Origin of the sequence: Curtobacterium sp. MCBD17_019, assembly GCF_003234555.1 — a bacterium.
In the GTDB taxonomy this organism is placed as follows: domain Bacteria; phylum Actinomycetota; class Actinomycetes; order Actinomycetales; family Microbacteriaceae; genus Curtobacterium.
Window position 1 is genome coordinate 1 of sequence record NZ_QKTT01000006.1, and the last position, 56,986, is coordinate 56,986.

At 72.1% G+C, this 56,986-nt stretch carries 50 protein-coding genes (1 of these 50 cut by a window edge); 22 read left to right on the forward strand and 28 right to left on the reverse strand.

All coding sequences use genetic code 11. The features are described from left to right. The first annotated feature begins 145 nt into the window (after positions 1-145). Positions 146-967, forward strand: coding sequence for an aldo/keto reductase (locus DEI82_RS07210; protein WP_111036346.1), 822 nt, complete (start codon positions 146-148; stop codon positions 965-967). Between the two features lie 59 nt (positions 968-1,026). Continuing rightward, complete coding sequence (locus DEI82_RS07215) at positions 1,027-2,481, forward strand: M20/M25/M40 family metallo-hydrolase (protein ID WP_111036347.1); 1,455 nt, start codon at positions 1,027-1,029, stop codon at positions 2,479-2,481. 9 nt (positions 2,482-2,490) lie between these two features. Here DEI82_RS07215 and DEI82_RS07220 read toward each other — a convergent pair whose 3' ends face one another. The 4 genes from DEI82_RS07220 to DEI82_RS07235 all read right to left on the reverse strand — a co-directional run bounded on the left by DEI82_RS07220 (position 2,491) and on the right by DEI82_RS07235 (position 7,142). Beyond that, a complete protein-coding gene (locus tag DEI82_RS07220) occupies positions 2,491-4,278 on the reverse strand; it encodes a DEAD/DEAH box helicase (RefSeq protein WP_111008727.1) in 1,788 nt (595 codons plus the stop codon). Positions 4,279-4,345: 67 nt separating this feature from the next. After that, positions 4,346-4,990, reverse strand: coding sequence for a DUF1345 domain-containing protein (locus DEI82_RS07225; RefSeq protein ID WP_111036447.1), 645 nt, complete (start codon positions 4,988-4,990; stop codon positions 4,346-4,348). A gap of 72 nt (positions 4,991-5,062) precedes the next feature. Next, entirely contained in the window at positions 5,063-5,338 is a 276-nt protein-coding gene (locus DEI82_RS07230; protein WP_111008728.1) for a hypothetical protein, read from the reverse strand. 112 nt (positions 5,339-5,450) lie between these two features. Continuing rightward, positions 5,451-7,142 (reverse strand): sodium:proton antiporter, encoded by a 1,692-nt coding sequence (locus DEI82_RS07235; RefSeq protein ID WP_111036348.1) that lies wholly within the window; start codon positions 7,140-7,142, stop codon positions 5,451-5,453. 126 nt (positions 7,143-7,268) lie between these two features. Here DEI82_RS07235 and DEI82_RS07240 point away from each other — a divergent pair, with 126 nt between their 5' ends. Next, the gene (locus DEI82_RS07240) at positions 7,269-8,237 is read left to right on the forward strand and encodes a LysM domain-containing protein (RefSeq protein WP_258371996.1); all 969 of its coding nucleotides are present in this window, start codon (positions 7,269-7,271) and stop codon (positions 8,235-8,237) included. Between the two features lie 18 nt (positions 8,238-8,255). Here the strand turns inward: DEI82_RS07240 and DEI82_RS07245 are convergent, their stop codons facing one another. Next, entirely contained in the window at positions 8,256-9,695 is a 1,440-nt protein-coding gene (locus tag DEI82_RS07245) for a PLP-dependent aminotransferase family protein (RefSeq protein ID WP_258371997.1), read from the reverse strand. 61 nt (positions 9,696-9,756) lie between these two features. Here DEI82_RS07245 and DEI82_RS07250 point away from each other — a divergent pair, with 61 nt between their 5' ends. Next, positions 9,757-10,404 (forward strand): YitT family protein, encoded by a 648-nt coding sequence (locus DEI82_RS07250; protein WP_111036349.1) that lies wholly within the window; start codon positions 9,757-9,759, stop codon positions 10,402-10,404. Between the two features lie 51 nt (positions 10,405-10,455). On the opposite strand, the gene DEI82_RS07255 is transcribed toward DEI82_RS07250, so the two are convergent. Then, the gene (locus DEI82_RS07255) at positions 10,456-14,025 is read right to left on the reverse strand and encodes a GH92 family glycosyl hydrolase (RefSeq protein ID WP_309146642.1); all 3,570 of its coding nucleotides are present in this window, start codon (positions 14,023-14,025) and stop codon (positions 10,456-10,458) included. Between DEI82_RS07255 and DEI82_RS07260 the strand changes: the two genes are divergently transcribed. From DEI82_RS07260 to DEI82_RS07270, 3 genes are read left to right on the forward strand one after another with little or no spacing between them, the layout of a single operon-like run. After that, on the forward strand, positions 14,019-15,326 hold the full coding sequence (locus tag DEI82_RS07260) for an MFS transporter (RefSeq protein WP_111036351.1): 1,308 nt from the start codon (positions 14,019-14,021) through the stop codon (positions 15,324-15,326). The genes DEI82_RS07255 and DEI82_RS07260 overlap by 7 nt on opposite strands. Positions 15,327-15,377: 51 nt before the next feature. Beyond that, entirely contained in the window at positions 15,378-15,938 is a 561-nt protein-coding gene (locus DEI82_RS07265) for a dihydrofolate reductase family protein (protein WP_111008732.1), read from the forward strand. Continuing rightward, positions 15,935-16,783 carry a PHP domain-containing protein gene (locus DEI82_RS07270; RefSeq protein ID WP_111036352.1) on the forward strand — a complete coding sequence of 283 codons (849 nt, stop codon included), beginning with the start codon at positions 15,935-15,937 and terminating at the stop codon, positions 16,781-16,783. The genes DEI82_RS07265 and DEI82_RS07270 overlap by 4 nt, the downstream gene beginning before the upstream one ends. 52 nt (positions 16,784-16,835) lie before the next feature. Here the strand turns inward: DEI82_RS07270 and DEI82_RS07275 are convergent, their stop codons facing one another. The 7 genes from DEI82_RS07275 to DEI82_RS07305 form a co-directional block, all read right to left on the reverse strand. Continuing rightward, the gene (locus tag DEI82_RS07275) at positions 16,836-17,858 is read right to left on the reverse strand and encodes a sugar phosphate isomerase/epimerase (RefSeq protein WP_111008951.1); all 1,023 of its coding nucleotides are present in this window, start codon (positions 17,856-17,858) and stop codon (positions 16,836-16,838) included. Next, positions 17,855-18,997: a Gfo/Idh/MocA family protein gene (locus DEI82_RS07280; protein WP_111008734.1), complete on the reverse strand. Its 1,143-nt coding sequence runs from the start codon at positions 18,995-18,997 to the stop codon at positions 17,855-17,857. The genes DEI82_RS07275 and DEI82_RS07280 overlap by 4 nt, the downstream gene beginning before the upstream one ends. Next, positions 18,994-19,770, reverse strand: coding sequence for a ThuA domain-containing protein (locus DEI82_RS07285; RefSeq protein ID WP_111036353.1), 777 nt, complete (start codon positions 19,768-19,770; stop codon positions 18,994-18,996). The genes DEI82_RS07280 and DEI82_RS07285 overlap by 4 nt, the downstream gene beginning before the upstream one ends. Positions 19,771-19,816: 46 nt before the next feature. After that, positions 19,817-20,734, reverse strand: coding sequence for a carbohydrate ABC transporter permease (locus DEI82_RS07290; RefSeq protein WP_111036354.1), 918 nt, complete (start codon positions 20,732-20,734; stop codon positions 19,817-19,819). Beyond that, entirely contained in the window at positions 20,727-21,713 is a 987-nt protein-coding gene (locus DEI82_RS07295) for a carbohydrate ABC transporter permease (protein ID WP_111008737.1), read from the reverse strand. The genes DEI82_RS07290 and DEI82_RS07295 overlap by 8 nt, the downstream gene beginning before the upstream one ends. Continuing rightward, positions 21,713-22,966, reverse strand: coding sequence for a sugar ABC transporter substrate-binding protein (locus DEI82_RS07300; protein ID WP_111036355.1), 1,254 nt, complete (start codon positions 22,964-22,966; stop codon positions 21,713-21,715). The genes DEI82_RS07295 and DEI82_RS07300 overlap by 1 nt, the downstream gene beginning before the upstream one ends. A 152-nt stretch (positions 22,967-23,118) precedes the next feature. Beyond that, positions 23,119-24,327 (reverse strand): Gfo/Idh/MocA family protein, encoded by a 1,209-nt coding sequence (locus DEI82_RS07305; protein WP_258371998.1) that lies wholly within the window; start codon positions 24,325-24,327, stop codon positions 23,119-23,121. 190 nt (positions 24,328-24,517) lie between these two features. Between DEI82_RS07305 and DEI82_RS07310 the strand changes: the two genes are divergently transcribed. The 5 genes from DEI82_RS07310 to DEI82_RS07330 all read left to right on the forward strand — a co-directional run bounded on the left by DEI82_RS07310 (position 24,518) and on the right by DEI82_RS07330 (position 28,733). Further along, positions 24,518-25,528: a LacI family DNA-binding transcriptional regulator gene (locus DEI82_RS07310; protein WP_111036356.1), complete on the forward strand. Its 1,011-nt coding sequence runs from the start codon at positions 24,518-24,520 to the stop codon at positions 25,526-25,528. Between the two features lie 40 nt (positions 25,529-25,568). Further along, the gene (locus tag DEI82_RS07315; RefSeq protein ID WP_111036357.1) at positions 25,569-26,093 is read left to right on the forward strand and encodes an AAA family ATPase; all 525 of its coding nucleotides are present in this window, start codon (positions 25,569-25,571) and stop codon (positions 26,091-26,093) included. Positions 26,094-26,149: 56 nt separating this feature from the next. Further along, positions 26,150-27,460 (forward strand): cytochrome P450, encoded by a 1,311-nt coding sequence (locus tag DEI82_RS07320; protein ID WP_111036358.1) that lies wholly within the window; start codon positions 26,150-26,152, stop codon positions 27,458-27,460. Positions 27,461-27,627: 167 nt separating this feature from the next. Further along, positions 27,628-27,966: a hypothetical protein gene (locus DEI82_RS07325; RefSeq protein ID WP_111008742.1), complete on the forward strand. Its 339-nt coding sequence runs from the start codon at positions 27,628-27,630 to the stop codon at positions 27,964-27,966. A 59-nt stretch (positions 27,967-28,025) separates the two neighbouring features. After that, positions 28,026-28,733: an alpha/beta hydrolase gene (locus DEI82_RS07330; RefSeq protein ID WP_111036359.1), complete on the forward strand. Its 708-nt coding sequence runs from the start codon at positions 28,026-28,028 to the stop codon at positions 28,731-28,733. A gap of 46 nt (positions 28,734-28,779) precedes the next feature. Here the strand turns inward: DEI82_RS07330 and DEI82_RS07335 are convergent, their stop codons facing one another. The 9 genes from DEI82_RS07335 to DEI82_RS07375 all read right to left on the reverse strand — a co-directional run bounded on the left by DEI82_RS07335 (position 28,780) and on the right by DEI82_RS07375 (position 40,834). After that, entirely contained in the window at positions 28,780-29,985 is a 1,206-nt protein-coding gene (locus tag DEI82_RS07335; protein WP_181435138.1) for an MFS transporter, read from the reverse strand. Between the two features lie 109 nt (positions 29,986-30,094). Further along, positions 30,095-31,282 carry a GDSL-type esterase/lipase family protein gene (locus DEI82_RS07340; protein WP_111036361.1) on the reverse strand — a complete coding sequence of 396 codons (1,188 nt, stop codon included), beginning with the start codon at positions 31,280-31,282 and terminating at the stop codon, positions 30,095-30,097. 128 nt (positions 31,283-31,410) lie between these two features. Then, entirely contained in the window at positions 31,411-33,387 is a 1,977-nt protein-coding gene (locus DEI82_RS07345) for a beta-galactosidase (RefSeq protein WP_111036362.1), read from the reverse strand. A 2-nt stretch (positions 33,388-33,389) separates the two neighbouring features. Beyond that, positions 33,390-34,325: a carbohydrate ABC transporter permease gene (locus DEI82_RS07350; RefSeq protein WP_111008747.1), complete on the reverse strand. Its 936-nt coding sequence runs from the start codon at positions 34,323-34,325 to the stop codon at positions 33,390-33,392. After that, positions 34,322-35,305, reverse strand: coding sequence for a carbohydrate ABC transporter permease (locus tag DEI82_RS07355; RefSeq protein WP_111036363.1), 984 nt, complete (start codon positions 35,303-35,305; stop codon positions 34,322-34,324). Before DEI82_RS07355 ends, DEI82_RS07350 begins: the two co-directional genes overlap by 4 nt. A gap of 52 nt (positions 35,306-35,357) precedes the next feature. Next, positions 35,358-36,704, reverse strand: coding sequence for an ABC transporter substrate-binding protein (locus DEI82_RS07360; RefSeq protein ID WP_258371999.1), 1,347 nt, complete (start codon positions 36,702-36,704; stop codon positions 35,358-35,360). Positions 36,705-36,729: 25 nt separating this feature from the next. Continuing rightward, positions 36,730-38,835 (reverse strand): beta-galactosidase, encoded by a 2,106-nt coding sequence (locus DEI82_RS07365; RefSeq protein WP_111025972.1) that lies wholly within the window; start codon positions 38,833-38,835, stop codon positions 36,730-36,732. A gap of 135 nt (positions 38,836-38,970) precedes the next feature. Further along, positions 38,971-39,966: a LacI family DNA-binding transcriptional regulator gene (locus DEI82_RS07370; protein WP_111008750.1), complete on the reverse strand. Its 996-nt coding sequence runs from the start codon at positions 39,964-39,966 to the stop codon at positions 38,971-38,973. Positions 39,967-40,177: 211 nt separating this feature from the next. Beyond that, complete coding sequence (locus tag DEI82_RS07375; protein ID WP_111036364.1) at positions 40,178-40,834, reverse strand: FMN-dependent NADH-azoreductase; 657 nt, start codon at positions 40,832-40,834, stop codon at positions 40,178-40,180. A gap of 200 nt (positions 40,835-41,034) precedes the next feature. Between DEI82_RS07375 and DEI82_RS07380 the strand changes: the two genes are divergently transcribed. Together DEI82_RS07380 and DEI82_RS07385 are read left to right on the forward strand one after the other, a co-directional pair. Further along, positions 41,035-41,466, forward strand: a complete 432-nt coding sequence (locus DEI82_RS07380) for a helix-turn-helix domain-containing protein (protein ID WP_309146643.1) — start codon at positions 41,035-41,037, stop codon at positions 41,464-41,466. Between the two features lie 114 nt (positions 41,467-41,580). Continuing rightward, positions 41,581-42,036 (forward strand): SRPBCC family protein, encoded by a 456-nt coding sequence (locus tag DEI82_RS07385; RefSeq protein ID WP_111012534.1) that lies wholly within the window; start codon positions 41,581-41,583, stop codon positions 42,034-42,036. A gap of 87 nt (positions 42,037-42,123) precedes the next feature. Here DEI82_RS07385 and DEI82_RS07390 read toward each other — a convergent pair whose 3' ends face one another. After that, a complete protein-coding gene (locus DEI82_RS07390; protein WP_111036365.1) occupies positions 42,124-42,984 on the reverse strand; it encodes a LuxR C-terminal-related transcriptional regulator in 861 nt (286 codons plus the stop codon). Positions 42,985-43,086: 102 nt separating this feature from the next. On the opposite strand from DEI82_RS07390, the gene hxlB reads away from it, so the two are divergent. Continuing rightward, a complete protein-coding gene (hxlB, locus tag DEI82_RS07395; protein WP_111036366.1) occupies positions 43,087-43,680 on the forward strand; it encodes a 6-phospho-3-hexuloisomerase in 594 nt (197 codons plus the stop codon). 56 nt (positions 43,681-43,736) lie between these two features. Beyond that, complete coding sequence (gene hxlA / locus DEI82_RS07400; protein ID WP_111008755.1) at positions 43,737-44,360, forward strand: 3-hexulose-6-phosphate synthase; 624 nt, start codon at positions 43,737-43,739, stop codon at positions 44,358-44,360. 134 nt (positions 44,361-44,494) lie between these two features. On the opposite strand, the gene DEI82_RS07405 is transcribed toward hxlA, so the two are convergent. Further along, positions 44,495-46,447, reverse strand: coding sequence for a potassium transporter Kup (locus tag DEI82_RS07405; protein WP_111036367.1), 1,953 nt, complete (start codon positions 46,445-46,447; stop codon positions 44,495-44,497). 250 nt (positions 46,448-46,697) lie between these two features. On the opposite strand from DEI82_RS07405, the gene DEI82_RS07410 reads away from it, so the two are divergent. From DEI82_RS07410 to DEI82_RS07420, 3 genes are all read left to right on the forward strand, one after another. Further along, positions 46,698-47,531: an undecaprenyl-diphosphate phosphatase gene (locus DEI82_RS07410; protein WP_111012533.1), complete on the forward strand. Its 834-nt coding sequence runs from the start codon at positions 46,698-46,700 to the stop codon at positions 47,529-47,531. Between the two features lie 87 nt (positions 47,532-47,618). Beyond that, positions 47,619-48,578, forward strand: a complete 960-nt coding sequence (locus tag DEI82_RS07415; protein WP_111036368.1) for an AraC family transcriptional regulator — start codon at positions 47,619-47,621, stop codon at positions 48,576-48,578. Between the two features lie 21 nt (positions 48,579-48,599). Then, positions 48,600-49,562 carry a helix-turn-helix domain-containing protein gene (locus DEI82_RS07420; RefSeq protein ID WP_111012531.1) on the forward strand — a complete coding sequence of 321 codons (963 nt, stop codon included), beginning with the start codon at positions 48,600-48,602 and terminating at the stop codon, positions 49,560-49,562. 48 nt (positions 49,563-49,610) lie between these two features. Here the strand turns inward: DEI82_RS07420 and DEI82_RS07425 are convergent, their stop codons facing one another. Next, the gene (locus DEI82_RS07425; protein ID WP_220037249.1) at positions 49,611-50,477 is read right to left on the reverse strand and encodes an oxidoreductase; all 867 of its coding nucleotides are present in this window, start codon (positions 50,475-50,477) and stop codon (positions 49,611-49,613) included. A 165-nt stretch (positions 50,478-50,642) separates the two neighbouring features. On the opposite strand from DEI82_RS07425, the gene DEI82_RS07430 reads away from it, so the two are divergent. Further along, complete coding sequence (locus tag DEI82_RS07430; protein WP_111036370.1) at positions 50,643-51,533, forward strand: helix-turn-helix domain-containing protein; 891 nt, start codon at positions 50,643-50,645, stop codon at positions 51,531-51,533. Here the strand turns inward: DEI82_RS07430 and DEI82_RS07435 are convergent. Next, positions 51,520-52,992: an aminotransferase class I/II-fold pyridoxal phosphate-dependent enzyme gene (locus DEI82_RS07435; RefSeq protein ID WP_111036371.1), complete on the reverse strand. Its 1,473-nt coding sequence runs from the start codon at positions 52,990-52,992 to the stop codon at positions 51,520-51,522. The two genes, DEI82_RS07430 and DEI82_RS07435, sit on opposite strands and share 14 nt — an antisense overlap. A gap of 190 nt (positions 52,993-53,182) precedes the next feature. Between DEI82_RS07435 and DEI82_RS07440 the strand changes: the two genes are divergently transcribed. Next, positions 53,183-54,265 carry a glycerate kinase gene (locus DEI82_RS07440; RefSeq protein WP_258372000.1) on the forward strand — a complete coding sequence of 361 codons (1,083 nt, stop codon included), beginning with the start codon at positions 53,183-53,185 and terminating at the stop codon, positions 54,263-54,265. A gap of 25 nt (positions 54,266-54,290) precedes the next feature. Here the strand turns inward: DEI82_RS07440 and DEI82_RS07445 are convergent, their stop codons facing one another. Next, positions 54,291-54,590, reverse strand: a complete 300-nt coding sequence (locus tag DEI82_RS07445) for a glutaredoxin family protein (RefSeq protein ID WP_181435139.1) — start codon at positions 54,588-54,590, stop codon at positions 54,291-54,293. Positions 54,591-54,600: 10 nt separating this feature from the next. Then, the gene (locus DEI82_RS07450; protein WP_111036372.1) at positions 54,601-56,583 is read right to left on the reverse strand and encodes a sugar phosphate isomerase/epimerase and 4-hydroxyphenylpyruvate domain-containing protein; all 1,983 of its coding nucleotides are present in this window, start codon (positions 56,581-56,583) and stop codon (positions 54,601-54,603) included. 320 nt (positions 56,584-56,903) lie between these two features. Here DEI82_RS07450 and DEI82_RS07455 point away from each other — a divergent pair, with 320 nt between their 5' ends. Continuing rightward, positions 56,904-56,986, forward strand: partial view of an FAD-dependent oxidoreductase gene (locus DEI82_RS07455; RefSeq protein ID WP_111036373.1) — the 5' end (the start) only. 1,174 nt of this gene lie beyond the right edge of the window; 83 of the gene's 1,257 nt are visible here — the first part of the coding sequence; it begins with the start codon at positions 56,904-56,906; its stop codon lies off the right edge, out of view.

Here is a 56,986-nt window from a genome sequence, read left to right on the forward strand (position 1 = left end):
AGATGTGTATAAGAGACAGGGCGGGAGGGACGTGCGGCGGCTGCCGCTGAGCGACTCGACCGCACGCACCGCCCCCGGCGGGGAGTAGCGTCCGCCTCGGCACCCGACGCCGCGGTCCGCGGCGCCCGACGAAGGAGGTCCCCCCATGCCCGCACTCATCGACACCTTCACCATGTCGAACGGCCTGCACATCCCGGGGATCGGCTTCGGCACCTGGCAGATCCCCGACGGGGCGGCCGCGTACGACGCCACCCGCGCCGCGCTCGACGCCGGGTACCGGCACATCGACACGGCACGCGCCTACGGCAACGAGGCGAGCGTCGGCCGTGCCATCAAGGACAGCGGCGTCCCGCGCGACGAGGTGTTCGTGACCACGAAGTGCCCGGCCGAGGTGAAGACCGCCGACGGCGCCCGTCACGCCTTCGCCGAGTCCGAGCGCCTGCTCGACGTCGGCCCGATCGACCTGTACCTCATCCACGCGCCCTGGCCCTGGAACGCGATCGGCTCGGACCACCGCGCCGGGAACATCGAGGTGTGGAAGGTGTTCGAGGAGCTCTACGACGCCGGGCGCACCCGTTCGATCGGCGTCTCCAACTTCGACGTGGACGACCTCGAGTCCCTCGCCGCGGACACCGACGTCGTCCCGCACGCCAACCAGATCCGCTGGTTCATCGGCAACACCCAGGACGAGACCACCGCCTACTGCCGCGAGCGGGACATCCTCGTCGAGGGGTACTCGCCGCTCGCCACGGGCGGTCTGCTCGAGAACGAGGCGATCCGGGCGATCGGCGAGCGGTACGGCAAGTCCGTCGCCCAGGTCGCGATCCGCTACCTGCTCGAGAAGGACGTCCTGCCCCTGCCGAAGTCCACCACGCCGTCGCGCATCGCCGAGAACGCGGACGTCGACTTCACGCTGTCGGCCGAGGACATCGCGACGCTCGACGCGCTCGAGGACACCGACGCCTGACGCTCCGTGCAGGCGGTGGTCCGTACCGTCACGGCAATCGCCTCGAGGAACGGATCAGGATGAGCGCCACGAACGACACGACCGACACCGCGTCGAACGACATCGCGATCACGGACACCGACGCGACCGAGGTCGTCCGGTTCCTCGCCGAGCACCGGCAGCGTGTCGTCGACGAGTTGAGCGCGTGGGTGGCGATCCCGTCCGTCGGCGCGCTCCCGGAGCGGGCCATCGACGTCGAGCGGTCCGCGCACTGGCTCGCCGGCGAACTCCGGGCGATCGGGTTCACGACCGAGCTCCTGCGGGCCGGGCCGTCCGTGGCGGTGTACGCCGAGTGGCAGGTCGACCCCGCGCTGCCGACCGTGCTCGTGTACAGCCACCACGACGTGCGGGACGCGAAGCCCGAGGAGTGGAAGGAGACCGCGCCGTTCGCGCCCGTGTTCCGCGACGGCCGGCTCTACGGCCGCGGTGCGTCGGACGCGAAGGGCCAGATGATCGCGCACCTGTGGGGACTGCGGGCGCACCTGGCGACCCGACCGGGCGGGTTGCCGGCGGTCAACTTCCGGGTGATCGTCGAGGGCGAGGAGGAGCTCGGCTCGACGCACTTCGCGGACCTCATCGAGACCCACCGGGACCGGTTCGCCTGCGACGTCGTCGTGTTCTCCGACACGCTGCAGTGGAAGCAGGGCAACCCCGCCGTCGTCACCTCGATGCGCGGCATGACCGGGGCCACGCTGACCATCACCGGGCCGGAGCGCGACGTCCACAGCGGAGCGGCGTCCGGACCGACGCCGAACCCCGTCCACGTGCTCGTCGACGTCCTCGGGCGGCTGCACGACGACGACGGCCGCATCGCGCTGCCCGGCTTCTACGACGACGTCGAGGAGCTGACCGACGAGCGGCGGCGCGAACTCGAGGACCTGTCCTTCGACACCGACGTCTGGCTCGAGCGCACCGAGACGCGGAGCGTCACGGGCGAGCGCGGGTTCACGGTCGAGGAGCGCCTGTGGGCACGGCCGTCACTCGAGATCCTCTCGGTCCTCGCGGGCGACCCGACCGGCGTCTCGCGTGCGGTCATCCCGTCCCAGGCGACCGCCGAACTCAGCATCCGCACCGTCCCGGGGCAGCACGTGCACACCGTCGCGGAGCAGGTGCGCGCGTTCTTCGACGAGCACATCCCGGACAGCGTGGTCTACGAACTGTCCATCCCGGAGGAGTCGGGGCAGGACCCGTACGTCACACCGTCCGGGCCCGCGCTCGACGCCCTCGACCGAGCCATGGCGCGCGGACACGGGACCCCCACCGCCGGCCGCATGGGCAACGCGGGCGGCGGGCCCGCCGAGCTGCTCGGACGCGAGCTCGACGTCCCGGTGCTGTTCGTGGGCACGGGGCTCCCCGAGGACCACTGGCACTCGAGCGACGAGAGCATCGACCTCGAGATGCTCGTCGCCGGCGCGGCCTCGATCGCGCACCTGTGGACCGAACTCGGCGCGTCGATCGAGCCCGAGCGCTCCTGACGCTCCCGCTCAGCGGTACCGGGGCTTGCGCGGCGGCCGGTCGTCGCGGTCGTCGCGCCCGCCTCGGTCGTCGCGGTCGCGGCGCGGACCGCCACGACGGTCCGGGCGGATCTCGATGAGCTTGCCGCTGATCCGGGTGTCCCGCAGGCGGTCGAGGACGTCCTCGGACAGGTCCGCCGGGAGCTCGACGATCGAGAAGTCCGGACGGATCTGGATCTGACCGAAGTCGTCGCGGCCGAGGCCACCCTCGTTCGCGAGCGCGCCCACGATCTGGCGCGGCTCGACGCGCTGCCGACGACCGACCTCGATCCGGTAGGGCGCCATCGGCTGCGTCGACCGGGCCCGCCGCTCGGGCCGTTCGCCGCGTCCGCCGGTCTGGTCGTCGCGGTCGTACACGCGCGGTCCGCGGTCCTCGGTGGCGCGGCGCTGCCGCTCCTCCTGCGGGTCGAGCAGCAGCGGCTCCTCACCCTGGGCGACGACGGCGAGGGCCGCCGCGACGTCTGCCTCGGGCACGTCGTGGTGCTCGACGTAGTGCCCGATGATGTCGCGGAACGCCGAGATCCGGTCCTGCTGCTCGAGCGCCGCGGTGATCGCGTCGTCGAACCGCGCCAGACGCGTGACGTTGACGTCCTCGACCGTGGGCAGCTGCATCTGCGTGAGCGGCTGACGCGTCGCCTTCTCGATGGCGCCGAGCAGGCGGCGCTCACGGGGCGTGACGAAGCTGATGGCCGCACCACTCCGGCCGGCGCGGCCGGTGCGTCCGATGCGGTGCACGTAGGACTCGGTGTCGATCGGGATGTCGTAGTTCACGACGTGCGTGATGCGGTCGACGTCCAGGCCCCGTGCCGCGACGTCGGTGGCGACGAGGATGTCGAGCTTGCCGGACTTGAGCTGGTTGACCGTGCGCTCGCGCTGCGCCTGTGCGACGTCCCCGCTGATGGCGGCGGCGGCGTACCCCCGGGCCCGGAGCTTCTCGGCGAGCGTCTCGGTCTCGCTCTTCGTGCGGACGAACACGATCATCCCCTCGAAGTTCTCGACCTCGAGGATGCGGGTCAGGGCGTCGACCTTCTGCGGGTAGGACACGAGCAGGTAGCGCTGGGTCGTGTTCGCCGAGGTCGTCGTCTTCTGCTTGACGGTGATCTCGGCCGGGTCGTCCAGGTACTGCTTCGAGATCCGACGGATCTGCGCCGGCATGGTCGCCGAGAACAACGCGACCTGCTTGTCGTCCGGCGTCTCGGCGAGGATCGTCTCGACGTCCTCCGCGAACCCCATCTTGAGCATCTCGTCGGCCTCGTCGAGCACGAGGTACTTGAGCTCGGACAGGTCGAGGGTGCCCTTGGCGATGTGGTCCATGATGCGCCCCGGCGTGCCGACGACGACGTCGACACCGCGGCGGAGCGCCGACAGCTGGACGCCGTACGCCTGCCCGCCGTACACCGGCAGGACGTGCACACCGCGCATGTGCGCGGCGTACTGCTCGAACGCCTCGCACACCTGGAGTGCGAGTTCACGGGTGGGGGAGAGCACGAGGGCCTGCGGCAGTTTCTGCGAGGACGCGAGCCGCGACAGGATCGGCAGCGCGAACGCAGCGGTCTTGCCCGTGCCCGTCTGTGCGAGGCCGACGACGTCGCGCCCCTCGAGGAGGGTGGGGATCGTGGCGGCCTGGATCGCGGACGGCACCTCGTACCCGATGTCGCGCACGGCCTTGAGGACCGGCTCGCTCAACCCGAGGTCGGCGAACGTCGGCGAAGCCCCGTCGGTGTCGGCGGCGGTCGGCGTGTCCGTGTCGGTGCTCATACAGGAACGGTATCCGGTCGAGGGTGTCCCGCGTGGCGGATCGCGGGCCCGCGCCTCCCGTCCGGCGTCAGCCGAGTCCGGCGACGAGGTTGACGAGCGTCGCGAGGATGACCGATCCGAACACGTACGCCAGCAGGCAGTGGCGGAGCACGACGCGACGGATCGCCGTGGAGGTGACGGCCGTGTCGCTGACCTGGAACGTCATCCCGAGGTTGAAGGCGAAGTACGCGAAGTCACCGTACGCGGGCGGCGTCCGCTGGTTGAAGTCGATGCCGCCCTCGGCGTCGCCGCCGTAGTACTGCACGGCGTACCGCAGCATGAACAGCGTGTGGATGAGGATCCACGACAGGGCGACACTGAGCACGGCGAGGGCCGCCAGGAGGTCCGCTCGGAGTCCGCCGCTCTCCTTCGACCCGATGAGCGTCATGCCGACGATGAACAGGCTCCCGACCGCTGCGAGCACGAGGAGGACGTGGCTCACGCGGCGCGTCGGGTCCTCGCGGAGCGCGTGGATGCGGGTGGCGACGCCGTCGAGGCCGTGGACGGCGGTCCAGACCCGCACGAGGTAGGTCAGGCAGGCGGCCGTCCAGCCGATCGCCCAGGCCGCGAGCCCGGCGTGCACGACGAAGGCGACGACGCCGGCGGCCACGCCGACGACGACCATCGCGACGAGGCGAGCACGGGAGCGGCCGCGGTGCGCGCCGACCTGCATGGAGTCCACCGCATGATCGTCGCCGCCGGTGACTCCGCGCGGGCTGCGACACGCGCTCGCGGCGTCGCCGACCTACTCGTCGTCCGGGTGCTCGCGGTGGTCCCGCGCCGTGCGCAGGCCGACGACGAGCGCCGCGATGCCGGCGATGAAGCCGCCGAACGTGCTGATGACATTCGAATCATCCGGGCCGGGCACGCCGCGCACCAGGTTGACCAGCGCGCTGATCCCGTCGACGACGAACACGACGCCGAGCGCGTACCAGACGAGGTCCGCGTGCCGCTGGAGCCACCCGGAGATCCGCGGCTCGTCCTCGTCGGCGTCCGTTCGCGGGGTGGTCTCGTCGTCCATGGTCGGGATGCTAGCCGCTGGGCACTCGGTGGCCGCTGGCCGTGCGACCGTCCCCTGCGATCGGGTGCACGTCGTTCGGCACGGTCGTGTCCCGGTGGTCGTGCCCGGCGTGTCAGGTGGCGGCCGTGCCGCGCAGCTCGATGGCGATCTGGGTGGCGTCGAGGTTGGCGAGCGCGTCCTCCAGGACGTCGGCGTCGAACGTGCCGTTGTCGCGGGCGTCCAGCAGCGCGGACCGTTGCGCCGCGATGACGGCGAGGCGGTGCTCCTTGGCGATGCCGAACTGCTCCTGGGTCGGGTCGCCCCCGAGCTGCGGCGGCTCGGGCACGGACTCGCCGCTCGACCGCATGAGCTCGAAGAGCCGCGTGCGTTCGGCGTCCGTCTGCTGTTCGAGCGCCGCGGTGTCCCGTGGTGGCGTGATCCGCCGCAGCAGGGGCCCGATCGTGCCGCCCTGGACGAGGAGCGACAGGGCCGCGACCGCGAACGCGATGAGCACGAGAGCCGAGCGCTGTGGCGTGTCGTGCGGGAGGGTCTGGGCGGCGGCGACCGTGACGGCACCGCGCATGCCCGCCCAGACGACCGCGGTGCCCTCGCGCCATCCGAGCGGCTCTCGCCGGAAGTACGCGATGTCGGCGAGCACCTGCGTCACGCGTCGGGCGAACCGCTCGAGGTCCCGCGCGGACCGCGGGCGGCCACCGGAGCCCGGACCGGGCTGCCGCGCGTTCACCTCGACGAACGCCTGCCGTTGGCCCTCGGGTGTGTCGAGCTTCGCCTGCACGCCCTGCAGTCGGTCCTCCAGCCGGACTCCGCGGCCCGCCCGGGCACGGAGGACCCGGAGCAGCGGCGCGACGTACGCGGCCCGGACCATCACCGTGAGCACGAACGCGCCGACGGCGACCAGGACGGCGATCCCGACACCGGCGTGGTCGTGGTGCACGGCCCCGACGATCGACGTGATCTGCAGGCCCATGGTCAGGAACACGATGCCCTCGAGCACGAGCTCCACCGTCCGCCAGTTCTGCGAGTCCGACAACCGGTGCTGCGGCGACAGGTCCCGCGGCGCGAAGACGCCCGTGATGAGGCCCGCGACGACGGCGGCCACGAGTCCGGACGCGCCGAGGGACTCCGCCGGGACCGCCGCCGCGAACGGCACCGCGAACGAGATCACCGTGTTCACCGTGGGGTCGGTCACGCGCTTGCGCACCACGAGGTCCAGCCAGCCCACGAGCCACCCGATCAGCAGCGCCACGACGACCGAGTACGCGAACGTCCCGACCGCGCCCCAGAACGAGAAGGACGCGGCCGTCGCGACGATCGCGGTGCGGAGGAGCACGAGCGCCGTCGCGTCGTTGAGCAGGCTCTCGCCGTCGAGCATCGCCACGACGCGCTTGGACACCGACGTCCGCTTGATGATCGACGTGGCCACGGCGTCGGTCGGACTCACGATCGCGCCGAGCGCGACGCCCCAGGCGAACCCGAGGCCGGGCAGGACGAGCATGAAGAACAGGCCGAGCACGAGTGCACTGCCGACGACGAGCAGGACGGACAGCCCGCTGATCGCCCCGAACTCGCGCCGGAAGTTCATGGCCGGCATCGACACCGCCGACGCGTACAGCAGTGGGGGGAGGAGGCCCTCGAGCACCCACGCCGGCTCGATGTGGACGGAGGCGAACCACGGCAGGAAGCTCGCACCGACGCCGATCGCGACGAGCACGAGCGGCGCGGCGATCCCGATGCGCGGGCCGACCACCGCGGCCGCGGCGATGAGCACGAGCGCGGACACGATGAGCACCAGGAGTTCCGTCACGGATCCAGACTGGCAGGCTCCGAGCACGCCGGGGGGACCCGTCGTGTTCCGCCGATCCCGGCCCGTGCTCGGTCGACGCGCTCGGTCGCCACCCGAGCGGCGGCTAGGATTCCCTGAGGAGGCATCATGTCCAGGTGGGGGGACCGCGACCGAGTCGGCGCGGAGCAGAGCGGGACGCCGACGGTGCGCGTGATCGGTGTCGTGGTCGCGGTGGCGACGGCGGGCCTGTTGACCGGGTGTTCGATGCTCGGCGGGACGACCGACCCGGGCCCGTCCGTCACGACGTCGCACCCTCCGACGCACCACCGCACGGCGACCGTGTCCGCCACGCCCACACCCACGCCGACCGCCCCGAACGCCGGCGTCATCCCCGGGTCCGCGACGCCGTGCCCCGCGACCGCCGGACCCGAGGCGGCGCCGAGCCCGAGTCCGACGCTCACGTCCGTCCCGCAGGGCACCGTCGTCGCCCAGGGGGACGTCGCGTCGCCGAAGGGCAGCATCCACTTCCACTACCGGATGGTCGCGAACGGCGACGACACGTACTCCGCCGAGTACTCCGGGTTCACCTCGACCGTGCCGGTGCCGATCTCCGTCACGCTGCTCGACGTCCCGCCGGAGGTGGGGGACGGCCTGACCTACCACGGGGTCGCGGACCACCAGCTCGGGGGTCCGACGACCACACCGGCACCCGCGTCGTCCGCGTCCCTCGGCGACATCGGGCAGCCGGCGTACCTCGGGACGCTCGTGACCTACTCGTCGGCGGCGGCCGAGGCCGACGTGCCGCAGGAACTCGGCCCCGACAAGGTCCTCGCCGTGGACACCGTGCACTGGTCGATCCCCGTACGGCAGTCGAACGTCCACCCGGTCGACGGCGGGGCACGCCCCTACGCCTCCGGCACCGTCACCGCGACGACGGCCAGCGGTGCCCCGAAGCGGTACCGGGTGGCCCACGGCGACACGACGGCCATGGTGGCGTCGCGGTTCGGGATCTCGGTGCAGGACCTCATCTGGCTCAACGCGGGCCTGCAGGTGTTCGGCGACCAGCAGTACCTCTACGAGGACACGACGATCAACCTCGACCCCGACAGCAAGTAGCCCCCGGCCGGGACCCGGTCACACGACGGCCGCGATCGGCCGACCCGGGGCCCGGACCGCGGAGTCGAGCCGCGTCCACGCGCGGCCCAGGGCCTCGACGAGCCGCACCTGCGCGTCCGCCGGCACCGCGTAGGGGACGCGGAGGAACCCCTCGAAGCCCCCGTGCGGCCCGAACGCACCACCCGAGGTGAGGACGAGGCCCTCGGCGCGGGCGGCGAGGACGAGCGCGCTCGAGACCGGACGGCCGAGGCGCACCCAGGTGGACAACCCGCCGGCCGGTGCCGGGACCTCCCACTCCGGCACCCGGTCCCGCAACCCGGCCACGACGGTGTCGCGGGCGGCGCGGAGGAAGGTGCGCCGGGCCTCCAGGGCGGCCGCCGTGTCCGGGACGAGCTCGCGGACGATGCGCTGTTCGATCGCGGGCGTGCCGAGGTCGCCCGTCGGCCGGGCGAGCACGAGGCGCTGCAGGAGCGCGGGGTCCGCCCGGATCCAACCGACCCGCAGACCACCCCAGAAGACCTTGCCGGCCGATCCGATGAGGACCGCTGGACCGGCCGTCGCGAACGGCGGCACCACGTCGCCGTCGATCCGGAGCTCCGCCATGGTCTCGTCGGCGATGACGACGGTGCCGGCGTCCGCGGCCGCAGTGAGCACGGCCTCCCGGAGTGCGGACGGCATGGTCGCCGCGGTCGGGTTGTGCAGGTCGGGCATGAGGTACGCGACCGCGGGCGCGCTCCGCCGCAGCGCGCTGACGAGCGCGTCGCCGTCCCAGCCGTCGTGCGCGTCCACGGGCACGGCCACCAACCGTGCCCCGGCCGCGCGGAACGCCTCGTGGGCGTGCGGGTACGTGGGGGACTCGATGAGGACCTCCGTGCCGCGGCGCACGAGCACGCGCGCCAGGAGCGCGATCGCGTGCTGCGCGCCGAGGGTGACGAGCACCTGGTCCGCCGTCGTCGGCAGGCCCCGCGTCGTGTAGCGGTCGGCGATCGCCGCCCGGAGCCCCGGGTCGCCGACGGTGTCGTACCCGGTGCCCACGAGTGCGGCCGGGAGGCCCTGCACCGCCCGCACCGCCGCCTCGGCGACACCCGGGGCTGCGTGGAGCGCTGCCTTCCGCAGGTCGAGCAGGTCGCCGTCCACCGGCGCGGCGAGGTGGTCCGGGTCGGGCCGCCCGGCGACCGCGGACGGGAGCCGCAGCACACTCCCCGACCCGCGGGTGCTGCGGAGGAACCCGTCGTCCCGGAGCAGGGCGTAGGCGCTGGCGACCGTCGTCCGGCTGACGCCGAGCGCGTCGGCGAGCTGCCGTTCGGCGGGGAGGCGCGTCCCGACCGCGACCCGCCCGTCGATCGCGAGCACGCGGACGGCGTCGGCGAGTGCGCTGTAGGCGGGCCCGGACGAGCCGTCGCGCCAGTGCGTGAGCAGGGCGGCGGCGGCCCGGGCCGAGAGCACGAGGGGGATCACGGTGGCCAGCGTAGGAGGATTGGCTCTCGACGACCAGTCCAATCCGCGGTTGGGTGCTCGTGTGTCCCGCCGCCCCGCGCTCGTGCTCCGTGTCGTCCAGCTCCTCGTCGGTCTGTTCCTCTACGGGGCCGCGACGGCGCTCATGGTCCGCGCGGTCATCGGCGTCGCGTCGTGGAGCGTGCTCACCGAGGGGCTCGAGCGGATCGTGCCGTGGTCGTTCGGCACCGTGACCCTGGTGTCGAGCGGCGTCATCCTGCTGTTCTGGATCCCGCTGCGCCAGCGGCCCGGCATCGGCACGGTCCTCAACGCGCTCACCATCGGCCCGGCCGCCGACCTCGTCCTCGCCGTCGTCCACACCCCCGCCGGGCTGCCGGGACGCATCGGGCTGTTCGCGCTCGGGCTCGTCCTGCTCGCCGTCGCCACGGCCTGCTACATCGGGGCCCGGTTCGGAGCGGGCGCGCGGGACGGCCTCATGGTCGGACTCCACGAGCGGCTCGGCTGGCCGGTCTGGCTGGCACGGACCGCGATCGAGTTGACCGTCGTCGTGGTCGGGTGGCTCCTCGGCGGCGACGTCGGCGTCGGGACCGTCGTCGCGGCGTTCGCCATCGGACCGATCGTCGGCCCGCTCATGCCCGTGTTCGCCCGTCTGCCATGGTGTGCGGCCACAGCCGGTCCGTCGGACCGAGCACACCGACCACGGACGGGGTGAGGCCCGACACCGTTCCGGTGCCGGGCCTCCCGAGCGGGCGTCGCTGACTGCTCAGTGCTGCAGCGTCATGGCGTAGATCTCCAGATCGCTGTCGCGCTGCCAGTCGAGTCCTCCGGACCCCGGTGCGACCCACGCCGGCACCGACGGGTCGGTGAGGGAGAGCGACCGGACCTGCTTCCCGGCCTGCAGCGGCACGGTCGTCTCGTACAGCGACGCCCCGGTGGCGGTCTTCCCGGTCCCCGCCTTGAGCTGGTACGGGGTCTTCAGCACCGTGCTGTTGCCGAAGTCCGGGGACTGGTTCGCCCAGCCGGTGAGCTCGAGCGGCACGGTCGCGGTGCTGCCGTCGGTGTACGTGACGACGGCGGTGGCCGACGCGGCGCCGGTGCTGCCGTTGTCGGACGCGCCCACGATGTGGAGACTGCTGTACTCGCCCGACGGCAGAGCGATCGCCTGCCCGGTGGACTTGACGAAGTTCTCACTGGTGCCCGAGGTCGGCGGTGCCTCGTAGGTGACGCCGTCGAGGGTGACCGGTCCGGGTGCCGGTAGCTGGTCGGCCGCGTAGCTGAGACCGGTTCCGTCGAAGTCGCCCTGGCCGGGGGAGGTGAGGGTCGCGACGCCGTCGTTGTCGTAGACGCCGTTGAGATCCACGGCGCACGAGGTGCTCGTCCGGATCGCGCAACTCGTGCCGTCCTCGACGACGACGCTGACGCTCTTCCGCACAGCTGGCGCTCCGGCCAGCTTCGCAGTGAGAGCGACGGTGTACGTGCCGGGTCCGGTGCCGGCCGGAGCGACGACTCGCAGGCGGTCGTCGAGCTGGGTGGGCAGTCCGTTCGAGGTCGCGGTGACCGTCGTGCGGGACGGGGACACCGTCCAGCCCTTCGGCGCCGACGCGGTGACGGCGACCTCGGCGTTGCGCGGAGCGGTGGCCAGGAGCGTCAGGTCGACGTGCTGCTGTGACGGGCGACCCGCGGTGGGCTCCACGATCGCCTGGTCCGGCGAGACGTCGGCGCTGAGCTGGCGCACGGGGTTCGAGACGGTGTCGATCGACGGGGGCGCGTCCTCCGCGGCCGTGGCCCAGGTGGTGGGATCGGTGCTCAACGCGTACGCGATGTGACCACCGTGGGCGATGTCGGTCTGGTCGACCCAGGCCTTGTCCCACGACGTGCCGTTCACCGTCGCGGAGGCGATGTACCGGTTCGCCATGCTCGTGCCGGGTGCGGAGATCGTCAGCATCCCACCCTGTGTCTTGCCGTATCCACCGATCTGCACCTGGGCGTTCGGGAACTGCGGCGTCGTGATCACGTCGAAGTCGCCACCACTGGTCGTGGGGTAGAGCCCCAGCGAGGACATGACGTACCACGACGACATCTCACCCATGTCGTCGTTCCCGGGGATGCCGCCGGGAGTGTTCGTGAACAGGGTCTCCTGCGCCTTCACCACGGTCGCGGTGTTCCCCGGCTTCCCCGTCCACGCGTACAGGTAGGGCGCGATGAGGTTCGGCTCGTTGTTCGGGTTGTACGCCGTGGAGTCGTAGTAGTCGTAGGGGTCGCTCACCCAAGCGGTGCGGGCGGTCCCGGTGGGATCGGTGAGGAGCGCGTCGTAGTCGAAGAACTCGTCCAGTCGACCTGTCGTCGCCGCACTGCCCCCCAGCATGCCGACGAGCCCCGCGGGATCCTGCGGCACGAGCCACTGGTACTGGCTCGCGTTCTGCTCGTGGAACGCGTGGTCGCTCGTGACCGGGTCGTAGGGGGACAGCCACGTGCCATCGGCTGCGGTCCGTGGCCGGAACTGACTCGTCTGGGTGTCGAACACGTTCCGGTACGACTGCCCGCGCTTGGCGAACATCGCGGCGTCCTCCGCGTGGCCGAGCCCCTTCGCCATGAGGGCCAGTGATGCGTCCGCTGCCGCGTACTCGAGTGTGGCCGACGTGCCGTAGTAGCAGTCGTTGTCGTTGCTCTTCGTCGGGCAGCAGTTGCCGCTCGTCCCGCCGTGGCAGTCGGCCGCCGGCTCGATGTTCAGCCCGTACGGGATGTACCCACGTTCCGCGTAGTAGGCGACCCCGGCGCGTCCGTTCTCTCGGACACCGGCGGGTGGCACCTCCGTGGCGTTCGCTCGGAGGTACTCGTACGCCTCCGCGGCGTCAGCCCCGGTGAGCAGGCCCTTGGACCAGCCCTCGACCAGGAACGGGGTGACCGGGTCGCCGGTCATGATGTTGCCCTCCTGGTCCTCGAGATACCAGCGGGGCAGCGCCCCGCCCTCGCGGGCGATCGCGATGATCGACATGTCGATGTCGTGCGCCACCTTCGGCACGAGCATCTCGAGCAGCTGGTTCTGCGTCCGGTACGTGTCCCAGAGCGAGAAGTTGCTGTACGGGGTGTAGTCGCTGGCGGTGTGGATCTTCTCGTCGGCCCCGACGTACCGACCGTCGACGTCGCCGATCAGGTTCGGGTCGAGCATCGAGTGGTAGAGCGCCGTGTAGTACGCGACCTGCTGATCGTGCGAGCCCCCACCGATCGCCGCCTTGTGCAGCATCGTGTTCCAGTCGGCGGTGAGCGCTCGGTGCGCGGCGTTGAAGTCGAAGCCCAGCTTCCCCGTCTCCGCCGACAGGTTCTTCCGCGCTCCGGCGAGCCCGGTGAAGGAGAGTCCCACCTTCGCGACGACGGGATCGTCGTTCTTCGTGGTGTCGAACGTGGCCCATGCACCGTTCGAGCCCTTCGCGGCCGAGGTGCGCGAACCCGACGTCCGCTCGGTGCCCTTCCACGTGCCGTACGACGCGAACGGTCGGCTGAGCTCGACGTGGAAGTAGGTCTTCTTCGAGTCGTCGACCCAGCCCTCGACCGTCCGGTTCCCGACGACGTGGATCTCCGAGCTCGTCACGCCCGCGCCGGCGTTGAACAGCACGTTCGCCTGGCTCGTCCGCGGGAAGGTGTACTGCTGCCATCCGGTCCGTGCCGTCGCGGTCAACGCGACCTTGACGCCGTACCTGTCGAGTTGCGTCTGGTAGTAGGCGGGACCCGTGGTCTCGTCGTCGTGGCTGAACGTCGACGCGTACTGTGCCGGATCGGTGGAGCTGACCACGCCGGTCGTGGGCATCATCGGCAGGTAGTTGAACCGACACCCGTTGATCGTCGTCTGGCTGAACCCGGTGACCGTGTCAGCGGCCTCCGTGTCGCACCCCGTGCCACCCGCCGTCTTCATCAACGGACTCTCCTGGACCAGGCCGAACGGAGCGCCGGCGGCGGGGAAGTCGAGGCCCTCGTTCTCGGTACCGATGAACGGATTGACCAACTTCGTCAGATCCGTCCCGGAGCCCGGTACGGCAGCGGGCTCCGCGGCAGCGCTCGCGCTCACTGCCGTCCCCACGGTGGAACCGGCCACGGCGAGGCCGACGCACAACGCGATCACCCCCAACCGTCCGACGCGACGGTGTCCCCGCTGTGCGTGTCGATCGGAAGCGAGCGTCGTCGAGCGCATGTGATCCCCGTCGTGTCCACGCCCGTCGACACCGTCGTCGCGAGCCGGTGGCGACGTTAGACCGGATCTTCTACCCCCGCAAGAGGGGCCTTCGATGTCACACGGGAATGGACGACGGCACCAGCGCTCTTGAGCACTCCATGACATCGTCGACGGAACGCCGCGGCTGGCTCAGCGTGCTCTCGGTGGCACTCGGCTCGTTCGTGCTCGTGCTCTCGGAGTTCCTGCCCATCGGACTCCTGCCCGCCATCGCCCGCGGGCTGCACGTCGACATCGGCACCGCAGGACTCATGGTCGTCGCCACCGGACTCACCGGCGCCGTCGCCGCACCGGTGGTCACCGTCGCCACCTCCCGCGTGGACCGTCGCGTCGTCCTCGTCGCCCTCACGGCGCTCCTGGTCGTGGCCGACGCGCTCGCCGCGGTCGCGCCGTCGTTCTGGGTGCTGCTCGTGGCGCGGATGCTCCTGGGCGTCGGGATCGGCGGGTTCTGGTCGATCGGTGCCGGGATCGCCGGGAGGCTCGTGGCGCCGTCCGCCGTGATCCGCGCGACCTCGTTCATCACCGCCGGCATCTCGGTCGCGACGGTCGTGAGCCTGCCGCTCGGTGCGTTCGTCTCGTCGCTCGCCAGCTGGCGGCTCGCGTTCGTCATCGGCGGCGGCCTCGGTGTGGTGGCGCTGGGCCTGCAGGTCGCGATGTTGCCGCGGATCCCGGCGACCCAGGCCGTCCGGTTCGCGACGCTCGGCGGGCTGCTCCGGATCCCGCGCGCTCGCGTCGGTCTCATCGCCGCGGTGTTCCTGTTCGTCGCGCAGTTCGCCGCCTACACGTACGTTTCGCCGTACCTGGAACAGATGGTCCGCGTCGACGCGGACACCGTCACGATCGCCCTGCTCGTGTTCGGCATCGCGGGGATCATCGGGAACTTCGCCGCGGGGTGGACCCTGAGCCGCAGCGTGATCGGCACCATCGGCGTGGCGAAGGCCGTGCTCGCCGCCTCGGTCGTCCTGCTGCCGCTCGCGGCACAATCGGTCGTCGCGGTGTTCGTCCTGCTCGCGGTCTGGGGCTTCGTGTGGGGTGCGCTGCCGCTCGGGACGCAGACCTGGATGTCGAACGCGTCGCCCGGCTCGTCCGAGAGCGGTCTGGCGCTGTTCGTCACGACCATCCAGCTCGCCATCGCCGGCGGGTCCGTGCTCGGCGGCGCCGCCGTCACGTCGTTCGGGCTCGCGACCGACTTCTGGTTCTCGGGCGCCGTCGCGGTGGTCGGCGCCGTCGTGCTCGTCTGGCTCGGGCAGCGCCGACCGTCGAGTCCGGCCATGACCGGGGGAACGGCGACGACCGCGGGGTCGGCGACGACCGCGGGTCCCGCGACGACCGCGGGACCCGCGACGACCGCCGCGATCCGCCTCCCGGGTGCCGGCGACCCGGACCCGGTGTGCACGCCGGCTCCCTGACGAACGGACGATGCTGGCCGAGCGGTGCCCGCGTGCACTAGCTTCTGCCGCATGCGCACGGTCACGAGTGGTCTCTTCACGTCCGTGGACGGCGTCGTCCAGGACCCGTTCCGGTTCCAGTACGACTCGTTCGACGACGAACTCGGTGCCGGGATGGGCCGGTTCATGGCGGCGACGTCGACGGTGCTCCTCGGCAGGAGGTCCTACGAGGAATGGGCGACGTGGTGGCCCGCCCACCCGGAGGACCCGTTCGCCCGGTTCATCAACCCGATCGAGAAGCTCGTCGTCTCGCGCACCCTCGGACCGGATCTGGCGTGGGAGCACAGCACCCTCATCGAGGGCGACCTGCTCGACGTCGTCCGCGAGCTCCGCGCGGGGGACGGCGGGGACGTCGCGGTCTGCGGCAGCATCTCGGTCGTCCGTCAGCTCGTGTTCGCGGGCCTGCTCGACGAACTCCAACTCATGATCCACCCCGCCGTCGCGGGCGCCGGACGCCGCCTGTTCGAACCCACCGACCCCCCGCTCCGCCTGCGGCTGCTCCGGAGCGAGGTCACGAGCAAGGGCAACGTGCTGAACACGTACGGTCCGTTCGAGGCGGTGGTGGCGCCGTGAGGCTCCCCGGGGACGGGCACGTCCACAGCGAGTGGTCCTGGGACAGCGGATCGGACCCGGCGTCGCCGGGGCGGATGGTGCGCACGTGCGAGCAGGCGGTCCGGGTCGGGCTCCCGGCCATCGTGTTCACCGAACACCTCGACCTCGAGGACACGTGGCGCGTCGACGACGGCGACATGGGACCGTACGCCGGGGCGCTCGTCGGCGACGACGGCATCGTCCACCTGCCGTCGTTCGACCTCGACGGGTACCTCGAGTCGATCGACCGGTGCCGATCCGCGTTCCCCGGACTGCGGATCCTCACCGGCGTCGAGTTCGGCCAGCCGCACCTCTGGGGGGAGGCGGCTGCCACGGTCCTCGACACCGGCGCGATCGATCGCGTGAACGGGTCGCTGCACATGCTCCCCTTCGGCGACGACCGCACCGAACCGACGACGCTGTACCACCACCGACCCGCGGACGAGGTCATGTGGGCGTACCTCGAGGAGGTCCCCCGCATGGTCGCGGGGTCCGACGCCTTCGCCGTGTTCACGCACATCGACTACGCGGTGCGCGCCTGGCCGACCGCGACGGCGGGACCGTTCGACCCCCGACGCTTCGAGGAGGGCTTCCGCGCCGCGATGCGCGCCATCGCCGGATCCGGACGCGCGCTCGAGATGAACACCCGACGGCTCTGGTCGTGGGTGCCGCAGTGGTGGAGCGAGGAAGGCGGCCGAGCAGTCACCTTCGGCAGCGACGCACACGTCCCCGAGGCGGTCGCCGCGCACTTCCCCGAGGCCGTGCTCATGGTGGAGTCGTTCGGTTTCCGTGCCGGATCGCGGCCCGAGGACCCCTGGACGCGCTGACGCGTCGCGCCAGCATGCACCGGCAGCGCCCCGCGGCGTCCGCTGACCCCGGTCACCGCGAACGCGAGAACGCCGCGTCGAACGCGGCCTCCGGCGGCGCGATCCGCCCGAGTGCCCGGACGAACGCGAGCGCCTCCGGCCCCCCGACGAGCCGGTCCATGCCCGCGTCCTCCCACTCGACGCTCGTCGGGCCGTCGTACCCGATCGCGTTGAGCACCCGGAAGACCCGCTCCCACGGCACGTCCCCGTGCCCGGCGGTCACGAAGTCCCAACCGCGACGTGGATCGCCCCACGGCAGGTGCGACGCCAACCGGCCGTTGCGTCCGTCGAGTTGCTTGACCGACTCCTTGCAGTGCACGTGGTACACCCGGTCAGCGAAGTCGAGCAGGAACGCGGCCGGGTCCAGGTCCTGCCACACGAAGTGCGACGGGTCGAAGTTGAAGCCGAACGCGGGCCGGTCGGCGAACATCTCGAGCGTCCGCTTCGCGGTCCAGTAGTCGTACGCGATCTCCGACGGGTGGACCTCGAGCGCGAACCGCACCCCGACCTCCTCGAACACGTCGAGGATGGGCGCGAACCGGTCGTGGAAGTCCTGGTACCCGGCGTCGACCATGCCCGGGGGCACCGGCGGGAACCCCGCCACGGTCTTCCAGATCGCCGACCCGGAGAACCCGGTCACGGTGTGGGCACCGAGTGCCGCGGCCGCCCGTGCGGTGTCCTGCATCTCGCGAGCAGCCCGCTGGCGGACGCCCTCCGGGTCACCGTCGCCCCAGACGTGCGGCGGCAGGATGTCCTCGTGCCGCGCGTCGATCGGGTCGTCGCACACGGCCTGCCCGACCAGGTGGTTGGCGATCGCCCGGACCTCGAGCCCGTTCCGCTCGAGCACGGCCTTCCGCTCGGCGACGTACTCCGGGTCGGACGCGGCGCGGCGGACGTCGAGGTGGTCCCCCCAGCAGGCGATCTCCAGACCGTCGAACCCCCACTCGCCGGCCAGGCGCGCCACCTCCTCGAACGGCAGGTCGGCCCACTGACCGGTGAACAGCGTGACCGGGCGGGTGCCGGCTGCGGCGCTCACGAGGCGACCTCCGCCGCGGGCGCGGCCAGGGCCTCCCGGACGGACGGCCACGACCGGAGCCGTTCGCGCACGTCGTCCCGCTGTTCGTCGGCGATCGCGGTGGTGAGCGCGCGGCCGAGCACGTCGTCGATGCGGACCGGGAGGCCCGTGGCGGCGGACTCGACGGCCGCCTCGACCATGGCGAGGCTGACGACGTTCTCGTGCACCTCGCCCTGCGGACGCCGTCCGGTCCGCAGCGCGGTGACGAACTCCGCGAGCGACCCGGCGATCTCCGGTGGGGTGCTCGTCGGCGGGTCGACGACGAGTGGCGACCCGTCGGCGCGCTCGGCCGAGGGCGCCGCGTCGCCGTCCCAGAGCGCGGTGCCCCCGGCGGCACTCACCCGCCAGTCGCCGTTCCAGGACGTCTCGGCGCCGGCGGCACACCAGCTGCCCGAGTAGACGAACCGCACGCCGTCCTCGAACGAGAACACGGCGCTCGCCGCGGCATCGCCCCGGTACCAGCTCCACGAGGGGTTGAACGCCTCGCAGTACACCGACACGGGATCGCGTCCGAGCAGGGCGCGGACCGCGTCGAAGGGGTGGATCGCCATGTCGAGGAGCAGCGGGTGGTCCATCACGTCGCGGAACCCCCCGAAGTGCGGGGCCTTCGCGAAGGTGTGGGTCACGACGCCGACGTCGCCGAGCTCGGCGGTCAGGGCACGGAGGTGCGTCAGGTGGTCGTTGTACCGGCGGGACTGACTCACCATGAACAGCTCGCCCGTGCACTCGGCGGCCGCGGCGAGCGACAGGCCCTCGGCGACCGAGGCGGCCACGGGCTTCTCGCCGAGCACCGGCAGACCGAGGAACAGCGCCTCGGTGGTGACCGGATGGTGGGCGCGGGGGATCGTGACGTCGAGGACCGCGTCGGGACGGACCTCCCGGACCATGTCGGCGAGCACGGCACCCGTCGGCACCGTCCCGCCGCCGGCGGCGGCGACGAGCTCGGCACCGGCGCGCGCGGTCTCCGGGACGAGGTCGACGATGCCGACGAGCTCGACGTCGGCACTGGCCACGACGTTCCGGAGCCACGCCTGCCCCATGCCGCCCGCGCCGACCTGCAGGATGCGGACCGGGCGGTCCGCGTCGATGGTCTCGGTCATGCCTCGATCGCTCCCTGGTAGCTCTTGCCGTTGAAGAAGTCGTCCGTGTCGTACCGGAGCAGGGTCGGCGTCGCGCGCTCGCGCTCCGGACGGGCCCACTCGACCGCGTTCGCGATCACGTGGGTCACGTCGGGCTGGTGGTAGACGGGGAAGTCCTGGTCCCCGGGGCTGAAGTAGAACACCTTGCCGAAGCCCCGGCGGTACGTCATGCCGCTCCGGAACACCTCACCGCCGCTGAACCCGCTGATGAACACGAGCTCGTCCGGCGTGGGGACGTCGAAGTACTCGCCGTACATCTCCTGCTCGGGGATGACGATCGGGTTCGGGATGCCGCGGGTGATCGGGTGCTGCGGGTTCACCGTCCAGACGAGCTCGCGGTCGTGCTCGCTGCGCCACCGGAGCGTGCAGGTGGTGCCCATGAGCTTGCCGAAGATCTTGGACCAGTGGCCGGAGTGCAGCACGATGAGGCCCATCCCGGCGAGGACGTGCCGGTGCACGCGGTCCACCACCTCGTCGTCGACCTCGGCGTGTGCGGCGTGGCCCCACCAGGTCAGCACGTCGGTCTGCTCGAGGACCTCCTCGGTCAGGCCGTGCTCGGGCTCGTCGAACACGTGCGTCGTCACCGACGCGGCGTCACCGAGCCAGTTCGTGATGCCGGCGGCGATCGCGCCGTGCATGCCGTCCGGGTAGCGGTCGGCGACGTGCTGCTCGACCTGTTCGTGGCGGTTCTCGCCCCAGACGACGACGCGGATGGGGGTGGTGGTGTCGGTCACGGTTGCTCCGTTGCTCGTGGTGGTGTGGTGTCGTGGCGCGCGGCGGTCACTTGACCGCACCGCCGGTGGCGCCCGCCGCGATGAACCGCTGCGCGATGACGAGCAGGATGATCGCGGGCAGGGAGGCCAGGACCGCGGTCGCCATGACCGTGCTCCAGTCGGCGGTGTACGTGCCGATGTACTGGTAGATGCCGAGGGTGATCGGCCGGATCTTCTGGGTGGTCGTCAGCGTCAGGGCGAACAGGAAGTCGCTCCACGTGAACAGGAAGGTGAACAGCGCCGCGGTGACGAGCGCGTTCACGCTGATGGGCAGCACGACCGCGGTGAACGCCCGGACGTTGCCGGCACCGTCGATCTTCGCCGCCTCGATGATCGACGTCGGGATCCCGGCCATGAACGCGCGCATGACGATGATCGCGAACGGGATCCCCGCGGTCGAGTCCGCGAGAACCAGGCCGAGCACCGAGTTGAGGAGCCCGAGCTGGTTGTAGGCGGTGTAGAGGGCGTTCGCGACGACGATCCCGGGGATCATCTGCGCGATGAGGATCCCGAAGAGGATCGTGTCCGCGCCCCGGATCCGGAGCTGCGCCAGCGCGTACGAGGCCGGGGCGGCGATGAGCAGGCTGAGGACGACGCTCCCCGCCGCGATGAGCAGGCTCGTCACGAGGTTCCCGCCCTGGTCGGCGAGCGCGTGCGCGTACCCGGAGAACTGGGCGTGGAACGGGAACCACGCGGCGTCGATCGCGGGTCCGGCGGGCTGGAGCGAGATGTTGAGCATCCAGTAGACCGGGAACAACATGACGCACAGGATCAGGATCCCGATGACGGTCAGGATCCACTTCCGGGAGGCCCGGCGCGGCCGCCCCGCCTCGGCGGCGGTCCGGCGGGTGGTCGCCCCTCTGACGGCCCGCGAGCGGGTCGGGGCGGTGAGCACCTGGTCCGGTGCCACGACGTGGTCACTCATCGATCGCCCTCCTCGTGGCGCGCAGGTAGACGACCGCGAACACCGCCGAGATGACGATGAGGATGTCGCTGAGCGCTGCGCCCTTGCCGAAGCTGAACTGCTGGAACGACAGCTGGTACGACTGGGTGGCGATCGTCTGGGTGGAGTTGGCCGGGCCGCCGTTCGTGAGCCCGAGGATGATGTCGAGCACCTTGATCGTGTAGACGACGCCGAGCACGAGCACGACGCTGACGACCGGACGGAGCATCGGCCAGGTGATGTGCCGGAACGCCTTCCAGCCCGTGGCACCGTCGAGGGAGCCGGCTTCGTACAGCTCCTCGGGGATGTCCTGGAGACCGCTGTACAGGATCGTCGTGTTGAACGGGATCCCGATCCAGATGTTCACGCCGATCACCGTGAGCAGCGCGATGGACGTGCTCGTCAACCAGGGGACCGGCCCCGCGACGACGTGCAGGCCCTGCAACACCTGGTTGAGCACGCCGCTGTCCTGGTCGAGGATCCACTTCCACACCGCGCTCGAGACGATGAGGGGCAGGAGCCACGGCAGGAGCAGGAGCGACCGGAGCAGACCGTTCAGCGGGAACGACCGCTTGAAGAACAGCGCGATGAGGAGCCCGAGCACGAACTGCCCGACGATGGAGATCACCGTGAACAGGGCGGTGTTGAGCAGCGCGGTGCCGAAGTAGTGCGCGCTGATGACGCTGACGTAGTTGCGGAGCCCGATGAACGGGGCGCTCCCGGTGAAGAACGTCGTCGTCGTGTAGTCCTGGAAGCTCATGACGATGTTCTTGACCACGGGGTAGCCGAAGAACAACAGCATGTAGACCACGGCGGGTGCGAGGAACAGCAGCCGGAACACCCGTTCGCGGCGGAGGCTCCCGGCGCCGCGCCGGGGCCCCGGGGCGGGGCGACGGTCCCGCTCGGAGCCGCCCCCCGTCCCCGTCGCCCGGCTCCGCACGCCGGCGGTGTCGACCGTCATCAGCTGTTCGCCGCGTCCTTGAGCGCGTCCGCGGGCGACGACTGCCCGGTGAGCGCCGACTGGATCGCGGTGTAGATCTTCGTCGCGGCGGCCGGCCACTTCGCGCCGAGCTCACCCGTGCGGGCCCGGGCCGTCGCGACCATGTCGACGAACACCTGCTCCGACGGCACCTGCTGGCCGAACCGCTTCGCCACCGCGGTGCGCGAGGGGATCGTGTACCGCTGCTTCGCCATGGACAGCTGGTTCTTCGCGCTGTTGAGGCACTTGACGACCTTCGCCGCGACCTTCTGCTTGGCGCTGTCACCGGTCTGCGGCACGGTCCAGACCTCACCGCCGAGCGGAGCGACCGAGTCGTCGCCGGCCTTCGGCACCGGGATCTTCGCGATGCCGTAGTCGATGCCGCTCGCCTTGAGGGCCGGGATCTGCCACGGGCCGTTGATCATCATCGCGGTCTTGCCCGCGATGAACTGGTCGTTCACGTCGGCCTGCGTCCAGTTGAGCGCGCCCTTCGACACCGAGCCGCTCTTGACCATGTCGGTCCAGAGCTGCAACGCGCCCTGGGTGCCCTTGGTGTCGAGGTGCTTCTCGTCACCGCCGTTCGACCACATGAACGGCAGGAACTGCCACGAGCCCTCGTACGTGGCGTTGGCGTCGAACGCCAGACCGTACTGCGATCCCGACGTCAGCTTGGCGGCGGCGGTCTTCAGCTCGGCCCACGTGGTGGGGACCTGGACGCCTGCGTCGCTGAGGTCCTTCTTGTTGTACATGAGCGCGATCGTGTTCACGGTGGGGGCGAGCCCGTAGAGCTTCCCCTTGTACGTGCCGGCCGACACGACGCCCTTGGCGTACCCCTTGGACGAGATCCCGTAGTCCTTGAGCGGGGCGAGGGCACCGCTCGCCGCGATCTGCTGCAGGTCGGGGTTGTCGAGCATGAGCACGTCCGGCAGCGTCCTCGACGACGCCTGCTGCAGGACCTTCTGGACGAGGTTCGCACCCGGCACGACGTTGCGGTTGATCGTGACACCGATCTGCTTGCCGCACTGCTTGAGCGTCTTGCCGATGACGACCTTGTCGTTGCCCTGGTTGTAGTAGTCGAGCACGCTGATGCTCTTCACACTGCTCGCGGCGGGGTTGGAGCCGGTGGCACAGCCGCCGAGGACGAGCGGGATGGTGGTGGCGATGGCGGCCGCTCCGACGAGGGTGGCTCGTCGTCGCGCCCGGGTGGGGGCGGATGTGCTGCTACTGCGCTTCATTGCGGTGCTCGCTTCCTGGATGGGACCTCGCGGCTGCGCGAGGGTCGTGCTGCGCCCGGTCGCGGGTGCGCGGGCGTGGTCGAGCGCCCGGCCCGGCGCTCGTCGCCGGGCGGGTCGTGCTGTGTCGGTCTGGGCCGGTCGGGAGGGACGGGTCAGGTGAGGACGTCGGCCGCGGAGTCCGCGGGGACGTCGGCCCAGCTGCCGTCGGCGTCGGCACTGCGTGCGACGGCGTCGAGGACGCGCTGGACGTGGAGGCCGTCCGCGAAGGACGGCTCGGGACGGGTGCCGTCGGCGATGGCGGTGACGAGGTCGACGACCTGATGGGTGAACGCGTGCTCCCACCCGAGGACGTGCCCCGCTGGCCACCACATGTCGACCCAGGGGTGGCCGGGGTCGGTGACGAGGACCTGACGGAAGCCCTGTTCGGTCTCCGGCAGGGTGGCGTCGTGGAAGGCGAGCTCGTTGAGCCGCTCGAGGTCGAACGCCACCGCACCGGTCGTGCCGCTGATCTCGATGCGGAGCGCGTTCTTCCGACCACTCGCGACGCGCGAGGCGCCGAACTGGCCGATCGATCCGTCGGACAGCCGCGCCGTGATGAGGGCGAGGTCGTCCACGGTCACCGGGTGCCGCGGGGCGTCGGCGGCGGAACGGCCCCCGAGACCGACGGCCTCCGTCATCACCGGTCGTTCGGTCGTGAAGGTGTGCAGGAGACCGGACACCCGCTCCACCGCCGCTCCGGTCACGTACTCGACGGCGTCGATCGCGTGGGCTCCGATGTCGCCGAGGGCGCCGCTGCCGGCCTGCTCCTGGTCGAGGCGCCAGGTCATCGGTCCGTCGGGGTCGGCGAGCCAGTCCTGGTCGTAGGTGGCGCGCACCTGGCGGACGTCCCCGATCCTCCCGGCCCGGACGAGGTCGTGCGCCAACCGGAGCGCGGGGACGCGACGGTAGCTGAAGCCGACCATCGCGACGACCCCGTGGTCCGCGGCCGTGGCGGCGGCCGCGGCCATGCGCTCCGCCTCCGCGACGCTGTTGGCCAGGGGCTTCTCGCACAGCACGTGCTTGCCCGCCTCGAGCGCGGCGACCGCGATCTCGGCGTGGGAGGACCCCGGCGTGCAGATGTCGACGAGGTCGATGTCGTCGCGGGCGATGACGTCGCGCCAGTCGGTGGCGCTCGACTCCCACCCGAGGCGGTCCGCGGCGGCCGCGGCACGGGCGGCGTCGCGGCCGACGACGACGGATCGACGCACCGAGCGCGGCAGGTCCGCGACCACCGGCGCCGTGCGCCATGCCTGGGAATGGGCGGCGCCCATGAACCCGTGTCCGATCATCGCGACCCGGATCGTGCCGTCGACACTGCTCATCTCGTAACTCCTTCGTCACTCAACGGCGGTCACGCTATTGCACGTCCGGAGCGAGCACAAGAGAATCGTCGAAACAATTCGACGATGACACGCGCGCCTTCCCGGGCATGGCGTGGGGCTCGTCCGCGCTATCGTCGAATGGGTTCGACCGCGTCGCGGTCCGGGTCCGGGCGGAGAGAGAGGGCCCACCGTGCCAGTGCAGCGCATCGCCGACGTCGCCCGGCACGCGGGCGTGTCGACGAGCACCGTGTCGTACGTGCTCAGCGGGAACCGACCGATCTCCGCGGAGACCCGGCGGCGGGTCGAGGCGAGCATCGACGCACTCGGGTTCATCCCACACGCCGGCGCGCGGTCGATCCGACGGCGGCGGACCAACGTGGTCGCGCTCGCGCTCCCGCTCCGCCCCGAGTCGCAGGTGCGTGTGCAGATGGAGTTCGTCCTGAGCATCCTCAGCGCCGCCCGGCAGGAGGGCAAGCACGTGCTGCTCCTCAGCACCGAGGACGGGGTCCAGGCGATCCGCGAGGTGACCGCCGGCTCGCTCGTCGACGGCGTGATCCTCATGGAGGTCGAGACCGAGGACGCCCGCGTCGCCCTGCTCGAGCAGCTCGGGTTCCCGACCGTCGTGCTCGGCACACCGGGGCCGCCGATCACCCTGCCGTCGATCGACTTCGACTTCGCCGCGGCCGGGGCGCTCGAGGCGACGAACCTCATGGACCAGGGCCACCGCCACATCGGCTACGTCGGACACGCCGTCGAGACCTTCGACCGCGGCCTCGGGTTCGCGGTCACCGCGCGGGACGCCGTGCTGCGGACGGTGCGCGACGCGGGCGGCACCGCCACGTGGGTGTCGACCGGGGGCTCCCGGGCGGACGTCGCGGAGTCGCTCGAACGGCTCTTCGCGCTCGACCCGGACATCACCGGGCTCGTCGTCCACAACGAGACGGCGCTCCCGACCGTGCTCGACCGGCTCCGCGAGCTCGGACGCCACGTGCCGCGGGACGTCTCCGTGACCGCTCTCGCGCCCGACGCCGATGCCGAGCACTGCGTGCCGCCCGTGTCGAACGTGGACCTGCCGTCGGGCGAGATGGCCCGGACGTCCTTCGCGATGTTGCTCGAGATCCTCGACGGGGGGACACCGGAGGCGTCGCGCATCCCGCCGACCCTGCAGCACCGGGGATCGGTGGCGGCGCCCCGTCGGTAGTGCTCGGCCGCAGCGTGTCGGAACGCCGTAGCGTGGGAGCATGCCGGACCTCCTGGTCGTCACCGGTCCACTCGCGGTCGGCAAGGACACGACCGCCGACGCCCTCGCTCGCCTGCTCCGCGCCCGGGGGCGGACCGTCGTGGTCGTCGACGTCGACGACGTGGCCGCGATGGTCGCCGGGGGAGCCGCCGACTCCGGACTCTGGGCCGCGGCGCACGAGGCCCACGGTGCCCTCGTCGCCTCCTGGATGCGTTCGGCGGTCGACGTCGTGATCGCCGTCGGCCCCGTGTTCTCGGCCGAGGAACGGGACGCCCTCACCCGACCGTTGCCACCAGGGGTCACGCCGACCTGGGTGGTCCTCGACGCGCCGGTGGAGGTCACGTTCGGTCGTGCCGCCGCCGATGCCACCCGAGGACGGTCCCGCGTGGCCGGGTTCCACCACGAGGCCCACCGGCGCTTCCGGGGGCTCCTGCCGTCGATCCCCGCGGACGTGCTGATCGACACCTCCGTGCGGCGACCAGACGACATCGCGGTCACGGTCCTCGCGCTGCTCGATCGACGCTGAACAGCTCCGGCGTCGCCCCTGGGAACCGAGCAGACCCGGCCCGGCACGATGGACCGATGGCATCCACCACGGCGTCGCGCAACGTCCTCCGTGACGACACGATCGGCCTCCTGACCCGCGGCTACGGCTTCGGCGCGCACATCTGGCGGCGCGCGGACGCCGGCGCACGGTCGGTGCCCATGCGCCTGCTCGGGGACCGGGCACTGCTCGTCCGCGGGGCGGAGGGCGTCGCGGCGTTCTACGACGAACGCCTGGTCCGTCGCCACGGAGCGATGCCCGCCGTCGTCCGGCTGACCCTGTTCGGCCCGGGATCCGTGCACGGTCTCGACGGCGACGACCACCGGCACCGCAAGGCGACCTTCGTCGACGTCGCGTACGAGGACGCCCAGGTCGAGCGGCTCTCACCCCTGTTCGACCGGGAGTGGCGGGCGGAACTCGCGGCGTGGATCGCCGGTGGTGAGCGGTCGGCGTACCGGGCCGCGGTCGGCGCGTACGGACGGGCGAGCATGCGGTGGGCGGGCCTCCCGGGCACGGACGAGGCGAGGACCCGGTGGGCCGCACGGCTCGCGCAGATCGTCGACGGCTTCGGCGTGCCGTACTCGCCCGAGTACCTGCTCGCGGTCCGGAACCGGCTGTGGTCGGACCGACACGCGCGGCGCCTCGTCGAGGCCGTCCGGAGCGGCCGACTCGACCCGGCTGCCGGCACGGCCCTGTACGAGTGGGCGTGGCACCGCGACCGCCAGGGCGCGCTGCTCCCGTCGCGCACCGCCGGCGTGGAGCTGCAGAACAGCTTCCGTCCGATGATCGCGGTCGCGCGGTTCGCCGCATTCGCCGCGGCGGCGCTGCACGACCGCCCGGACTGGCGGACGCGGATCGCCGACGAGACCGCGGCGCGTGGCTCGCTGGTCGGCGGTCCGCTCGCGACCGCGTTCGCGCAGGAGATCCGTCGGACGGCGCCGTTCGTGCCGATGCTCCCGGCGCGCGCCGTGCAGGACGTCGAGATCGACGGCGCGCGGGTGCCGGCGGGCGGTCGACTGGTGCTCGACATCCTCGGCACGGACACCGACGACCGCTCGTGGGAGCGGCCCGACGTGTTCGACCCGGAGCGGTTCGTCGGCGTCGACGACTACGAAGCGCTCCCCGCGTTCGTCCCGCACGGTGGCGCATCGGTGACCGGTGGCCATCGCTGCCCCGGGGAGAAGCTCGCCATCGCCGGGCTCGCGGCGGCCGTCGCGGCGCTGAGCGATCCCCGCGTGACGGTCCTCGCCACCGGACTCGGCGTCGACCGCCGTCGCATGCCGACGAAGCCCCGGTCGGGCGTCCGGGTGCGGCGGAGCGGGACCGGCGCGCGCTGTCCCTTCCACTGATCCGGGCGGTGACCGTCCCGCGCACCGTTCCCAGTCGGTTCCCCGTATCCTGACGGTGGAAGCAATGGCGATTCCGGTAGAAGAGCCTGGTCGCCGTGGCGCGTCCCCGCGGTCAGGCGTGGCATCGAACCCCTGAGCGCATCGTGACCCACCATCGCATCGAATTCGTGACCCGTGACCGCACGGGCATCACCGCCGTCGTGACGTCGACCGGCGTCGTGGACGCCGACGCGGTCATCCGCAACATCCAGGCGGGACACTCCGGCTACTACGTCGAAGCGACCGATTGGCGGCGCGCACCGGTCCGGACCCTCTCGGTCCTCGGTGGGGCGTACCTGTTCGCGAACTGGGACGGCAGCAAGCGCAACAACCTCCACGACATCGCGGCGCGTGCACCCGCACGCGCCGTGGAGCCGGCGAAGCCCACCGAGTCGCGGTTCATGGTCGCGCTCGGCGCCGCTGTGTCGGTGCTCCTCGGACGACGCCGGACGGCGTACCGCCGCTGACGCCGGATCCGCCGTACGGTCGACGTGCGCAGGTCGCGCACGGCAAGGAGGGACCCCCGATGGAACTCGTCTTCGTCCACGGCGCGCTCGTGCGCGACGGCTCGTGGTGGTGGGGCCCCACGGCGGAGATGCTCCGCGAGCGCACCGGCGTCCGCAGCACGGCGGTCGCCCTGCCCTCGTGCGGTGAGACCGCGCCTGACGACGTGGCCGGGGGACTCGTCGCCGACGCCGCCGCGCTCCGCGGCGTGCTCGACGGCCTCGACGCGGCGATCGTCGTCGGCCACTCCTACGGCGGGACCGTCATCGCCGAGGCCGGGACCCACCCCGCCGTCGCCCACCTGGTGCTCGTGTCGTCGTACCTGCCCGACGTCGGCCAGACGCAGGGCGGCGTCATGAGCGGCGAACCGGACCCCGTCACGATCGCCGACGGCGGTGACGGGACCGTCCACCTGTCCGGCTACGACGCGGCGTCGTTCGGCGCCCGGTTCCTCCAGGACGCCGACGAGACGGTGCAACGCCAGGCGTGGGAGCGGCGGACGGCCCAGGCGGCCGCGGCCTTCGTCACACCGACGAGCACCGCCGGGTGGCAGGGCGTCGACTCGACGTACCTCGTCTGCCAGGAGGACCGGAGCACGACCGTCGCGTTGCAGCGGTCCCACGCCGCTCGCGCCACCCGCGCCGTGGATCTCCCGACCGGTCACCACCCGTTCCTGACCCGGCCCGACCTCGTCGTCGAGCAGCTGGAGGCCGTGCTGCACCGCGGCTGATCCGCGTCCGGTGGCGCGCAGGGAGGACCGCGGCCACGGCGAGCGCCTACCCCGGCTGACGCCGTGGCGGCAGCACGGTGGCGACGGCGATGACCACCAACACGGCCGGCGCCGAGATCGCGACGACGCGGAATCCGTCCCCGCCGGCCTGACCGACGACGCCGCCCACGAACGACCCCAGTGCCATCGCGCCGGCGACGCACGCGCTCACCCAGGCCACCGCCTCGGTGAACACCGCGCCGTGGACCTCCTGGTGGAGCACCCGGTTGGTGGAGATCGTGAACGGTGTGATCGTCGCGCCCGCGAACAGTCCGAGGGGGAACAGCCAGCCGAGCCCGGGGGACAGTGCGAGCGCGCTCCAGAACACCGCGACGGCCGCGGAAGCCGCGAGCAGCAGGCGGAAGGGCGGGACCCGCGACGGCACGGCGCTCATGAGGACACCACCGGTCACGCTGCCGATCGAGTACGCGGTGAGCACGAGACCGGCGATCTGCGGGAGGCCCGCTTCCGTCGCCCACGCGACGACCGTGACGTCGTTGACCCCGAAGGTCAGACCCAGTGCCACGCTCGAGACCAACAACGCCATCACGCGCCGGGAGCGCCACGGGACGAACGCGCGCCGTGTCACGCTGACGCCCCCGGTCGGTCCGCGCCCGACCCCGCGCCGGAGCCACAGGCACCCCGCGGCGCCGAACACGCCCGACGCCACCAGCCCTGCGGCCGGGTCCACCGCCGCCGAGACGAGGGCCGCGAGGGCCGGCCCGAAGACCCATACGAGCTCGTCCGCGATCGCCTCGAGCGAGAACGCCAGGTGGATCCCGCTGCCGGCATCGACCATCGCCGTCCATCGCGCGCGGGTGAACGCCCCGGCCGGCACGATCGTCGCGCCGACGAGGAGCACCGCCACGGTGAGGACCACCAGGGACTGGCGCGTGGTGCCGGCGGCGACGAGGAGCACGACCGCGACCGGGTGCCCCACGGCGGCGACCAGGAGTGCTCCGCGCTGCCCACGGCGGTCGGCGACGCGGCCGAACACCGGCCCGGTGAGTGCACTGGCGGCGATCGCCACCCCCGAGGCGAACCCGGCGTCGGCGAACGACCCGGTCACCGAGCGGACGAAGAACAGGACACTGAAGCCGACGACGGCGAGCGGGATCCGCGCGACGAGTCCGGCGGCCGCGAGGTGCCGGCGATCCGTCGGCGCGAGGAGCGCGGACCAGCCCCGCAGCCCGGTCGTCGTCGACGCGTTCACGGTTCCCCTCGCTGTGCTCGGCACGCACGGCGTCGTGCGGACGCTCCTGAGCGTAGGGCACGCCGACGACCCGCCGCTCAGGCTCCGGCGTCGGCGAGCACGGCAACCGTCACCGTGCTCCGTCACGGAGCGCGCGGAGCACGGCACGGCTGATCGTCCGCTGACCCCGGTCGTCCGGGTGCAGGTCGTCGGTCGGCGAGATGCCGGGGCGCGACGCGAGGTCGCCGGGGAACGCGTCCGCGATGCTGACGTACGCCGAGCCGGTCGCCGCCGCGACCCGCTTCGCGACGTCCCGGTAGGCGGACCACGGCTCCCGCAGCTGCGCCTGCATGGAGGGACCGGGCGCGAACTCGCCGATCACCAGGACGGACGGCTTGGACGGCAACCGCCGCAGCGCCCGAACGAAGCGTTCGTAGTCCGGCAGCAACTGGTCCGCGGTCAGGCTCTTGGCGTCGTTGCCGCCCAGGGTGATCGTGACGAGGTCGGGAGCAGCACGCCGCATCGCCCCGAGGAACCCGGCCTCGTCCTTCGTGAACAGGCCGACGGTCGCGCCGGAGTGCGTCGCGTCGAGCAGGGTGACGCCCCGGTCGCGATCGCCGTCGTAGACGGTGAAGCCCTCGAGGTCGACCGTCCCGAGCGCCGAGACGGTCACGGTGTGCTTCCCGGCGGCCAGCCCGTCCACCTTCGTCATCGTGCCGGTGCTCGCGGCGCCGTCGGTGTCGACCTGCACGGGGGACGAGGAGTCCACCCGGTAGGTGAAGGACCCGGATCCGGGGTAGCGGGTCCACCAGATGTCGACGCCGGTCCCGGTGAACGTGTACGTGCGCGACGATCCGGGGAGCATCCGCACCGCGCGGTACCCGAGGTCGGGAACGCTGTCGTCGAAGCTGGTCGACCCCGTGGTGGCGCTGGCCCAGTCGCCCCACGTCGAGTCCGGGCCGTACACGGCGAACTCGGCGGGCAGGTATCCCGCTCCTCCGGCGGCGCCCTCCGTCGGGTGCGCCTCGCGCAGGGCGGCGAGGGTCAGGTCGAGCCACCGGTCGGAGCGGGTGGAGGCGCCCTGCCCCTCGCTCAGGGAGTCCCCGACCGCCACCCACCGGGCCGGCGCGTGCGCCCGGTCCTCGACGGCGGCGTTCCACGTCGCCAACGGGTCGCGCGCGACGGCGGACGGAGTCGTGGGCTCGCCTCCGGATGCCCGGGTGGTCGCGGCGGTGCATCCCGTGAGCGTCAGCAGGATCGCGAGCACCAGGGCGGCGACGGGCGCGCCGGGTCGTCGCTCGAGCACGGGACCGGTCATGGGGTCATTGAATGCGGACCCGGGGTGATCGGTCAAGGAGCGTGTCGCGGGACCGGCAGGCGGTGAGCGGTCGTCCAACGGGCGGAGGTGGTGGCGCCGACCGGACGGCCGGCACCACCACGCGCGCGTCAGGCCGAGGCGGAGGCGACCGGCTCCGGTCGGCCGGGCACCGCCTCCCGGCCGACCACAGCGGCACCGTGCGGCTCGAGGTGCGTGCCGTGGACGTCGACCGACCGGTCGCCGTGGTTGAGCAGGAACAGGTGGGCGCCCCGCGCGACGGCCTCGACGCCCGCGGGCAGGTCGGCCACGACCGGCGCGACGCCCGTGTCCGCGAGCACCGCGTCGAGCACGGCCCGCAGGTCGTCCGGAGCGGTCGCGACGTACCAGGCCGTGCCGTCGCCGTGCGCGTTCCGCGTGATCGCCGGGAGGCCGTCGAGCGCCCCGCCGACGAACGTCGCCTCGATCTCAGCACCCGTCGGCCGGACGACCTCGCCCCACTCGCGGGCGGTGCCCGCCCCGAGACCGGCGATCTGGAGGGCCGGCACCGGGCCGCCGGTCGCCCACGGCTCGGCGGGTGGCACGAACTCCTCGATCCACAGGCCGAGGACGTCGCGGAGCGCACCGAGGTAACCGCCGAGGTGGACGTGGAGGTCCTGGTCGAGGATGCCGGACTGGTAGCCGACGACGAGGGTCCCACCGCCGTCGACGAACGCTGACAGGGTCCGCTGTGCCGCGTCGGGCAGCACGTGCAGCGCCGGGGCGATGACGACCCGGTAGGCGTCGAGGTCGCCGTCGGGTCGCACGAAGTCGACGAGCACGCCGCGATCCCAGAGCGAGCGGTACCACCGCGCGATGATCGGCAGGTACCGGAGCGACGCCGGCGTGGCCTCCTGCTCGAGCGCCCACCAGCTGTCCCAGTCGAGCACGATCGCGACGTCGGCGTCGAGGCGCGTGCCGACCACGTCGGCCAGGTCGGCGAGGTCGGCTCCGAGCTCGACGGTCTCGCGGAACACCCGCGTGTCCTCGCCGCCGTGGGGGACCATCGCCGAGTGGAACTTCTCGGCGCCCGCGCGCGACTGCCGCCACTGGAACTGCATGACGCCGTCCGCGCCACGGGCGACGGCCTGGAGCGACAGGGTGCGGTGCCAGCCGGGCGGGATCGCCGCGTTGCGCGTCCGCCAGTTCACCGCGCTCGTCGCCTGTTCCATGAGGATCCACGGGGCGCCGCCGCCGAGCGAGCGCATGAGGTCCCGGGTCATCGCCGCGGTCGCGGGCGCGGCGGGGTCCGCGGGGTCGACGTAGTGGTCGTCCGAGACGAAGTCGACCTCGCGAGCCCAGGCCCAGTAGTCCGAGGGCTTGTAGAACCCCATGAAGTTCGTCGTGATCGGGACGCCGGGCGTGACCTCGCGGAGGATCGCCGCCTCGGCCCGGTACACGCCGAGCCAGGCGTCGGACGAGAACCGGTCCCAGTCGAGCAGCTGCGTGGGATTGCGGAAGGTCGGAGCCGCGCGCGGCGGCATCACCTCGTCCCACTCGCCGTAGGCCTGCGACCAGAACGCGGTGCCCCACGCCTCGTTGAGCGCCGGGACGGAGCCGTAGCGTGCCGTCAACCAGGTGCGGAAGGCGGCAGCCGACGCGTCCGAGTAGTCGGCCGGCACGTGGCAGGCGAGCTCGTTGTTGACGTGCCACGCCTCGAGTGCCGGGTGGTCCCGGTACCGCTCGGCCAGCGCGCGCACGAGTCGGTCGGCGTACCGGCGGTAGACGGCGGAGCTGGGGGAGTACTGCTGGCGGCTCCCCACCGACAGTCGGACACCGTCCTCGGTGACCGGCAGGACCTCGGGGTACGCCAGCGTCAGCCACGGGGGCGGGGAGGCCGTCGCGGTGGCCAGGTCGACGCGGATGCCCCCGGCGTGCAGTCGGTCGAGCACGTCGTCGAGCCAGTCGAACGTGAACCGCCCGTCGGACGGTTCGAGCTTCGCCCACGAGAACACGCCGACCGTGGCGACGGTGACGCCCGCACGCTGCATGAGCCGCACGTCGTCGTCCCAGACCTCGCTCGGCCACTGTTCCGGGTTGTAGTCCCCGCCGTACCAGATCCTGTCCATCGTCATCCCTTCACACCGCCGGTCGAGAGGCCGGACTGCCAGTACCGCTGCAGGAACAGGAACGCGATCACGAGCGGGATGATCGAGACGAACGCCCCGGTGATCACCGTCGAGAACAGCACCTGCGCGCCGCCACCGCCGGAGGCGGTCGCCTGCCACTGGGCGAGACCCACCGTCACCGGGAACAGCTTCGGCGTGCTGAGCATGATGAGCGGCAGGAAGTAGTTGTTCCACGTCGCGACGAGCTGGAACAGCAGGACCGTCACGATGCCCGGGCCCATGAGCCGGGTCGCGATCGTGAACAGGATGCGGAACTCGCCGGCGCCGTCGATCCGCGCGGCCTCGAGCAGGCTCTCGTCGACCGCGTCCGCGGCGTACACCCGCATCAGGTAGACGCCGAACGGGCTGACGAGCGAGGGCAGGATGACCGCCCACGGGGTGTCGGTGAGGTTCGCGGCGGCGAAGAGCAGGTAGGTCGGGATCGCCAGGGCGGTGAGCGGGACCATGATCGAGCCGAGGATGATCGAGAACACCGCCGTCGAGCCGCGGAACCGGTACTTCGCCAGGGCGTAGCCGGCCATCGTGGCCAGGGCGGCGGCACCGACCGAGCTGACCACCGCGTAGACGACCGTGTTGATCAGCCACCGCGTGAAGACCCCGTCCTGGAACTGGAACAGCTGCACGATGTTGTGGAAGAACTGGAACGAGTGCCCGAGTCCCAGCCCGAAGGTGGTGAACAGGTCGCTGTTGTCCTTGGTGGTCGACACCAGGAGCCACAGCAGCGGCACGAGGAAGTAGACGAGCGTGATCCACACGATCACGGTCAGGACGGTGCTCCGACGCTTGTCGCGCTCGACGGCCCGTCGGCCGGCGGACCGCCGCACGCGCGTGCCGTCCGAGACCACCTGGGCCTCGGTGGCGAGTGGGGTGGCGGTCATCCGAGCCGCTCCTTCCGGTTGATGCTCGTCTGCACGACGAACGAGACGATCATGATGATGATCCCGAGCAGGAACGCGATCGCCGCCGCGTAGTTGATCTCCTGGTTGCGGAACGCGATGTTGTAGGCGTACAGGTTCGGCGTGAAGTCCGTGCCGATCGCGTTCGGGGCGATGTTGAACAGCAGGTTCGGCTCGTTGAACAGCTGGAACGAGCCGATGATCGAGAAGATCACGGTGAGCAGCAGGGCCTGCCGGATGGCGGGCAGCTTGATGCTCCACGCCACCCGCCACTGGCCGGCGCCGTCGATCTCGGCCGCCTCGTAGATCTCGTTCGGCACGGAGCGCAGGGCCGCGTACAGGACGATCATGTTGTAGCCGATGAACTCCCAGCACACGATGTTCATCGTCGAGCCGAGCACGTTGTGCGCGCTGAGCAGGCTCGGTGCGGTGAGGTGCAGGGCGTGGAACAACTGCGTGATGAGCCCGAAGTCGTTGCCGTACAGGTAGCCCCACATCAGGGTCGCGACGACGCTCGGCACGGCGTACGGCACGAAGATGAGCAGGCGGACGATCTTGCCGCCACGGATCCGGCCGCTGTCGAGTGCGAGCGCGAAGAAGATCGAGGCCGCGAGCATGATCGGGACCTGCACGAACAGGAACAGGGCCACGCGGCCGAGGCCGCCCCAGAAGCTCGGGTCCTGCAGGGCGCGGACGTAGTTCGTCAGGCCACTGAAGACCTCGCCGCCGACCAGCTGCGACGTGAACAGGCTGAGGTACGCCGAGTACACGAGCGGGACGATGAAGAACGCCGCGAACACGACGAGGAACGGGATCACGAGGATCCAGGCCGCGCGGGTCTGCGCGGAACGGATGTTGGTGGGGCCGCGGCGGGGAGCCGCGGTGCGCGCTCCCGTCCGGACCCGGGCCGGACGGGCGGCGCCGGTGGTCGCCGCGTCGCTGCGGCTGGGGATGGCGGTCATGTTGCTCCGATGAGAAGTGGGGGCGGAGCCTGGTGGCCCCGCCCCCGTCCGGTCACTTGACGGTGAAGCCCTGCTGCTTGGCGTAGCTCGTCACCTGGGACTGCCAGGTCGCGAGGGTCGCCGTGAGGTCACCGTGGTTGCTGATGGCCTTGCCGAGCGTGTTCGCGTAGCTCGAGTTCACGTAGTCCATGAACGGCAGCCACTCGAACTTCTTGTCGACGGTGTCGGAGACACCGGCGAAGAACTGGTTGACCTGCTGGCCGCCGTAGAACGCCGACTTCTGGCTGGTGAACGAGTCGTCGGTGAGCGTCGACTTCTTCGTCGGGAACAGGTACTGCTCGTTCGCGAGCTGGAGCGTCGACTGCTGGTCGTTGTTGATGAACTTGGCCAGCTCGTACGCCTGGATCGGGTGCTTCGTCGCGGCCATCACGGCGTCCGACGACCCACCCCAGTTCCCGGACACGTTCTGACCCGCCTGCCACTGCGGGATGTCCGCAGCGGCCCACTTGCCGCTCGTGTTCTTCGCGGTGCCCTGCAGGAACACCGGGCCCCACGCGGCGACGAGCCAGGACGCGTACTTGTCCCGCGACAGCCCCTGGTAGTAGTCGTCCGTGAAGTCCGGGTCCGTGGCCACCAGGTTCTTGTCGATGAGGTCCTGCCAGTACGACACGACCTGCTGGTCGGCCTTGGAGTCCAGGTCGATCCCGACCGTCTTCTTGCCGTCGTACGAGAACGGCTTCGCGCCCTTCTGCCAGAAGAAGCTGATCATCTGGAACATGTCGTTGCCGGGCAGGTCCGTGATGTACGACCCGGTCTTCGACTTGACCTGCTGCGCGGCGGACGCGAAGGCCGACCACGTCTTCGGCGCGGCGACGCCCGCCTTGTCGAAGATGTCCTTGCGGTAGAGGGTGCCGAGGGGGCCGGAGTCCTGCGGGATGCCCCACACGCCGCCGTTCTGGTCGACCTGGTTCCAGACCCAGTCCGTGTACTCGTCCTCGAGCTTGGCTCCGCCGTACGGCGTCAGGTCGAGCAGGCTCTTCGTCTGGGTGAACGACGGGATGTAGTCGTACTCCATCTGCGCGACGTCGGGGATGCCTTTGCCCGCCTTCAGAGCCGCGCGGACCTTCGGGTAGTGCTGCGAGCCGCCGGTCGTGTTGACGACGTTGACCTTGATCTTCGGGTACTTCTTCTCGAACAGGTTGACCTCGTTCTGGATGTCGGGGACCCAGGTCCAGAAGGTGAGGGTGGTCGGCGTGTTCATCGCCTTGTCGATGTCGGACTGGCTCACCGCCTTGGTGGACCCGCCGCTGGTGCTCGACGGGCTGCAACCGGTGAGTGCGAGCGTGATCGTGACGGCGATCGCTCCGAGTGCCAGCGCGGCGCTGCGTGGACGTCTCATGGTCTTCTTTCGGTGGAGGGAGGGACTACTCGATCGAGGAGCCCCGGACCTCGAGCACGACTGCTGCGCGTCGGTCGAGGGGTACGGGGTCGCCGGCGGCGTACTCGGCGCCGGAGACGAGGTCGACGGCGGCTGCCGGCGCGACGACCTGCGTCGGCTCGGCGGACCAGTTCGACACGAAGGCGAGGCGCCGGTCGCCGGCGGTGCCGGTCGACACGGTGACGGGGTCCGGGGCGGACCACGCCTGCTTCGCCGTCGTGGGCACGAGCCAGCGGGCGATGCTCCGCCCGAGCGCGGGGTCCGGGACCGTGCCCAGGTAGGACACCCGGCCGCGACCGGTCGTGCGGGTGGTCAGCGCGGCCTCCAGACCGAACTCGGTCGGGGCGTACGACACGACCACCTCGGCGTCGTCGACCTGCAGGAAGTCGACCCACTCGGTGGCGGCGGCACCCGGCTCGAGCGTCAGGGCGTCGGACGCGGCCGTGACCGCGAGCGGCGCGCCGAGGTTGCTGTACTCGTCGTAGTGCACGCCCGCCGGCCCCGCGAGCACGTCGGGGGCGACCGCCAGCCGGGCCCGCGCGAGCTCGTCACCGTAGCCGGTGCGGATGCCGACGACCAGGTGCCCACCGGCCTCGGCGTAGTCCCGCATGTGCTCGAGCACGGCCGTCTCGGCGACGTACACCGCGGGTGCGACGAGCACCGGGAACCGCGCGACGAGTTCCTCGACGGGGGTGTCGAGGAACCGGCGGACGTGCTGGACCCGCACCTGCGCGCCGGCCTCGAACAGTCCGCGGTAGTGGGCGTCGAAGATGCGGGAGTACGCGTGCTCGTCGGGGCTGCCGTCCGCCTTCGCGAGCGGCCCGTAGAACGAGAACGCCCACTTCGTGTCCGTGCTGTAGAGCAGCAGGACGTCGGCGTCGGGCACGTGCTCGTCGAGCGCGGACCCGATCGCCCCGAGCGCGGCACCGAGCTCGGATACCTCGCGGTAGATGCGGCCGCCGACCTGGCTGTGCGGGATGACGCCGCCCCAGTAGGTCTCGACGCCGAAGTGCAGGGTGTGCCAGTGCCAGTACTCGATCATCCGGCCGCCGCGGGCGAGCAGGGCGAACGCGGCCTGCTTGATCTGCCCGGGGTACGGCGGGTGGTTCTGCCACGACCCGCCGATGGACTGCGCGTTCGTCTCGGTGACCAGGTACTGCGTGTCCGCCGAGGACCAGGCGCGGTCGCCCCACTCGAACAGCGCCCACACGCCGGTGTGCCACCACTCGGCCTCGCGCTGGACCTCCGCGTGCCAGTCGAGGCCGTCCTGCATCTTGTAGTACGGGTTGCCGGCGACGACGTCGAGGGACGCGACGAGCTCGTCGTCGGACACCTGCGGGCGGGAGTACGAGATGCACGTCGTGACGAACTGGTCGTCGCGGGCGTACTCGCGCACCAGGTCCGCTTGCCAGGCGATGAGGTCCGTGGCGAGCGTGGACTGGAACCGGCGCCACTCGAGCTGGTACTGCGGCATCGCGTTGCCGTCGGGCCGCCAGAGGTCGGCCCAGTCGCTGAGTCGGTGTGACCAGTAGACGAGACCCCACTCGCGGTTGAGGTCCTCGACGGTGCCGTAGCGGTCCTCGAGCCAGCCGACGAACCGCTGGAAGGTGTGCTCGTTGTGGGGGAGCTGCATGCCCGGCTCGTTGTCGACCTGGTAGCCGATGACCGCGGGGTGGTCGGCGTACCGCGCGACGACCTTGCGGGCGATGCGCTCGGCGTAGAACCGGTAGGCGGGGTGGGACTGGTCCATCTCCTGCCGGGCGCCCCAGCCGTTGCGGTGGCCCGTCGACGGCTCGGCGGCGATCTCCGGGTGCAGGCGCTGGAGCCACGGTGGCACGGCGTACGTCGGCGTGCCGAGGACGACGCCGATGCCACGCTCGTGGGCCCCGTCGAGGACCGGCTGCAGCCAGTCCAGGTCGAACACGCCCTCGCGGGGCTCCCAGGTCGACCACACGGACTCGCCGACGCGGATGACCGTGAAACCGGCGTCGCGCATGCGGTCGAGATCGGCGTCGAGGGTGCCAGCGGGCTGGTACTCGGCGTAGTAGGCGGCGCCGAAGAGCACGCCACTGAACCGGGGGGAAGTCGTCATCGTTGACCTTCGCTCTGCGGATGTTGTCGATAACATCCGTCGGTGGCGATGACAGTAACCGCATCCGGGCGGATCGCGCAAGCACCCGTTCCGCTCGCGTCGCCGCGCGTGGCCGGGAGGCGGTGCTCCGCTCCGTCAGATCCGGCGCGTCGACGCGCGGACCGCGGCCCGCACGGGGTTCGGCGGGGTCACGGGCGCGTCCGGCGCGGCCCCGGGCAGCCCCGCCAGGAGCTTCTCGATGAGGTACCGGCCCTCACCGGCGAAGTCGACCGTGACGGTGGTCAGTGCGGGGACGAGGTACCGTGCCTCGTCGAGGTCGTCGCCGCCCATGACGCTGAGGTCGGCGGGCACCACGACCCCGTCGGCGGCGGCCGCCGAGAGGAGCCCGATCGCCATGCTGTCGTTGCCCGTCGCGATCGCCGTGACGGAGCGTTCCTCGGCGGTCAACCGTCGCCACGCCGCGTGCCCGGAGCCGGCGGACCAGTCGCCCGCGTGCTGCCAGACGAGTTCGCCGCCGCCCTGCCGGAAGCACCGGGCGAAGCCCTCCGACCGCTCGACCGCGGCGATCCAGTCGACCGGGCCGCTGAGGTAGCCGACGCGCCGGTGCCCGAGCTCGAGCAGGTGCTCGGCGGCGAGGCGGCCGGCTTCCTCGCTGACGGTCGGGCCACCCGGGAACGACTCGATGCGCGAGTCGATGACCACCGGGACGCTCGCGGCGTGGCTCTGGATGCGTTCGAGCATCAGCTCGGTCTGTGCCGTCGCCAGGATCCCCACCACCTGGTGCCCGGTCGCCACGGCCAGGGCCTCGTCGATCGCGTCGCGGTCGAGGTCCGCCGTGATCACCACGTCGAGCACGTACCCGCGCTCCTGCGCCGTCTGCGTCGCCCCGGCGAGCATGCGGGCCGGTCCCGTGTAGTCGATGTGGTGGGCGAGCACCGCGATCCGGTTCGAGCGGCGGGCGCGGAGCAACCGAGCGGCGGAGTTCGGCCGGTACTGCAGCTCGTCGAGCGCCGTCTTGACCTTCGTGCGCGTCTCCGGCCGGATGCCCTCGAAGCCCGACAGGTAGCGGCTCACCGTCTGGTGCGACACGCCCGCGAGCCGTGCGACGTCGTAGATCGTCGGGGCCTTCATCGGGGTGCCGTCTGCCGCATGGGGACAGGGTAATGGCCCGCGTCCGATCCCCGGCGCGCGTCCGAGCGGGCGGGTCACCCGGTCGAGACCGTCGACGACCGTTGCCGTCGAGCTCGCGGGACTCCTCAGTTGATCACGCGGCGAGCGTGACGGACGGGAGGCGGACCTCCCGTCCGTCACGTCGTCGCCGGTGACGGCGGGTGCTGGGGCGTCAGGCCGCCGCGGCCCGCCGCGTCGCCAGGGTGCGGCCGTGCTCCCGGGCGCGCTCCTCGGCGACCGCGCGGAGCTGGTCGGCGAGCTCGGTGAACTGGTCGAGCGCGGGGTTGACACCGACGAGCGTGAACTCGCGCGTGACGACCTCGAGGTCGAGCTGCCAGACGTCCTCCAGGATGCGGCGCATCCACGCCGTCGCGTGGTCCCAGCCCTCGCGCGGCGTGCCGGCGGCGTAGTTCCCGCCCTGCACGGTCACGAGCACAGCGGGCTTGCCGGCGGTGACCGGGGTCTGGCCGGGCGCCATCCGCGGGTCCGTGATGACGAGGTCCACGTAGGTCTTGAAGTGCTGCGAGACGCCGAAGTTGTACAGCGGGACGGCGAACAGCAGGGCGTCCGCGTCGGCGAGCTCGTCGGTCAGGGTCGCGGCGAGTTCGACCGCGGTGCGCTGCTCGGGGGTACGTGCGTCCTCCGGTGTCATGGACGCGGCGACGGCACTCGCCCAGCTGTCGGCAGGGATCGGGTCGACGCCCAGGTGACGGCGGACGACCTCGGCTGCCGGGTCACCGGCCGTCCACTCCTGCTCGACGATGTCGGCGAGGGCACGACTGGTGGATCCTTCGACTCGGATGCTGGCGTCGAGACGGAACAGGGACATGGGACTCCTCCTGGTCGGCAGCGGGGCACGTCGCCCTCGGTTACTGCACGTAACGGGTGTACCCTGCTGAGGTCGGTCACTGCAAACGACCCTCTGTTACCGCGGAGTGACCGACCCCGTCGCTTCGGCCCCCACGTGCCCGTGCAGGCCGCTCGGATGCAGGCGCCGAGGCCGCCCGACCACACAGCAGGAGGACCACCGTGACCGACACCCGGGACGCCGCACTCGAGCAGGACCGGATCATGCGGTCGCTGCCCACGATGAGCCGGCTCTGCACCGAGCACGACCCGGAGGTGTTCCGGTCCCTCCTCGCCCGGATCGGCGACAAGTGGACGCTCCTCGTCATCGGCGTGCTCGGCGAAGGTCCGCACCGGTTCACGGAACTGGCCGACGTCATCCCGAGCATCTCACGGCGCATGCTCACGGTCACGCTCCGGGCGCTCGAGCGCGACGGTCTCGTCCAGCGCGAGGTGTTCGCCGAGGTGCCGCCACGCGTCGTGTACGACCTCACCGCGCTCGGCCGGTCGCTGCAGACGGTCGTGCTGACGCTCGGGGAATGGGTCCGCGAACACCAGGACGTCATCGTCGCGCAGCGCCGGACGTTCGACGAGCGCACCGCCGCCACCGACTGACACCGCGGCGGCAATCTCCGAGGTCACTGGGATGTTCGTCCCGGCCCGTGCCCCCGCCTCGGGGTCGGCCTACCGTCTGGCCTGCACAGCAACCGTGGAACGCAAGGAGCAGGCATGAGCCAGATCATCGAGACCATCGACGTCGACGTCCCCGTCTCCGTCGCCTACAACCAGTGGACCCAGTTCGAGGAGTTCCCGAAGTTCCTCGACGAGGTCGAGTCGATCACGCAGGCGACCCCGACCCTCACCGAGTGGAAGATCAAGGTCGGTCCGGTCGAGCGCACCTTCGAGGCGAACATCACGGAGCAGCACCCCGACGAGCGCGTCGCCTGGAACAGCACCGGCGGCGAGATGGACCACGCGGGCGTCGTGACGTTCCACAAGCTCTCGGACACGACCACGCGCGTCACCGTGCAGCTCGACTGGGAGCCCACCGGTCTCCTCGAGAAGGTCGGCGGCGCGGTCGGCGCCGGCAGCCACGCGGTCAAGAAGGACCTGAAGAACTTCAAGGAGTACATCGAGTCGAAGGGCGCCCCGGACGGCGCCTGGCGCGGCGACGTGCAGGCCTGACGATCCTCCCGCCCGACGCCCGGCCGCAGCAGCGGTCGGGCGTCGCGCGCGTCCGGGTGCCGCTCGCCAGGGAGCTCGTCGCCCGGGTCACCGCCCGAGTGCGGCCAGCTCCGCCCGGTTCGCCGCGCCGGCCTTGCGGAGCAGGTTCGACACGTGGAACTTCACCGTGTTCTCACTGATGCCGAGCTCGCGGGCGATCGACCGGTTGCGAGCGCCGGATGCCACGAGTCGCAGGACCTCGCGCTCCCGTCGGCTCAGGGCCACGACCGCGTCGAGCGGCTCCGGCTCCGCGGGCGGGTCGAGGGGGAGCACCACGGACAGCTCCGAGCCCCAGCCCGCCGTCGAGGACACCGCGAAGCGACCGTCCAGTGCCGTCACCCGCTCTGCGATGGGGCGGAGTACGTCGTCGTGCTCCGTCAGCGTCCCGGCACCGTCGTCGCGGATGTCGACGAGCAGGTTCCGCCCGTCGCAGTCCCACTGGATCCGCACGCGGTGGGACTCGCCCGCGTCGACGAGCGCGAGCACGGCACTGCGGACGATGGCCCGCGCCGCGTGCGCGACCTCACCCGGGAGCGCCCGACCGGTCGCGGGCGGTTCGACGAACTGCACGGACAGGTCACCGAACCGCACCAGCGGCCGCAGGTCGGTCTGGAGGCGCGCGAAGGCCCCGACGACCGGCTCCAGCACGCGGTTCCGCTGATCGTCCGTCGCCGTGCGGATCGCCACCAGGGCGTTCGCGGCGATCTCGGTCGCGACGGTCCTGGCCGCGCGGTCGTCGAGCCGCTCGGAGCGGAGCACCGCCAGCAAGGACTCGAGCGTCACGCCGTGCTGGTCCACGAGCTCGGAGAGGTCGCGGCCGGCGCGGGTCGCGGCGGCGCGAGTGGCGACCGCGAACGTGTCGGCACCGGTCTCGGCGTCGGGGTCGGCGTCCTGGTCGGTGACGGGCATGGGCCGACCCTACCCGGACCTGCCGGACCCACTCGTTCGGGTAGGCGGACCCGTGCGCCGGGGGAGTGACCCATCCGGTCCCGGGCGAGGAGCATCGTGGTGATGACGGACACCACCACGCCGGCCCGCGCCCTCCGCGCCATCTCCGACGAACTCCGCGCCGCCGCGGACGCCGTCGTCACGACCGCCGACGCGGACGCCGCTGCCGGCACCGGGCTCGACGCCGTCGCGGCGCTCCTCGACGGCGCCGACCGCGTGTTCGTCCACGGCGCGGGCCGGTCGGGGCTCGCCCTCCGCATGACGGCGATGCGACTCATGCACCTCGGTCGGACGGTCCACGTCGTGGGCGACGTCACGACGCCCGCGATCCGGTCCGGTGACGTCCTGCTCACCGCCAGTGGCTCGGGCACCACCACGGGCATCGTCCGCGCTGCCACCACCGCTCGCGAGGTCGGGGCCCGGGTCGCGGTGGTCACCACGGTCGCGGCGTCCCCGCTCGCCGACCTCGCCGACGCCGTCGTCCTGGTGCCGGCTCCCGAGAAGCAGGCGCACGGCAACGGCGCCTCGATCCAGTACGCGGGCGGCCTCTTCGAGCAGGTCGTCGTGCTCGTCGGGGACGCCCTCTTCCACGCGGCGTGGCAGCGCTCCGGGATTCCCGCCGCGGATCTCTGGCCCCGGCACGCCAACCTCGAATGACCCTCCCGCCGACCACCCGCACCCACCCCACGGACCACCAGAGAAGAGGAACCACCATGCAGCTCCAGGTCGCCATGGACGTGCTGACCACCGAGGACGCGCTCGCGCTCGCCGGCAAGGTCGCCCCGCACGTCGACATCATCGAACTCGGGACGCCGCTCATCAAGAGCGCCGGGCTCGCGGCCATCACCGCGGTGAAGGAGGCGCATCCCGACAAGACGGTGTTCGCCGACCTCAAGACGATGGACGCCGGCGAACTCGAGGCGGACATCGCCTTCCAGGCCGGCGCCGACCTCGTCACCGTCCTCGGTGTCGCGGGTGACAGCACCATCACCGGCGCCGTCGCCGCCGCGACGAAGCACGGCAAGGGGGTCGTCGCCGACCTCATCGGCGTGCCCGACAAGGCCGCACGAGCCAAGGAGGTCGTCGCGCTCGGCGTGACGTTCGTCGAGATGCACGCCGGCCTGGACGAGCAGGCCGAGCCGGGCTTCACGTTCGACACCCTGCTCGACGATGGCAAGGCCGGAGGTGTGCCGTTCTCGGTCGCGGGCGGCGTCTCCACGGACACGATCGGTGCCGTGCAGGACGCGGGCGCCACCGTCGCGGTCGCCGGCGGGGCGATCTACTCGGCCGACGACCCTGCCGCGGCTGCTGCCGCCCTGCGTGCCGCCATCCACTGAGCGACGCGCGGACCGCGCTCGAACGGACACGAGGACCCGCCGCCCCATCGGGCGGCGGGTCCTCGTGTCGGTCCCCGGTCGACAGGCCCGGCCAGCGCGCCGGGGGCCGTGAACCGCTGGACGGTCAGCCTCGATCAGACGTCGACGTCGCTGCCCATCGTCACGGTGCTGTTCGAGGGGAGGCCGAAGCGTGCGCTCGGGTTGGCGGCGTTCTGCGCGAGCGCCACGAACAGCTTCTTGCGCCAGCGCATCATGCCCCGGCCGTGGCCGGTCCGGAGTGCGCCGCGCGAGACGAAGTACGAGGCGCGTTCCACGGCGTCCGGGTCGAGCGAGAGCACCTCGGCGACGCACGCTCGACGGAGTGCGACCGGGAGGTTCGGCTCGTCGGAGAACCCGAACTTGATCGTCAGGTGCTCGATGCCGTCGTCGGAGTAGCCGAGGTCGTCGAACGTGTAGGCCTTCGACGCGGGCACGTGCGGGACGTTCGCGGTCTGCACCGAGACGATGAGCACGTGGTGGTGGAGCACGTGGTTGTGCTCGAAGTTCGCGCGGAGCGCCAACGGCGTCGTGTCCTTGTTCGGGTGCGGGAACACGGCGATCCCGTCGACCCGCGGGGGGTCCTCGGACCGGACGCGGTCGATGAAGTCCGCGAGTGAGCCCTCCTTCTGGTTCCGCTCGTCGGTCACGAGCTGCCGCCCGCGACGCCAGGTCGTCATGACGGTGATGACGGCGGCGGCGATGAGGAGCGGCACCCAACCACCGTGGAGGACCTTCGACAGGTTCGCGGCGAGGAACGTCAGCTCGAGACCGCCGAAGACGACCGCGGCCAGGACGATCTGCCAGCGATGCCAGTTGAACAGCGGCCGGGCGACGATGAGCAGGAGCACCGAGTCGACGACGAGCGCGCCGGTCACCGACACCCCGTACGCCGTGGCCAGGCGCTCCGACGACCGGAACGCGAGCATCACGGCGATGACGCCGACGAACAGCAGCGCGTTCACCGCGGGCAGGTAGATCTGGCCGCCCTCGCGCTCGGAGGTCTGCCGGACGGTCAGCGGCGGGAGCAGACCGAGCTGCATCGCCTGACGCGAGAGCGAGAACGCACCGGAGATGACCGCCTGGCTCGCGATGACGGTCGCTGCGGTCGCGAGCACGACCACCGGGATCCGCGCCCAGTCCGGGAACAGCAGGAAGAACGGGTTCTGGCGTGCGGTCGGGTCGCGCAGGATGAGCGAGGCCTGGCCGAGGTAGTTCAGCGTCAGCGCCGGGAACACGACGAAGAACCACGCGCGGCGGATCGGCGGCGCCCCGAAGTGCCCCATGTCCGCGTAGAGCGCCTCGGCACCGGTGATGACGAGGACCACCGCACCCATCGCGACGAAGGTGATGGTCGGGTGGGCGAACACGAAGGCGAACGCGTACGTGGGGGACAGGCCGATGAGCACCGAGGGGTCACGCACGATCATGCCGACGCCCGCGACCGCGAGGACGAGGAACCAGAGGAGCATGATCGGCCCGAACAACGTGCCGACACGGCCGGTGCCGAAGCGCTGCACGGCGAACAGCCCGGCGAGGATCACCCCGGCGATCGGGACGACGAGGTGTGCGACGCCCGGGGCGGCGACCTCGAGTCCCTCGACCGCGGACAGCACGCTCACCGCCGGGGTGATGATGGAATCGCCGTAGAACAGGGCGACGCCGATGATCCCGATGAGGATGAAGACCCCCACCCGGCCGGAGCGCTTGGCGAACAGCCGACGAGCGAGCGCGGCGAGGGCCATGACGCCGCCTTCGCCGTTGTTGTCGGCACGCATGAGGATCGTCACGTACTTGATCGAGACGACGACCGTCACGCTCCAGAACATGACCGAGATGACGCCGTAGACGTCGTCCGGGGTGGGGCGGACCGCCCCGTTGTCGATCGTGAACACCGTGCGGAGTGCGTAGAGCGGGCTCGTGCCGATGTCGCCGAAGACGACGCCGAGTGCCGTCAGGGCCAACGCGGCGAGACCGCGTCCGCCGTGTCCGCCCGATGTCGTCTCGGTGCTCTCGGTGCTCTCGGGTGCGGACGTGCGGGTGTCTGTCACCGACCGTCGCTCCTGTTCCTGGGTCGTGGGGGATCCGTCGTGGCGACGGACCGCCGCTCATCCTCTCACCGGTCGGGGTGCGCGTCCGCCGCGTACGACGATCGCCCAGGCCGTGTCCGCTGACGGCGGACCGTCGAGCGGTCGTCCCGGGAACGGCGGAGGCTCCCGGGGCCGGGAGGCATCGTCGGCTCCGACGCCGAGCCGAGCACGGTGGGCGGTTTCTGGGGAGATCCGTGATGGAGTGTCCGGCGTGAATCTGCTCCAGGCCCTCTTGCTCGGCATCGTCGAGGGCGTGACCGAGTTCCTGCCCGTCTCCAGTACCGGCCACCTGACGATCGTCGAGAAGCTGCTCGGCCTCCGGGTCGCCAGCCAGGGCGTGACCGCCTTCACCGCGGTGATCCAGGTCGGCGCCATCATCGCGGTGATCGTCTACTTCTGGCGGGACATCCTGCGCCTGGTCCGCGCGTGGTTCCGCGGCTTGGCGCACCGCGAGGACCGCGACCACGACTACCGGCTGGCCTGGTACGTCATCATCGCGACGATCCCCATCGGCCTCATCGGGTTCCTCGCGAAGGACCTCATCTCGGGCGGTCTCCGGAACCTCTGGGTCGTCGTCGCCGCGCTCGTGCTGTGGAGCATCGTCATGTGGGTCGCGGAGCGCGTCGGTCGTCAGGACCGCGGCGAGCAACGCACCACCGTGACCGACGCGGTCGTGATCGGTCTCGTGCAGGTGCTCGCGCTCGTGCCGGGCGTGTCGCGGTCCGGGGCCACGATCAGCGCCGGTCTGTTCCGGGGTCTCGACCGCGTCACCGCCACCCGCCTGTCGTTCTTCCTGTCGATCCCCGCGCTCGTCGCTGCCGGCGGCTACGAGGCCGCGACCGAGGCGAGCGCGATCGGCGCCACGGTCGGCTGGGGCGCCACCCTCGTCGCGACCGCCGTCAGCTTCGTCGTCGCCCTCGCCGCGATCGCCTGGCTGCTCCGCCTCGTCGCGCGGCACAGCATCGCGGTGTTCATCTGGTACCGGGTGGCGCTCGCGATCGTCGTCGCGGTGCTGCTGGCGACCGGCGTCATCGCCGCGACCTGATCGTCGCCGGGACCACGGTCCTCCACGGGTTCCGGACGCGACGGCGACGGTGGCCTACCCTGGCGACAACGGCTTGGGGGAGGCACCATGCAGGAGCCGCAGTCCGGATGGCGCCCGGCCCTCGACGTGGACGACCCGGAAGCGGCCACCGCCGCGATCCGCCGCTCCATGCCCGCGGCGAGCGTGGAGTCCGACCGGCCGGACTTCCGGTTCCACGCCGAGCAGTACCGGGACGAGCGGCTCGACCTCACGCGGTGGGGGTTCCGCGCGCGCGTCGACGGTGGCCGCAGCACCGAGACGAGCGGGGTGACGCTCGTGGTCCCCGGTGGCGGGGTCTACGAGTGGACCGCGGGTGACGAGCGGGGCGATCAGGACGCACCGTTCGTCATGCGTCACGGCGTCGGCTACCACGGTCGGTCCGAGGACATGCACCTGACGATCGTGCGGCTCGAGCAGACACGGTTCGACGACCTCGCTGCGGCGGTCCGTGGGGACGACCCGCGCCCCGTCCGGTTCGCCCAGTCGCTCCCACCCACCCGCGAGGGCGCCGAGCACCTCGCCCGGACCGTCGCGCTGCAGGCCGCGGTCCTCGAGGGCCGGGCGGCGGGGAGCAGCGCGCTGGTGGCGGCCTCGGTCTACCGCCTGCTCGTCGTCGGGCTGCTCGAGTCCGTGCCGACCGAGGGCGCGGACGACCGCGAGCGGACGTGCCGTCGCCGGATGCTCGCCACCGTCGACCGTGCCTGCCGGTACATCGACGACCACGCCGCACTCCCGATCACGGTGGCGGACATCGCCCGGCACGTCGGCACGAGCGAGGCCGGCCTCCGCCGTGCCTTCGGGTTCTGGCGCTCGCGAGCGCCCGAGGCCGAACTCGAGCGCGCGCGACTCGCCGGGGCGCACCGGGACCTCCTCGCCGCCGAGCCGGGTGACGACGGGCTCATCGACACGATCGCGGCGCGCTGGGGATACGCGTCACCGCGACGGTTCGCGACGCGGTACCGTGCCGTGTACACCGTCGGTCCCGAGGACACCCTCAGGGCCGAGTGAGCAGGACACCCTCCTTCCGCGATGCGCAACGTCTTCTTCAGCTCCGGGCGGTCCGTCCGTGTCGACACCGACTCGGCGGACCGTGCCCTCGTCGCGCTCCGGGACGCCTTCGACGTCGAGCGCGTCGAGGTCGCCGACGGGCCGTTCCGGTTCCGGCAGGAGGTCACCGGGCAGGGGCGGTTCGCGGTCGCCCGGGTCCGCGTGCAGGGTCGGCTGGTCATGGAGTCCCAGCCGCTGCCGTTCTGGTCCGTCATCGCGCTCGACGCCGGACGGGTCGAGGTGAGCACCGCCGCGGGCACCCTCGTCCGGTCCGACGCCACGCCGCTCCTGTTCCCCCGCGACGGACGCAAGCGCGTGGTCTGGGAGGACGCCGAGTTCCGCCAGATCGTGCTCCGCGAGGAGGACGCGCGCCGGGAGTTCGACACGATGGGGTTGCCGCCCGGTGCCCTGCGCGTGCACGACGCACCGGACGGCGAGGTCGCCCGACTGCACTGGCAGGCCGTCGCCGACCACGTGCGGCAGGTCACCGCGAGCGGGATGCTCGTCGACAGCCCGATCGTGCGCGCGGCCACGTTCCACGTCCTGGTCGCCGCGTTCGTCGAGGCCTTCGTCGACCGGCAGGCCACTCCCGTGCCGGTCGACCCGGGAGCGGGTTCGCCCATCGGCGTGCGCCGGGCCCTGCAGTTCATCCAGGCCCACGCCGCCGAAGAGCTGTCCGTCGACGAGATCGCGGCCTCAGCCGGGATGAGTCCCCGGGGTCTGCAGGCGGCGTTCCTCCGGCAGCTCGGCCACAGCCCGATGACCGCGCTCCGTCGTGAGCGACTCCGGCGAGCCCACGAGGCACTCCTGCTCGCGCGGGACGGCTCCGGCACGACGGTCGCCGCGGTGGCTGCGCACTGGCGGTTCAGCAACCCCGGCCGGTTCGCCACGCAGTACCTCCGCGAGTACGGGCGGTCGCCCCGCGAGACCCTGCGCGCCGACTGACGACGGCGTGTCCCGGGCGCCCGGGACACCCGCCGCCGGCCCGTTCGGTCAGCCAGCGATCGCGTCTAGTTCGCGGACGGCGTCCTCCGGCAGGTCGAGCGCCGCGCCCGCCACGTTCTCGCGCAGGTGGGCGACCGAGGACGTACCGGGGATGAGCAGCACGTTCGGTGACCGCTGCAGCAGCCAGGCGAGCGACACGGCCATCGGGGTCGCGTCGAGGCGGTCAGCGACCGAGGCGAGCACGTCGGACTGCAGGGGCGTGAACCCGCCGAGCGGGAAGTAGGGGACGTAGGCCACACGGTGCTCCGCGAGCAGGTCCACGAAGGCGTCGTCCTGTCGATTCGCGATGTTGTAGAAGTTCTGCACCGTGACGACCGGGGCGATCGCTCGGGCCTCGTCGTACTGCTCGCGGCTCACCGTGCTCAGCCCGAGGTGGCGGATGAGCCCCTGCTGCTGCAGGTCGGCCAACGCGGCGAAGCGCTCCCCGATCGATCCCGGCTCGGGGGAGTCGAAGCCCCCGACGCGCAGGTTGACGACGTCGAGGGTGTCGACGCCGAGCCGCTCGAGGTTGTCGTGGACCTGGGTGCGGAGCTGGTCCGGTTCGTTCGCGTGGATCCAGGCACCGTCGTCGCCACGGACGGAGCCGACCTTCGTGACGATGGTCAGCTGCTCCGGGTAGGGATGCAGGGCCTCCCGGATCAGCTCGTTGGTCAAGAACGGTCCGTAGAAGTCCGCGGTGTCGATGTGCGTGACGCCGAGCTCGACGACGGTGCGGAGCACCGCGATCGCCTCGTCGTGGTCGCGGGCCGGGCCGAACACGTTCGGACCGGCGAGCTGCATCGCGCCGTACCCGAAGCGGGTGAGTTCGAGGTCGTCGGCCAGGCGGTAGGTGCCGCCGGGGAGTGTGGTGGTCATCATGGGTCCTCTCCGGACGAGGACGTGCCGGCCGGGGCTGGCGCGGTCGTCCCCTCGTCCGTGGACCATGCTGGCCGTGTCGCCCGTCCGGCGGGAACGTCCCTGCGTTCCTGGGGACGGCAGGACCAGGAACGCGGTCCGGGAGGACGACTAGCGTTGCCGGACATGGACGACGGCAACCCGCTCGGCGAGTACCTCCGCGCGCGACGGGAGCAGGTCCGACCCGAGGACGTCGGTCTCACCGTCCGCGGCCTCCGCCGCGTCCCCGGGCTCCGGCGTGAGGAGGTCGCGATGCTCGCCGGCGTCAGCGCCGACTACTACCTGCGGCTCGAACAGGGTCGCGACCGCAACCCGTCGGCCCAGGTGCTCGCGGCGCTGGCCGACGCGCTCCGCCTGGACGCGCCCGCGACCGACCACCTCATGTCGCTCGCGGCGCAGCGCGCACACCGTGCTCCGACCCGTCGCACCGGACCGGACCGGGTCCCCTCCGGGGTCGCGATGCTCCTCGAGTCCCTCGGTATCCCCGCGTTCGTCGAGACCCGGACGTTCGACGTGCTCGCCGCGAACCGGCACGCGTCAGCCCTCGCCCCCGGCTTCCGGCCCGGGCGGAACCGCCTGCTCGACGTGTTCCTCGACCCGGCCGAGCGGGAGCTCTGGCGCGACTGGGACCGCGCGGTCGCCCGCCTCGTCGCCGGGTTCCGCGCCTCCGTGGGAGCGGCGACGGACGATCCCCGGTGCGTCGAGGTCGTCGGGGAGCTGGCGCTCCGCAGTCCGCTGTTCCGCACCCTGTGGGCGCGCCACGACGTCCGCCCGGTCGAGGGTGCCCCCACCGAACTCGTCCACCCCGAGGTCGGACCGATGACGCTGCTGCGCGAGAAGCTCGCGGTCACCGGCACGGACGGTCAGGTGCTCGTCCTGTACCACGCGGAGCCGGGGTCGACATCGGAGGCCGCGCTCGCGCTGCTCGGATCGCTCGCCGCGACGACGGCGCCCGCGACGACGACGACCGCCGCTGCGGCCGGGCCCGCCGCAGCGGAGGACCTCACTCGACCATGACCCGGATCGTGCCGAGGCTGCCGTCGGTCGGGTCGGGGAGCACCATGCCCGCCTCGAGCCCGCTCCTGAGGTAGTCGATCACCTCGGCGGTCAGGCGTTCCCCGGGCACGTACGCGGGGACGCCGGGCGGGTACGGGGTCGCCTGCTCGGCGGCGATCCGCCCCGCGGCCTCTTCGGCGGGGACGTTCTCGCACTCGCCGAAGAACGCCCGGCGCGGGGTGACGACGGACTCGAGCAGCAGCTTCGACGGGTCGGGGATCCGCACCTCGGGCGACCGTGGCAGCTCCGACGCCGACGCGGCCAGGGACCCGAGCCCGTGCACGAGCCGGTCGGTCGTGAACGCGTCGTCGGCGACCGAGATGTCGATGCCGAGGTGCCGGTGGTCCGACAGGCCGAGGTCGATGCGGTGGTGCTCGCGGAGCCAGTCGAGTCCCTGGTACCCGGTGATCCCGAGCTCGTGGACGTCGAGGAGCATCCGCATGGGGTCGAGCTGGTGCGACGCCTCGGCGCCGAGGAGCTCGTCACGGAGCACGTGGATCCCGTCGATCACCTCGATGCGGTCCCGCGTGCGGTCGGCCAGGTCGACGGCGCTCCGGATGAGGCCCGCCCCGTCCCGCACCATGTGCCGACGCCAGCCGTCCATCGCCGCGTAGATGAGCACGTTCGGGCTGGTCGTCATGAGCATGTCCGCGCACGCCCACAGGTGGTCGTGGTCGACGAGGTCGCCCTTGAGGTGGAGCACGGACCCCTGCTCGAACCCGAGACCCATCTTGTGCACGCTCGTCACGCACACGTCCGCGCCGGCGTTCATCGCCCACGTCGGCAGGAGTTCCGAGAACGGCAGGTGCGCACCCCAGGCCTCGTCGACGATGAGCGGCTTGCCGAACTCGTGGCACACGGCGGCGATGCCCTCGATGTCCGCGCAGGTGCCGTACGGCGTCGGGCTCACCACGAGCGCGCCCGCGGCGTCGGGGTGCTCCTGCCACACGGCGCGGTAGTCCTCGGGGGAGGCCGGGTGCGAGATGTGCTGGTCCGTGTCGAACCGCGGCGTCACCCAGTACGGCTGGAGTCCGGAGAACACCAGGCCCGCGGTCACGGACTTGTGCGCGTCCCGCGGCATGATGATCCCGCCGTCGACACCCGCCACGGCGAGCATCGCGGCCTTGACCGACAAGGAGCTGCCGCAGGTCGAGAAGAACACGGTGTCGGCGTGCACCGCCTGGGCCATGAGGGCCTCGGCCGTGGGCAGGTAGCCGTTCGACGAGGTCCGGTCGTCGAGGCCGCCGCTCTCGAGCACGTCGTCGCGGAACGGATCCTTGCCGAGCACGGCGAGGGTGTCCGCGTCGATCCCGCGGCCCTGCCGGTGCCCGGGCGGCGAGAACCCGTAGCGGTCGCGGCCGTGGTAGTCCCGGAGGGCGTCGAGGAACGGTGCGTCGGCCTGGTCGAGTTCGTCGCTCATGCCTCCCGTCTACCGTCCGCCCGGCGACCACGACCCAGGAACCGTCCCGGGCCCTCGTCAGAGAGACGAGCACGCGCGTGAGGAACGCACCAGCGCGCGCCCGAGGGACGCACCAGCGCGCCGGCAGTAGCGTGTGCCACGTGAGCGACGGCGCGAGCGGCGGCAGCGGACCCGACCGGGGTCGGCCCTGATGCGCGTGCTCGTCGCCCCGGACGCGTTCAAGGGCACGGCGTCGGCGGCGTCCCTCGCCCGTGCGCTCGCCCACGGATGGCGCACCGAGCGGCCCGGTGACGTCCTCGACCTCGCACCCATGGCCGACGGCGGCGAGGGCACGATCGACGCCTTCGCCACCGCGTTCCCCGACGCCGAGCGCGTCCCGGTCGTCGTGCGCGGCCCCGACGACCGGCCGGTGCACGCCGAGTGGCTCCGGCTCCCGGACGGCCGAGGCCTGGTCGAACTGGCGTCGACGAGCGGCATCACCCTGCTCGACCAGCCCCGTCCGGACACCGCCCACACGCACGGCTTCGGGGCCGCGATCGCCGCCGCACTCGGGGCGGGAGCGCGCGGAGTCGTCCTCGCCATCGGGGGGAGCGCCTCGACGGACGGCGGTCTCGGCGTGCTGCGGGAACTCGGACTCCGCCTGCGCCCACCGCTGGGGCCGGACGACACCGGCGGTGCCGCGCTCGACCGGATCGAGGCCGTGGACCGCGCCACGCTCCGTCCGACCCCGGAGGGCGTCCGGATCCTGACCGACGTCACCGCCCCGCTGCTCGGGCCCCGGGGCGCCGCCGCCCTGTTCGGACCGCAGAAGGGCATCACACCGGATCGCGTCCCCGTGCACGAGGCACGGTTGCGCCGATGGGCCTCGATGTTCCCCGACGTCGACCCGGACACCCCGGGAGCGGGAGCCGCGGGCGGCACCGGGTTCGGCCTCCTGGCGTGGGGCGGGACCATCGCACTCGGCGGCGAGGCGGTGGCCGAGGTCCTCGACCTGGCCGACCGCGTGCTCCACGCGGACCTCGTCGTCACCGGCGAGGGACGGTTCGACGGTCAGACCGCGGGCGGCAAGGTCGTGGCCGTCGTGCAGGCGCTCGCCGCGGCCGCACGGCGCCCGGTCGCCCTGGTGGCGGGGGAGATCGCCGTGGACCCGCGTGGGTTCGCGCACGCCGTGGCGCTCACCGACCTGACGGACCGGGCGTCGGCGATGCGGGGCGCGCTCGCGTGGTCCCGCACGGCGGGGGCGCGGCTGGCGGTGGCAGCGAGCGCCGCATGAGCGGCGCGCGCGCCACGTCCGTGGGTCAGGCCACCGGCTCCACGACGCCGGCCGTCGCGAGCTCCTCGGTCAGCTCGGCGTCCGACGGCTCGACCACGTGCCGGCCGTTCGGGAACACGATGACGGGGATGCTCTTCCGGCCGCTGATCGCCTCGGCCCGGGTGGCGCCGTCCGCCACCGCCTCGAGGTCGACGTACTCGTAGTCCACCGCGAGCCGGTCGAGCAACGCCTTGGAACGACGGCAGTCCGAGCACCAGGCAGCGCCGTACATGGTGACGCGGTCGGGAGTGGTCAGGCGGGCGTCGTGTGCTGCGGCATCGGTCATGCCCCCGACGTTACGCGCGACGTGTCCGCCGCGCGACCCCGCGGCGGTCGACCCCGCGGCGCTGTCCGTGGTGCTCGACCATCGCCGCGACGACCGGCGCGTCGCCGACCCCGGAGCCGTCGTACCCGCCCCGGCGCTCGACGACCTCGAACACGACGCCACCGAGCGGTTCGACCACGGCGTGCAGGTACGTCCCGGATGCGTCCACGTCCACGAGCACGGCGGCGTCCCGGAGCCGCGTCACCGTGACCTCGTCCAGGCCGGTCCGCGCGGCGAGGTCGTCGTGGTAGTTCGGCGGCGTCGGCAGGAACCGCACCCCGGAGTCCCGCATCCGGGTCACCGTGCCCACCACGTCCGCGCTGGCGAGCGCGACGAGTGTCGGTGACGGCGCGTCGGACGAGGGCGCTGGGGTCGTCACCGCGATCCGGACGGTCGCACCGGACGTCGTCGTCGCCCCGGTCGTGAAGAGCCGCCGTCGCGCCAACCCGTCCGTCCTCGGGGCGTCCGCGGCCACGGGACCGTCCACCCCGAGCACGGCCCGCAGGAAGCCGGTCGTCTCGTCCGTGCGGTCCCACGGCACGGTGATCCCGACCAGGTCCACACCGAGCAGGTCCGACGCCGCCGCGGACGCCCGTTCGCCGGTCGGTGCGAAGTCCCGGGACCAGGACGGTGTCCCGTCCGCGCTGCGGCCACCGAACGCCACGCCAGTGCCCTCCGGGGTGGGCACCACGTACTCGTCGGTCCCCTCCGGCACGGACCCGTGGGGCAGCACCGGCGCCCCGAGCGCCCGGGCCCGCGTCGCTGCCGCCGCCGCGTCCACCACCCCGAGGCCGACCGCCGCGACCCGCGCGGCCAGCCCGGCCTGCGCGCCGTCGACGACGACCCGGAGGCCGCCCGCCTCGAACAACTCCGTCCGACCGGTCCGGTGCCGCCCCACGCAGGCGAGACCGGCGCGGCGGAGCAGCGCGACGAGCGCTCCCTCCGCGTCCGGCGCGAGCACGACGTGGGTCGTGACCGGCTCCGGGACGGCGGGCAGGGCCTCCAGACCGTGCGCTGACCATCCGACCGCCGCCGGTCGGGAGGACCGACCCGGCTCCTCGGCGCCGCGCCCGGTGTCGCCCCGTTCGTCCATGTCGTGCCGCGGGTCCGCGTCCACGCGGTCCCGGTCGGCCGCCGACCGCAGGACCCGCGTCGCGTCCTCGAGTGCCCGCAGCGACCGTCGCGCCGCCCGTGCCGTCACCGTCGGGTCGGTCTGCCGGTACACGTCGTTGAACACCTCGAGCGACAGCGTCCCCGCGAACCCGGTGTCGAGCACGTGCGACAGGAACCCGGCCAGGTCCCAGTCGCCCTCGCCCGGGAACAGCCGATGGTGCCGGCTCCAGCGCAACACGTCCATGTCGAGCATCGGGGCGTCGGCCACCTGGCACGACATGATCCGCTCACCGGGGATCTCCGCGATCGTGCCGAGGTCCGCGCCGCGGGCCAGGATGTGGAAGCTGTCGAGACAGATGCCGAGCGCCGGGTGGTCGACCTCGCGGACGATCCGCCAGGCGTGGTCGTAGGTCGACACGTTCCGGCCCCAGGCGAGCGCCTCGTACGCGACCGTCACCCCGTTCCGCTCCGCGAGCTCCGCCAACGCCCCGAGCTGGTCCACCGCCAGGGCGTCGTCGTCCGACACGGCCGTCGCGACGTTGGAACACAGCAGCATCGTGGAGATCCCGAGCCGGTGCATGAGGGCGAACCGCTGCTCCGCGCGCCGCAGGTTCGCACGGAACACGTCGTCCGGCACCTGCTCGAGGTCCCGGAACGGCTGGTAGACGTCGAGCTCGAGACCGAGGTCACGCGCGCGTGCGGCGACCTGCTCCGGACGCAGCCACCCCGTCACGAGGTCCTGCTCGAACAACTCGACGCCTCGGAACCCGGCGGCGCTCACTGCCTCGAGCTTCTCCTCGAGGCCGCCACCGAGGCTCACCGTCGCGATCGCGGCCCTCACGACCGGACCTCCGCGGGGACGTGCACGGACCGGGGCGGCACCGCGGCGCCCGCACGCACGCGCGCCGAGGGAGGCGGCACGGCCGTGGGCAGCACGGAAGGGGCGTGCGTCGTCATCTGGTGCTCCCGTTCGGGTTCGGGGCGTGTGGGGACGGGTCGAGCGACGCTGCTCGTGTCCGGACCGGACCCGCTGCCGGATTCGGGGTCCGGACGGGTCGAAGGCGAGCGTGGTCTGCCCGTGTGGCTGAAGATAGCCCGTCCGGACCACCGAGGTAAAGCGGCCCGGCACGGCCGTGCGGTCCCGTCACTAGGCTCGGCGACATGTCGCAGGAGCGCACGGACGTCCTCGTCGTCGGCGGCGGTCCGGTCGGCCTCTTCCTCGCCGCGCTCCTGGCGCAGGCCGG

What these genes read in the sequence shown, in the direction of transcription:
- DEI82_RS07415 (WP_111036368.1), top strand. Translation starts at nt 47,619, where the DNA reads ATGCAGGAGCCGCAGTCCGGATGGCGCCCGGCCCTCGACGTGGACGAC.
- DEI82_RS07420 (WP_111012531.1), top strand. Translation starts at nt 48,600, where the DNA reads ATGCGCAACGTCTTCTTCAGCTCCGGGCGGTCCGTCCGTGTCGACACC.
- DEI82_RS07430 (WP_111036370.1), top strand. Translation starts at nt 50,643, where the DNA reads ATGGACGACGGCAACCCGCTCGGCGAGTACCTCCGCGCGCGACGGGAG.
- DEI82_RS07265 (WP_111008732.1), top strand. Translation starts at nt 15,378, where the DNA reads ATGCGCACGGTCACGAGTGGTCTCTTCACGTCCGTGGACGGCGTCGTC.
- DEI82_RS07370 (WP_111008750.1), bottom strand. Translation starts at nt 39,966, where the DNA reads ATGAAGGCCCCGACGATCTACGACGTCGCACGGCTCGCGGGCGTGTCG.
- DEI82_RS07215 (WP_111036347.1), top strand. Translation starts at nt 1,027, where the DNA reads ATGAGCGCCACGAACGACACGACCGACACCGCGTCGAACGACATCGCG.
- hxlB (WP_111036366.1), top strand. Translation starts at nt 43,087, where the DNA reads ATGACGGACACCACCACGCCGGCCCGCGCCCTCCGCGCCATCTCCGAC.
- DEI82_RS07255 (WP_309146642.1), bottom strand. Translation starts at nt 14,025, where the DNA reads ATGTCATGGAGTGCTCAAGAGCGCTGGTGCCGTCGTCCATTCCCGTGT.
- DEI82_RS07330 (WP_111036359.1), top strand. Translation starts at nt 28,026, where the DNA reads ATGGAACTCGTCTTCGTCCACGGCGCGCTCGTGCGCGACGGCTCGTGG.
- DEI82_RS07440 (WP_258372000.1), top strand. Translation starts at nt 53,183, where the DNA reads ATGCGCGTGCTCGTCGCCCCGGACGCGTTCAAGGGCACGGCGTCGGCG.
- hxlA (WP_111008755.1), top strand. Translation starts at nt 43,737, where the DNA reads ATGCAGCTCCAGGTCGCCATGGACGTGCTGACCACCGAGGACGCGCTC.
- DEI82_RS07290 (WP_111036354.1), bottom strand. Translation starts at nt 20,734, where the DNA reads ATGAGTGACCACGTCGTGGCACCGGACCAGGTGCTCACCGCCCCGACC.
- DEI82_RS07360 (WP_258371999.1), bottom strand. Translation starts at nt 36,704, where the DNA reads ATGAGACGTCCACGCAGCGCCGCGCTGGCACTCGGAGCGATCGCCGTC.
- DEI82_RS07305 (WP_258371998.1), bottom strand. Translation starts at nt 24,327, where the DNA reads ATGAGCAGTGTCGACGGCACGATCCGGGTCGCGATGATCGGACACGGG.
- DEI82_RS07435 (WP_111036371.1), bottom strand. Translation starts at nt 52,992, where the DNA reads ATGAGCGACGAACTCGACCAGGCCGACGCACCGTTCCTCGACGCCCTC.
- DEI82_RS07315 (WP_111036357.1), top strand. Translation starts at nt 25,569, where the DNA reads ATGCCGGACCTCCTGGTCGTCACCGGTCCACTCGCGGTCGGCAAGGAC.
- DEI82_RS07385 (WP_111012534.1), top strand. Translation starts at nt 41,581, where the DNA reads ATGAGCCAGATCATCGAGACCATCGACGTCGACGTCCCCGTCTCCGTC.
- DEI82_RS07260 (WP_111036351.1), top strand. Translation starts at nt 14,019, where the DNA reads ATGACATCGTCGACGGAACGCCGCGGCTGGCTCAGCGTGCTCTCGGTG.
- DEI82_RS07355 (WP_111036363.1), bottom strand. Translation starts at nt 35,305, where the DNA reads ATGACCGCCATCCCCAGCCGCAGCGACGCGGCGACCACCGGCGCCGCC.
- DEI82_RS07345 (WP_111036362.1), bottom strand. Translation starts at nt 33,387, where the DNA reads ATGGACAGGATCTGGTACGGCGGGGACTACAACCCGGAACAGTGGCCG.
- DEI82_RS07300 (WP_111036355.1), bottom strand. Translation starts at nt 22,966, where the DNA reads ATGAAGCGCAGTAGCAGCACATCCGCCCCCACCCGGGCGCGACGACGA.
- DEI82_RS07425 (WP_220037249.1), bottom strand. Translation starts at nt 50,477, where the DNA reads ATGACCACCACACTCCCCGGCGGCACCTACCGCCTGGCCGACGACCTC.
- DEI82_RS07225 (WP_111036447.1), bottom strand. Translation starts at nt 4,990, where the DNA reads ATGCAGGTCGGCGCGCACCGCGGCCGCTCCCGTGCTCGCCTCGTCGCG.
- DEI82_RS07390 (WP_111036365.1), bottom strand. Translation starts at nt 42,984, where the DNA reads ATGCCCGTCACCGACCAGGACGCCGACCCCGACGCCGAGACCGGTGCC.
- DEI82_RS07375 (WP_111036364.1), bottom strand. Translation starts at nt 40,834, where the DNA reads ATGTCCCTGTTCCGTCTCGACGCCAGCATCCGAGTCGAAGGATCCACC.
- DEI82_RS07445 (WP_181435139.1), bottom strand. Translation starts at nt 54,590, where the DNA reads ATGACCGATGCCGCAGCACACGACGCCCGCCTGACCACTCCCGACCGC.
- DEI82_RS07320 (WP_111036358.1), top strand. Translation starts at nt 26,150, where the DNA reads ATGGCATCCACCACGGCGTCGCGCAACGTCCTCCGTGACGACACGATC.
- DEI82_RS07220 (WP_111008727.1), bottom strand. Translation starts at nt 4,278, where the DNA reads ATGAGCACCGACACGGACACGCCGACCGCCGCCGACACCGACGGGGCT.
- DEI82_RS07340 (WP_111036361.1), bottom strand. Translation starts at nt 31,282, where the DNA reads ATGACCGGTCCCGTGCTCGAGCGACGACCCGGCGCGCCCGTCGCCGCC.
- DEI82_RS07350 (WP_111008747.1), bottom strand. Translation starts at nt 34,325, where the DNA reads ATGACCGCCACCCCACTCGCCACCGAGGCCCAGGTGGTCTCGGACGGC.
- DEI82_RS07365 (WP_111025972.1), bottom strand. Translation starts at nt 38,835, where the DNA reads ATGACGACTTCCCCCCGGTTCAGTGGCGTGCTCTTCGGCGCCGCCTAC.
- DEI82_RS07210 (WP_111036346.1), top strand. Translation starts at nt 146, where the DNA reads ATGCCCGCACTCATCGACACCTTCACCATGTCGAACGGCCTGCACATC.
- DEI82_RS07295 (WP_111008737.1), bottom strand. Translation starts at nt 21,713, where the DNA reads ATGACGGTCGACACCGCCGGCGTGCGGAGCCGGGCGACGGGGACGGGG.
- DEI82_RS07280 (WP_111008734.1), bottom strand. Translation starts at nt 18,997, where the DNA reads ATGACCGAGACCATCGACGCGGACCGCCCGGTCCGCATCCTGCAGGTC.
- DEI82_RS07240 (WP_258371996.1), top strand. Translation starts at nt 7,269, where the DNA reads ATGTCCAGGTGGGGGGACCGCGACCGAGTCGGCGCGGAGCAGAGCGGG.
- DEI82_RS07230 (WP_111008728.1), bottom strand. Translation starts at nt 5,338, where the DNA reads ATGGACGACGAGACCACCCCGCGAACGGACGCCGACGAGGACGAGCCG.